The sequence below is a fragment of the Runella sp. R0.1_18 genome (genome assembly GCF_057652155.1).
The window spans coordinates 1-57,415 of sequence record NZ_JBYFCK010000030.1; the positions used below are offsets into that span (position 1 = coordinate 1).

General features: G+C 43.1%; 39 protein-coding genes and 2 tRNA genes. 21 read left to right on the top strand and 20 right to left on the bottom strand.

Translation table 11 applies throughout. From position 1 onward, the window contains the following. Positions 1-2,343: Ig-like domain-containing protein (locus AC23P2_RS28520; protein WP_487776355.1), on the bottom strand; the 2,343-nt coding region annotated here is incomplete at its 3' end. Between the two features lie 181 nt (positions 2,344-2,524). Then, a complete protein-coding gene (locus AC23P2_RS28525; RefSeq protein ID WP_487776356.1) occupies positions 2,525-3,511 on the bottom strand; it encodes a hypothetical protein in 987 nt (328 codons plus the stop codon). Between the two features lie 1,284 nt (positions 3,512-4,795). On the opposite strand from AC23P2_RS28525, the gene AC23P2_RS28530 reads away from it, so the two are divergent. The 4 genes from AC23P2_RS28530 (at position 4,796) to AC23P2_RS28545 (ending at position 14,050) form a co-directional block, all read left to right on the top strand. Next, positions 4,796-9,418 (top strand): T9SS type A sorting domain-containing protein, encoded by a 4,623-nt coding sequence (locus tag AC23P2_RS28530; RefSeq protein ID WP_487776357.1) that lies wholly within the window; start codon positions 4,796-4,798, stop codon positions 9,416-9,418. A gap of 147 nt (positions 9,419-9,565) precedes the next feature. Continuing rightward, the gene (locus AC23P2_RS28535; RefSeq protein WP_487776358.1) at positions 9,566-10,744 is read left to right on the top strand and encodes a T9SS type A sorting domain-containing protein; all 1,179 of its coding nucleotides are present in this window, start codon (positions 9,566-9,568) and stop codon (positions 10,742-10,744) included. Positions 10,745-10,900: 156 nt separating this feature from the next. Further along, complete coding sequence (locus AC23P2_RS28540) at positions 10,901-12,448, top strand: DUF1800 domain-containing protein (RefSeq protein WP_487776359.1); 1,548 nt, start codon at positions 10,901-10,903, stop codon at positions 12,446-12,448. Between the two features lie 15 nt (positions 12,449-12,463). After that, the gene (locus tag AC23P2_RS28545) at positions 12,464-14,050 is read left to right on the top strand and encodes a DUF1501 domain-containing protein (RefSeq protein WP_487776360.1); all 1,587 of its coding nucleotides are present in this window, start codon (positions 12,464-12,466) and stop codon (positions 14,048-14,050) included. Here AC23P2_RS28545 and AC23P2_RS28550 read toward each other — a convergent pair. From AC23P2_RS28550 to AC23P2_RS28600, 11 genes are all read right to left on the bottom strand, one after another. Further along, a complete protein-coding gene (locus AC23P2_RS28550; RefSeq protein ID WP_487776361.1) occupies positions 14,037-15,053 on the bottom strand; it encodes a hypothetical protein in 1,017 nt (338 codons plus the stop codon). The genes AC23P2_RS28545 and AC23P2_RS28550 overlap by 14 nt on opposite strands. An 11-nt stretch (positions 15,054-15,064) precedes the next feature. Further along, positions 15,065-17,791 carry a hypothetical protein gene (locus tag AC23P2_RS28555; protein WP_487776362.1) on the bottom strand — a complete coding sequence of 909 codons (2,727 nt, stop codon included), beginning with the start codon at positions 17,789-17,791 and terminating at the stop codon, positions 15,065-15,067. A gap of 189 nt (positions 17,792-17,980) precedes the next feature. Then, positions 17,981-18,727, bottom strand: a complete 747-nt coding sequence (locus tag AC23P2_RS28560) for a glycosyltransferase family 2 protein (RefSeq protein ID WP_122929024.1) — start codon at positions 18,725-18,727, stop codon at positions 17,981-17,983. Positions 18,728-18,868: 141 nt separating this feature from the next. Next, a complete protein-coding gene (locus tag AC23P2_RS28565; protein ID WP_487776363.1) occupies positions 18,869-19,990 on the bottom strand; it encodes an acyltransferase family protein in 1,122 nt (373 codons plus the stop codon). Next, on the bottom strand, positions 19,984-21,603 hold the full coding sequence (locus AC23P2_RS28570) for a hypothetical protein (protein WP_122929026.1): 1,620 nt from the start codon (positions 21,601-21,603) through the stop codon (positions 19,984-19,986). Before AC23P2_RS28570 ends, AC23P2_RS28565 begins: the two co-directional genes overlap by 7 nt. Before the next feature lie 9 nt (positions 21,604-21,612). Further along, positions 21,613-22,536, bottom strand: a complete 924-nt coding sequence (locus AC23P2_RS28575) for a transketolase family protein (protein ID WP_487776364.1) — start codon at positions 22,534-22,536, stop codon at positions 21,613-21,615. Between the two features lie 120 nt (positions 22,537-22,656). Further along, positions 22,657-24,336 carry a hypothetical protein gene (locus AC23P2_RS28580; protein ID WP_487776365.1) on the bottom strand — a complete coding sequence of 560 codons (1,680 nt, stop codon included), beginning with the start codon at positions 24,334-24,336 and terminating at the stop codon, positions 22,657-22,659. Between the two features lie 47 nt (positions 24,337-24,383). Then, the gene (locus tag AC23P2_RS28585) at positions 24,384-26,360 is read right to left on the bottom strand and encodes an NAD-dependent epimerase/dehydratase family protein (RefSeq protein ID WP_487776388.1); all 1,977 of its coding nucleotides are present in this window, start codon (positions 26,358-26,360) and stop codon (positions 24,384-24,386) included. A gap of 30 nt (positions 26,361-26,390) precedes the next feature. Then, positions 26,391-26,762, bottom strand: coding sequence for a hypothetical protein (locus AC23P2_RS28590; protein ID WP_487776366.1), 372 nt, complete (start codon positions 26,760-26,762; stop codon positions 26,391-26,393). Next, a complete protein-coding gene (locus tag AC23P2_RS28595) occupies positions 26,759-27,577 on the bottom strand; it encodes a transketolase (RefSeq protein WP_487776367.1) in 819 nt (272 codons plus the stop codon). The genes AC23P2_RS28590 and AC23P2_RS28595 overlap by 4 nt, the downstream gene beginning before the upstream one ends. Continuing rightward, positions 27,577-29,355: a glycosyltransferase family 39 protein gene (locus tag AC23P2_RS28600; RefSeq protein WP_487776368.1), complete on the bottom strand. Its 1,779-nt coding sequence runs from the start codon at positions 29,353-29,355 to the stop codon at positions 27,577-27,579. The genes AC23P2_RS28595 and AC23P2_RS28600 overlap by 1 nt, the downstream gene beginning before the upstream one ends. 104 nt (positions 29,356-29,459) lie before the next feature. Here AC23P2_RS28600 and AC23P2_RS28605 point away from each other — a divergent pair, with 104 nt between their 5' ends. From AC23P2_RS28605 to AC23P2_RS28620, 4 genes are all read left to right on the top strand, one after another. Next, a complete protein-coding gene (locus tag AC23P2_RS28605; RefSeq protein ID WP_487776369.1) occupies positions 29,460-30,881 on the top strand; it encodes a DUF4153 domain-containing protein in 1,422 nt (473 codons plus the stop codon). Between the two features lie 96 nt (positions 30,882-30,977). Next, positions 30,978-32,717, top strand: coding sequence for a GMC family oxidoreductase (locus tag AC23P2_RS28610; RefSeq protein ID WP_487776370.1), 1,740 nt, complete (start codon positions 30,978-30,980; stop codon positions 32,715-32,717). Further along, positions 32,714-33,343: a gluconate 2-dehydrogenase subunit 3 family protein gene (locus tag AC23P2_RS28615; protein WP_487776371.1), complete on the top strand. Its 630-nt coding sequence runs from the start codon at positions 32,714-32,716 to the stop codon at positions 33,341-33,343. Before AC23P2_RS28610 ends, AC23P2_RS28615 begins: the two co-directional genes overlap by 4 nt. A gap of 88 nt (positions 33,344-33,431) precedes the next feature. Continuing rightward, the gene (locus AC23P2_RS28620; RefSeq protein WP_487776372.1) at positions 33,432-34,907 is read left to right on the top strand and encodes a T9SS type B sorting domain-containing protein; all 1,476 of its coding nucleotides are present in this window, start codon (positions 33,432-33,434) and stop codon (positions 34,905-34,907) included. Here AC23P2_RS28620 and lpxK read toward each other — a convergent pair. Further along, the gene (lpxK, locus tag AC23P2_RS28625; protein ID WP_487776373.1) at positions 34,876-35,931 is read right to left on the bottom strand and encodes a tetraacyldisaccharide 4'-kinase; all 1,056 of its coding nucleotides are present in this window, start codon (positions 35,929-35,931) and stop codon (positions 34,876-34,878) included. The two genes, AC23P2_RS28620 and lpxK, sit on opposite strands and share 32 nt — an antisense overlap. Positions 35,932-36,009: 78 nt before the next feature. Here lpxK and AC23P2_RS28630 point away from each other — a divergent pair, with 78 nt between their 5' ends. The 7 genes from AC23P2_RS28630 (at position 36,010) to AC23P2_RS28660 (ending at position 42,539) form a co-directional block, all read left to right on the top strand. Next, positions 36,010-37,119 (top strand): o-succinylbenzoate synthase, encoded by a 1,110-nt coding sequence (locus AC23P2_RS28630; protein ID WP_487776374.1) that lies wholly within the window; start codon positions 36,010-36,012, stop codon positions 37,117-37,119. A 93-nt stretch (positions 37,120-37,212) separates the two neighbouring features. After that, positions 37,213-37,905, top strand: a complete 693-nt coding sequence (locus AC23P2_RS28635) for a molybdopterin-dependent oxidoreductase (RefSeq protein WP_487776375.1) — start codon at positions 37,213-37,215, stop codon at positions 37,903-37,905. A 75-nt stretch (positions 37,906-37,980) separates the two neighbouring features. Beyond that, a complete protein-coding gene (locus tag AC23P2_RS28640) occupies positions 37,981-39,429 on the top strand; it encodes a leucyl aminopeptidase family protein (protein ID WP_487776376.1) in 1,449 nt (482 codons plus the stop codon). 71 nt (positions 39,430-39,500) lie between these two features. Further along, positions 39,501-41,321, top strand: a complete 1,821-nt coding sequence (gene porG / locus AC23P2_RS28645) for a type IX secretion system protein PorG (protein ID WP_487776377.1) — start codon at positions 39,501-39,503, stop codon at positions 41,319-41,321. Positions 41,322-41,408: 87 nt separating this feature from the next. Beyond that, positions 41,409-42,155, top strand: a complete 747-nt coding sequence (locus tag AC23P2_RS28650) for a DUF6089 family protein (protein ID WP_487776378.1) — start codon at positions 41,409-41,411, stop codon at positions 42,153-42,155. Positions 42,156-42,328: 173 nt separating this feature from the next. Further along, a tRNA-Gly gene (locus AC23P2_RS28655) sits at positions 42,329-42,401 on the top strand. A 49-nt stretch (positions 42,402-42,450) separates the two neighbouring features. Then, positions 42,451-42,539 (top strand) — tRNA-Leu (locus tag AC23P2_RS28660). A 197-nt stretch (positions 42,540-42,736) separates the two neighbouring features. On the opposite strand, the gene AC23P2_RS28665 is transcribed toward AC23P2_RS28660, so the two are convergent. Together AC23P2_RS28665 and AC23P2_RS28670 are read right to left on the bottom strand one after the other, a co-directional pair. After that, positions 42,737-44,314, bottom strand: a complete 1,578-nt coding sequence (locus AC23P2_RS28665) for an OmpP1/FadL family transporter (protein WP_487776379.1) — start codon at positions 44,312-44,314, stop codon at positions 42,737-42,739. Positions 44,315-44,466: 152 nt separating this feature from the next. After that, positions 44,467-45,741: a hypothetical protein gene (locus AC23P2_RS28670; RefSeq protein WP_487776380.1), complete on the bottom strand. Its 1,275-nt coding sequence runs from the start codon at positions 45,739-45,741 to the stop codon at positions 44,467-44,469. Between the two features lie 382 nt (positions 45,742-46,123). Here AC23P2_RS28670 and proS point away from each other — a divergent pair, with 382 nt between their 5' ends. Both proS and AC23P2_RS28680 read left to right on the top strand, forming a co-directional pair. Continuing rightward, on the top strand, positions 46,124-47,599 hold the full coding sequence (gene proS / locus AC23P2_RS28675; protein WP_487776381.1) for a proline--tRNA ligase: 1,476 nt from the start codon (positions 46,124-46,126) through the stop codon (positions 47,597-47,599). A 27-nt stretch (positions 47,600-47,626) separates the two neighbouring features. Then, a complete protein-coding gene (locus tag AC23P2_RS28680) occupies positions 47,627-48,058 on the top strand; it encodes an FKBP-type peptidyl-prolyl cis-trans isomerase (protein WP_028521831.1) in 432 nt (143 codons plus the stop codon). A gap of 73 nt (positions 48,059-48,131) precedes the next feature. Here the strand turns inward: AC23P2_RS28680 and AC23P2_RS28685 are convergent, their stop codons facing one another. Together AC23P2_RS28685 and AC23P2_RS28690 are read right to left on the bottom strand one after the other, a co-directional pair. Further along, positions 48,132-48,605, bottom strand: a complete 474-nt coding sequence (locus AC23P2_RS28685) for an NADH-quinone oxidoreductase subunit A (RefSeq protein ID WP_487776382.1) — start codon at positions 48,603-48,605, stop codon at positions 48,132-48,134. Positions 48,606-48,672: 67 nt separating this feature from the next. Continuing rightward, entirely contained in the window at positions 48,673-50,862 is a 2,190-nt protein-coding gene (locus tag AC23P2_RS28690) for a glutamine synthetase III family protein (protein WP_487776383.1), read from the bottom strand. Positions 50,863-51,027: 165 nt separating this feature from the next. On the opposite strand from AC23P2_RS28690, the gene mtaB reads away from it, so the two are divergent. Then, on the top strand, positions 51,028-52,356 hold the full coding sequence (mtaB, locus tag AC23P2_RS28695; protein WP_487776384.1) for a tRNA (N(6)-L-threonylcarbamoyladenosine(37)-C(2))-methylthiotransferase MtaB: 1,329 nt from the start codon (positions 51,028-51,030) through the stop codon (positions 52,354-52,356). A 201-nt stretch (positions 52,357-52,557) separates the two neighbouring features. On the opposite strand, the gene AC23P2_RS28700 is transcribed toward mtaB, so the two are convergent. Beyond that, positions 52,558-52,917 carry a CoA-binding protein gene (locus tag AC23P2_RS28700; RefSeq protein WP_487776385.1) on the bottom strand — a complete coding sequence of 120 codons (360 nt, stop codon included), beginning with the start codon at positions 52,915-52,917 and terminating at the stop codon, positions 52,558-52,560. A 123-nt stretch (positions 52,918-53,040) separates the two neighbouring features. On the opposite strand from AC23P2_RS28700, the gene AC23P2_RS28705 reads away from it, so the two are divergent. Then, entirely contained in the window at positions 53,041-53,613 is a 573-nt protein-coding gene (locus AC23P2_RS28705) for an NUMOD4 domain-containing protein (RefSeq protein WP_028521826.1), read from the top strand. A 13-nt stretch (positions 53,614-53,626) separates the two neighbouring features. Here the strand turns inward: AC23P2_RS28705 and moaA are convergent, their stop codons facing one another. After that, positions 53,627-54,619: a GTP 3',8-cyclase MoaA gene (moaA, locus tag AC23P2_RS28710; protein WP_487776386.1), complete on the bottom strand. Its 993-nt coding sequence runs from the start codon at positions 54,617-54,619 to the stop codon at positions 53,627-53,629. A 186-nt stretch (positions 54,620-54,805) separates the two neighbouring features. Here moaA and AC23P2_RS28715 point away from each other — a divergent pair, with 186 nt between their 5' ends. After that, complete coding sequence (locus tag AC23P2_RS28715; protein WP_028521824.1) at positions 54,806-54,991, top strand: cold-shock protein; 186 nt, start codon at positions 54,806-54,808, stop codon at positions 54,989-54,991. Between the two features lie 261 nt (positions 54,992-55,252). Continuing rightward, positions 55,253-57,019, top strand: a complete 1,767-nt coding sequence (gene aspS, locus AC23P2_RS28720) for an aspartate--tRNA ligase (protein ID WP_487776387.1) — start codon at positions 55,253-55,255, stop codon at positions 57,017-57,019. Positions 57,020-57,415 lie beyond the last annotated feature (396 nt).

Here is a 57,415-nt window from a genome sequence, read left to right on the forward strand (position 1 = left end):
ACCAGAGGTTAAAATAGCAGAAACGTTATTACAGCCCAGATAGCCTCCCCCTGTGATACCAAATGGCGCTGCGGAGGACTTGACAACAATCGCTGGAGCAGATAGTTGGGTACTCTCACAACCAAGAGAACTCACACAACTCACCCAGTAAGTAGGCATCTCACGCGTGATGTGAAGAGTATAGGTAGCACCTATACCTACTAGGGAGGGCTGGGAGTTTGGGGTGGAGGAATACCAGTGTGCTGTATGAGCACCACAATTAGCGGAGAGTGTGATGGTTTCTCCTGGACAACCTGTCGTTTTATTCGCTGTTACCTGCTGGGGAGCAGGTGACATAGCGACAGTTATTTCAGCACTGGCCGAAACAGGGCTACCACATCCAGAACTTATCGAGTAAAAAATAGATGCTGAACCTGCAGCGATTGCAGTTACTTTCCCATCACTAGCGACAGTGGCAATATTTTCATTACTACTTGACCAAGTCCCTCCAGAAGTGCCATTGGAAGTGAAAGTTGCTGAGGTTCCAACACATATCGGAGACACCGCCGTTACTGTACCTGCTGAAACGTTGGGGGAGATAGTAACGTTAGCACTTGCCGAAACAGGGCTACCACATCCAGAACTTACTGAATAAGAAATAGATGCTGAACCTGCTGCTACTGCAGTCACTTTTCCATCATTATCGACAGAAGCAATATCTTTATTACTACTTGACCAAGTCCCCCCTGAAGTGCCATTAGAAGTGAATGTTGTTGAGGTTCCAATACACAACGAGGACGAACCCGTCACTGTACCTGCTGATACATCGGGAGTTACAATTATGTCTGCACTTGCTGAAACAGTCGTGCCGCATTCAGAGGTTACTGAATAAGAAATAGATGCTGAACCTGCCGCTACTGCAGTCACTTTTCCATCATTATCGACAGAAGCAATATCTTTATTACTACTTGACCAAGTCCCCCCTGAAGTGCCATTAGAAGTGAATGTTGCTGAAGCTCCAATACACAAAGGAGATGAAGCCGTTACTGTACCTGCTGAAACATTATCAGTTTTAATACTAACAGTAACGGCAGTAGTTGCAGCAGATGTACAACTTACGGGAATAACTGGTGAGTCTGCTATTGTTAGGGTCGAAATAGCTTTACGGCGGTATTGAGTTTCAGTGGCAAGACCTGCGGGTGCATCATAGGTAGGATCAACAGCTCCATCTATGATATTCCAGCCACTCCCATCATTTAATTCCCATTGGTAGCTAAGTGTACCACTCCCTCCACTTGCATTATTGCTACTTGTAAATGCTACGGGATCGCCTCCTGAACAAATTGCTTGCGTGCCTGAGATAGACCCACGAGAAGGGGGGGCATTGTAATAGACAGTGATAGGGGAGGTAGTAGCAGGGCAAGTTGTTCCATTGATTGTGTATGTAACTTGCCGATGGTAATAGGTTGTTTCGGTAATAGCCGCAGGGTTGTAATTTACTCCTGTACCTGTGGTACTAGCAGTTGTTCCTACTTCGGGTACATTTGTAAAGTTAATGTTATTAGTACTTTGTTGCCATTGATAGCTTAATGTTCCACCTGACGGACTACCTGTAGCAGCAGTTTTATGTAATAAGCCTGGGTTTCCACAGGTGATAAAGTCTGGATTTAGAGTACCTGCTGATACTACTGCTATTGTTACTTTTACTGATGAAGTTGTCGCGGTACAACCATTTCCGCAACTTGCCTTGCGACGATACCAAACAGTGCTCAAAGGTATTGTGTTTAAATCAGCAAAGTTAGCATCTGGTATATTATCAAAACCTGTAGAGGCAGAGGTTGTGCTCACTTCCCACTGATATTGAACTTCTTTGCTAGGGCAAGTTGCTGGTGTTAAATTATTAATAGTTGCTTCACTGCCATCGCAAATGGTTTGGGGAGTGGTGCTGATTGTGCCTGCACTTGCTTTCTCGTCGATAACAAAAGTAGAGGCAAGGGTATTATTTGCTAGGTTTTGATTAGCACTATTTCTATAAAGGGCTTTTAGTGTATAAGTACCCGTCTTAATTGTATTGGGAATAATAAAATTAAAAGTTTTAGTCGTCCCATCATCTACTACGGGATCTAGTGTCCTATTTTGAGAAGAGGTAGTACTTCCATCTTCAATCAATTGAAAGACAATTTTGTTGGTGCCTCCAGTGGGGCCACCTTGTGCTGAAAAGCTAACTTGAATGGTACTCCCTCCACAAAATGGCCCTGTAGGATCTATCCCTAAAATGGTTACGGTTTGGGCTTTTAGCCCTGCTCCCCAAAAGAATACCCCAATAAAGAGTAGTAAATAATGTTGTAAAACTTTAAGCTTCATAATAATAAATGTTTACAGTTGGACTAGGTTTATGCAAAATAGTTACAGAAAAATACAACTATACTGACAAAACATTGATATAAAATTTATCCAACGGTTATAAAAACTCAAGTGTAGCGTTTTTTATAACCGTTGGATAAATTATGATACCTCTTTTAACTACAAAAAAATATTGGCTAACTTAGTTCAGCTTGTAGGGAGCGGTGTCTATTTTTGCATTTTTGGCAATTCCTATGGCAGTATCAAGTGCTTTTTTTGCTTCTTGTTTTTTTCCTGCCCGTTGAAATGCTTTGGCCTGTTCAAAATATATATCAGCCACGTCCTTACGGTTTCGTTCGTTTGGTTTTACCAATGCTAAAGCATCTTGACACCAAACAAGCAAGGACGGAATATAGGTGTTGTCGGTGGCCTTTTCATTGAAATAACGAATCAAATACGCATAATCTAAAAACTCTAATTTTATCGTTTTTTTGTACTCATTTAAACGAGCCGTGGCGGCTGGTGTATTTTTTTCCCTGAAATGAGCTTCCAGTTCCTTTAACAAAGTACGCTGTGCTGCTGTTTTGGCTGGTAGCCCTAGCTTCTCCATTCCTTTGCGCATCTGTACAATTTCCTGTGAAGACAACTGAGCTGCTCGTTTGCCATATAATGTAGAATGGATAATATGCTCGCCTGCCTCTTGCACCGCTTTGGGAGCCTCTGCTGTGTTATGAATTTTAAATTTAGGGATATGGGCAAAGAAATATTGTGCCATTGGATTTTTAAAATCATTAATCAAACGAGACAGAATATAAAAGCCTACCTTGCTTTCGATATCGGTAGGCTGCGTAACAATTTTGCCAATTTCGGTATTAAGTTCTGTTAAACGTACATCATTCTTGGTAGTTGCGCTGTATTTTGCGTAATTGATCAAAAAACCCAAGTCTCGGTCGCCTTTCGCAAAACGAGCGGCATAGTTACTCGTGCGGAGTTGAGGAGTTAGTGCTTCGTTGCCAAGCTGGATTACCTCTTGAATAAAGGCCGCTTTGTTGGGGGTCTCACTTGGAGCGCTCTGATGAATAAGTTGACCGTTGGTATCAAAGAAAAAGAATAAGGGAAATTCGGTATAAGTAATGCCCTTGGCTTGTTGAAGCTCTTTTGATACCTGAGAATTGGCTTCAATTTTCATGCTGACAAATGACGGGTTCCAAAAATCACCTACTTTTTTTTCTTTAAGAATTGGTTCAAGCGCAGCACAATGGGGGCATCCATTCAAATACACTTCTACGAATGCTAACTTGTTTTGTTGACGAGCGTTTTGGATCAGCTGGTTAAAATTTGTTTCAGTAAATGAAATACCTTGGGATTGGACTTGGCTTACGAATAAGAGACAAAAAAAACTAATCGATAATAATAAAACTTTCATTGGTTTGTTGTTTACCTGTTAATAACTCACTAACAACCATAAAAATGGATGGCTACCAAATACTTCTACATATATATATATGTGCGTTCAAATTTAGCCATTTTCTTTTGGATTGTCAATCTAGTGATTGTAGCAGCAGTGTCCCTAAGGTTACTTTTAGGGGGAATGAACGTCTATCCAAATAAATGAACAATGCGTGCTCGCACATCAAAAATGGCCATTTAAGACCGTTAGATAAAAATTTTAATTTTTTTTTAAGCATTTTAGCACTGCTCATTTTTTATTTTCTGTTTTATTGATACCTTTGTTTTCGACACTACGTAAGCAGTTCTTTGTTACGAACCATAACAAGAAAGTTGGGTTGATTCACTTGCTTTTAAGCGCTGTGCTGTTGCTTTACAAAGGTAAGTTGCTCTCAACTCATTAAGCTTGCCTTATATTAATATGCCAAGAAAGGAGGTGATTACTAAAGAATTTAATTTTTAGCGTTATGTTGTTCAATCAAAATTGTTAACATAACTTTGCACAGATATAGAGACTCGTTTGTGGTCACTTCTAGCTTTGTCCTTCCGCACAAAATGCCTAAAAGCTCCTAGAAGTGGGTATAAATGTTCTCGACGATACCAGTAAAAATTGTTTAATTAAAAAAACTAACGGAAGAGGAGGTCCTGAAAAGCCTATGACGTAAGTAAAGTGAATCGACTTTTGGTTCGGTATTAGTAGTTCTGGTAACGAGCCTCTTTCATCAAAAAGTAAACAATTTACACCTTTTAATTAATTTTTTGTTTAACCCAAGTTTTTATGAAGACACAAAAACTTCTATTATCGCTCATAGCACTCTTTATGGTGGCTACGGCATGGGGGCAGACCGTTACCATCAAAAACGGAACTGATGGGGGGACTACATTTGTAGCAGCAGGCTCTAATATTGCCGATGTTACTACTTCTTGTGGTCTTGCTATTAAGTACGATTTGACGGGTAGTAACTATACAGGCGGTACTGCTCAGATTTTTGTTGAGTTGTATAAACTCAACCCCCTCCAGTTGATGAGTTCAACAGACGGAAACCTAGCTCAAGGAACGACAGTTGCTTCGGGAAAAGGGGAACTTGCTCTTAACGCTTTAACTTGGTCAAACGGTTATCCTGGAATTACTACTTTAGCTGCGGGTAACTACCGCTTGAGAGTAGTAGTGCGTGAAACTGGTAAAGCTGACAAAGCAACGAACTTGGCTGTGACGGCAAAGGCGTTGCCTACTACTGTGACTATCCAAGGTACTATTGCTGATGGTGGAACAACTTGCCTCGGTAAAACATTGACCTTGAACGTGAAAGATGCTGATCCTGATGTAACTTATACTTGGACAAGCAACACTACTTCTACTTTCGGAGGTTGTGTAAGTTCAGATTGTACTAAAGAAGGAACAGGTGTGAAAGGGTCGTCAGTTACAACAACTGCTACTAAAATTGGAAGTGGATTGACTGGCATCACTTACACTGTGAAAGCAGGTTTTGCAGCACAAGCAAACTGCGGCTCTGCTACTGATAACCACGTTGTTAATTTTGCTGCAATTGCTGCGCCAACTTTGGCGGCTAGTCCAGAGAAAATTTGTTTAGGTTCTTCTACAAAGCTAACGGCTACTGGTACTTGTGCAACTACGGCAGGTAATAAAGTAGAATGGTATGAGAACGGAGGTACTGTATTGATTGGTACTAAAACAATCACAAGTCCCCTTGGAACATCAAACGTTTTAGAACACACGCCAAACAATAAAGTTAACAACTTTACTGCGCGTTGTGTTTTGCCTGATGGTTGTTTAAGTGATATGAGTATCCAAAAAACTGTAACTGCAGAAGATAAGCCTGCCGAACCATCAGGTTATGTGGCTCCTGCGTTTTGTCAAGGAACTGGTAATCCAACAATTACTATAGCTCACCTTTCAAAAGCAACTTGTGCTACAGGAACATTGGAGATTTTTGATCCAACAGCTACACCAGTTGGTGGTACAGCTACAGGTGCTTGGACTTCTACACTAGCAAATATTACTAATACTACTATCACTACTTCTGAGGTAGGTACATTTAATGCAACTGCGGTAAGCCCAGCTGATAATGCTCTTCGTAATTACGCCTTGCGTTGTACATTGAATGAATGCTCAAGCACAAGCATTAACGTTACTTATGAAGTAAAAGCTTCATTGGGTCTTACACCTGCTCCTACGGGAGTAAGTGATCAAACTATTTGTGGTTTGGATAAGAAAGTTACAATGAAGGCGGTTTGTCCTGCTGGAACAACAGCTTCGTACAAGTACAGTACAACTGTTAAGACTTCTACAACTGAGTCTGATCTAGGTTTGGGTACTTCTGGAAGTACAGTTTCAAATACTACAGATGCTAATGGAAATGTAACGATTGTAGAAGATCCTTGGAATGCTGCTGCTGCTCCTGGTGATGGCATCACTTATTTCCACATTTTCTGTCAGCCTAACGGTACTTGTTATACAGGTGCTGGAAAAAGTGCAGTAGTGAAAATTACTGAGCTTTCGGATGCAGCTCCAGTTCTTACGGCACAATTCAAGAAAGGTGATGCTGCTTTTGAAGCTGGTCGTAACGTAAACGTATGTAATGATGTTGCGTTGAAATTGACTGTAGGTTGCGAAAAAGGTACTACTACTTGGACTTCAGCTTCTGCTATTGTAAACACAGATACTTTAACTGTAAATACTTCAGCTTCGGGTACACAGACATTTGTGGCTTCATGTAAGTCAGCTTGTGCTACTTCAGGAAATGTTACATTTAACGTAACTGTTGGTAGTGGTCAATCAGCTCCAGTTCTTACGAAATTACAATCTGCATGTCAGGGTAGTGCTTCGGTAACTTCAACTTGCGGCGTATTCCCAACTCAGTATCGTTGGAGAACAGCTGGCTCAACTCCACCAGCACCTTGGAGTGATACAGAAACAGAAAATGATGGAACATGGGGTGACGCAGAAATTTTGCCAGATGCGTCTAACGACGGTGGTGATACGCGAGTTGCGCCAGGTACGTACGAAGTACAAGCTCGTTGTGCAGATGCAGGTTGTACAAGTGCATGGTCTGAAATATTGACTGTTGTTGTAGGAGAAGGGTTGCAAGCACCTGCCTTCTTTGCAACAAACCCTGATAATTCAAACGTTGGAAGTATTCAAGGTACAATTGCTTCGGCATGTGCGGGTTCAACAATCAAATTAGTGTTGTCAGCTGGTTACTCTTGCCCAGGTACATTGACGTGGTACACAGTTGATGCACCACTAGGCAGTGGTACTACAGCAATTGGAAGTGGTAGTCCATCTCAAAACTATACGATTACGGCTCCGTACCAAAAAGAAATTATTTTTGTTGCGAAATGTGTGTTGAACAATTGTGAGTCGCCACTATCGGCTCGTGTGATTGTTGGCGTTGTAGTTCCTCCTACTTTTGCGGCAGAAGTTTCTAATCCTACGAACACATGTTTGCCACCATCTTCAACTACTCAAGTGAAATTGAAGGTAACTTGTCCAATAGGGACTTTGGCAGGTGCAGCTCCTACTGTAACTCGTTCAATCAATGATGGAACACAAGTAACAGTAGTTCCAAATTGGGATACTCCACAACCAGTTAATCCAGTTGATATTGTGTTTTTACCACTAGGTGCTGTATATCAGTGGACAGGAACTCTTCCTGCTACTGCTCCTTCAACATCAGGTGCTACTAACCGAATTGTATATCGTGTAAGTTGTAATACTGAACAGGCAGTTGGTGGTGTTATCAACTTAGGTAATATTTCATGCAATAACTTGTCACAAACTATTACACTTTCTACATCTCCAGCAGCTCCAAATGTAACTGCGGCTACATTGGCAGGTTGTGGTAGTGTAACATTACCAACAGTTACTTGTCCAACAGGAACTACAGCTCAGTGGTTAAATTCTTCTAATGCAGTGGTAACATCACCAGTTACAGTATCAGGAGATTACAAAGCACGTTGTATCACTGTTGATGGTTGTGCAGGTGCATTGTCTGCTAACGCAGTAACGGCAAATGTTACAAACTCTGCGATTGCATTCTCAATCAAAGCTGATAAAGCTACATTGTGTGCAACTGGCGGTGATGTTATGTTGAGTGTATCAACAGGTAGCTGCGCAGGAACAATCACTTGGATGGAAGGTTCAACTTCATTGGGAACTGGTGCAACACTTACAGTAACACCAGGTACTGCAACTTCGTACACTTATTCTGCAATGTGTAAAGATGGTGCATGTGAAAAAGCTGCTGACAACACAGTAACTGTAACTCGTGAAGCTGTTCCAACAGTGACATTAGTTCCATCTACATTGGCACTTTGCACAGGTTCAACAGGAACTATCACTGCTACAGCAGGATTTGCAGGATATGAATTCTTCAAAGATGGCGTATCAATGGGTGCAGCTTCGGCTAGCAACACAGCTACTGTATCAGAAGCAGGAACATACACTGTTAAAGTAACAACTTCAAACGGATGCTCATACATGTCGGATGCAAAAGCAGTAGTAACAACTACAGCTGGTCCATCAAACTTGACTTTGACATCGTCTGCTTCAGGTATTATTTGCGCAGGTTCTGGTATCGTACTTACATTGTCAGGATGTCCAGCAGGTGCTACTTATAGTATCTCAAACGGTACTTCAAATGTTGCTTCAGGAACAAGCGGAGGTTCAATTGTACTTAACATCAATGCAGTTCCAGTAGGAAGTGCAAACGATATTACTTACACCGCTACTTGTACAGTAGGAGCATCAACATGTACAGCAAGCTCAAGCACAGTAGTAAAAACATCTCCATTGGATGTTCGTTGGGTAAACGTAGGTCAGACAAGCAACGCTATGCGTCCAGCTGGTCAAGGCTTTACAACAACAGAATGGCCAACAGTTAATCCAACTTCTGGACCTAACGCGATGAACAGTACATCAGCGGTACGTACAATCTTGGATTACACTGGTCCACGTTACTGGAACTTGGAAGCTTTCTACTGTGTAACTGCTACTCCTAAGACTGTTGAGTTCGTTTTAGTTAACGAATCAACTTCACAGACATTCAAAACTGTAGAAGGAACTGCTCCATGGTTTATGTTCGGTAACGCACGTTCAGGAAACTCATCAGTAGCTGACTCATACTTCCAACTTTGGACAATTGATGATCCTAACTACGGATTTGGCCCTGCATACTCTGCTAACGGTCTTCCAAAAGGAAAATACACATTGACTATCCGTGCGATCAGTGTAGGACCAGCTGTTGGTTCACCATATCCTCCAACTCGTATTGCTGACCAAGATCCAGCTAACACGATTGTAGCACGTACATTCTACTTTGATGTTGCAGGTAGCCAAGCTGCTCGTCAAGGTTTGAGCGAAAGTTCAGAAGAAACATTTGTATCATTGGGTCAAAACCCTGTAACAAATACACTTTCATTTACCATCAACGGAGCAAAAGGCCAAGATGTTAACTTGAATTTGGTAGATGCTACTGGTCGTTTGATTAAGTCTGCACTTGAAACTCCTGAAACTAACACTCACCGTGTAGAAATGGATATGTCAAGCAATACTACTGGTATGTACTTCTTGAAAGTAACATCTGCTTCTAAGAATGCTACATTGAAAGTATTGAAAGTAAACTAGTAGGTAAATACCTTATTAGGATTAAAAAAGAAATCCCTTCCAAATTGGAAGGGATTTCTTTTTTTTATGAGGAAATTTTACTAGCTTTGAGAACTAAAGGCGAAGTTGAAGGAAACATAAGTATCCACTTTATAATCAAAACTACATATGAAAACAAAACGTGTACTTTTATCAGCATTAAGCTTGCTACTCAGTAAGAGCTTATTCGCGGCAGATCCATTGTCATTGACATCTAATACGAATGGTATTATTTGTACAAGCTCGGGGATAATTTTGACCATTAAAAATTGTCCAGCAAATGCGAGTTATGAAGTTTCAAATGGTACAGCAGTAGTTTCGCAAGGAACTAGTGGTGGTGGAGAAATAAATTTAAGTATTCAACCAAATCCACAACCTGGGACAACAAGTATAACTTACACAGCCTCATGCAAAGTTGATGCTTCAACTATTACAAAAGCTACAACTGAAGTAAAAGTTGGTAATATTGATGTGCGTTGGGTTAATGTTGGAAAGTCTAAAACAGCTACCAATCCATCAGGTCAAGGTTTTGCAACTTCAGATTGGCCAACGATTAATCCAACTTCTGGGCCAACAGCACTAAATAGTACAGAGTCAAATAGAACGATATTAGATTATACTGGCCCGCGTTACTGGACGTTAGAGGCGTTTTATTGTCTAACAGGCGCTCCTAAATCAATGGAGTTTGTACTTACAAATGAAACTACATCGCAAACTTATAAGACAGTAGAGGAAAATGCGCCATGGTTTTTATTTGGTAATGACCGTGAAGAGCCAAGAACTGTACCTAACGTCTATCACCGTTTATGGGCTGTAGATGATGAAAACTATGGATGGGGAAATCAGTTTACTTCAACAGGCATTCCTAAGGGAAAATACACATTAAAGGTACGCGCAATATCTGTAGGAGCAGTAGAGAAATCACAATTCCCGTCGAAAAGAACTGCGGATACAGAGCCAGGAAATACGTTGGCAACTTCCACTTATTACTTTGACATTGCGCCAAATCAAGCAAACCGTATGGGCGCATTAGAAAAACCTTATGAGGAAAAGGACTGGGCATTCGCATTTTCAAACCCAGTTAGTCATACAGTAATGATTGGTATAAATGGAGAAAAAGGAAATGAAGTAAAACTCCAATTATTTGATGCAATTGGCCGACCAGTTATGTCGCGAATAGTAACACCAGAATCAGAAGTATATCGCGAAGGAGTAAATGTGAGTGAAGAGCCAGTAGGAATTTATTTTATGAAAGTAATTTCCCCTTCAAAAAACACAACACTGAAAATTATTAAGCAACCGAATTAAGCTTATAAGCTTAGGTCTTTGAAAGTATTTCAAGACTAGTCATTTACGAAGTTAATTAAAGAAAACCCCGCCATTTGGCGGGGTTTTCTTTTTTTTATTTGTTAAAAAACATATTATTGCATGTAAATTAGAAAAGCTCACAGTACTCTTCCTCCTATGTCATTACCCATCCAAACGTCAAAGCTCACGGAAGCTCAAGCGGCGCATTTGCTTCGCAGGGCTACCTTTGGAACCTCCCCAAACAGGATCAAAGAATATATTGGTTTACGCCCTGAAGAAGCGGTAGAGAAGTTGTTAGGTGGAGGGGCTACCGCAGCACCGCCCATAGATCCAGTAACGGGAGAGACCTTTCATGATAAACCTTTTGATACTGAAAATGCTTCCAAACAAATAGGCTACGTAAAAGGATGGTGGATTGCACAAATGATGCAACCAGAGAAGGCATTACAAGAAAAAATGGTGCTTTTTTGGCAAAACCACTTTTCAATAAGTCACGCCCAAATTGCAGACCCAAGGTATCTGTATCGTTACAATGCCCTCTTGCGCAAATATGCACTGGGAAATTTTAGAATGTTGGTTGTAGAAATGACTAAAGAACCAGCGATGTTAAGGTACTTAAATGGTAATACCAACACGGCTAAACGCCCCAACGAAAACTATGCAAGAGAACTTCAAGAATTGTTTACGATAGGTGCTAATAATTATACCGAAGATGACGTAAAAGCAGCTGCTCGGGTTTTGACAGGTTGGGACGATAATGGATACCGTGCTACCGCAACAGCCACCGTGGAGACGGTCTTCATCCTAAAAAACCATGATACAACTGATAAAGTCTTTTCCGCCAGTTATGGAAATAAAGTAATTAAAGGGCAAACAACCGACGCTGGGGGGGAACTAGAGTTAACGCAACTAATCGAAATGATTACAAGCCGTCGAGAAAGTGCCCTATTTATTTGCAGAAAACTATATCGGTGGTTCATTCATTCATCGATTACTACTACCATTGAAAAAAATGTTATTAGCTTACTAGCGGATTTACTCATAAAAAGTAATTTTGAACTACGACCCGTGGTTAAAAACTTGCTTACGTCCAAGGAGTTTTTTAAGGCATTTCATGTAGGCTCGATTATCAAATCTCCTTTAGATTTTGTGATTGGGCTACTGACACATTATGAAGTTAATTTAGCTGCCATTCAGGACCCAACGGCATATTATGGTAGCTTGGCCAGTGTTGCACGACAGACCGCAGATTTACAACAAGATTTGATGAATCAACCAAGTGTATTTGGGTGGCCAGCCTATTATGATACAGGATATTACCAATTGTGGTTAAATAGTAACACATTCTATAAAAGAAACGGCGTAACCGATGCCGTTTTTACCAATGGATTAGTACTAGGGACATTTAGATGGAGGCTGGATACGGTTGAATTAGCTCAAAAAACCAGTAAACCTTCTGACCCTATGGTGCTGATGAAAGAACTAACTAAATCACTGTTTGTTGTAGAGCTAAGCCAAGAACAGTTGGACTATCTTGTTGACCAAGTACTACTACCTGATGATCTTCCCCGAATGGAATGGACAATTACGTGGAACTTACTCGCGGCTGATTTTAGTAATACCAAAAACCGAAAGGTAATTAGCACGATGTTAGACCGTGCGTTCAAGTATTTATTTAGAATGGCTGAATACCAACTTTGCTAAACTCTACCCAATAAGATGAAACGTCGTCATTTTCTACAACATCTAACTTCTACCTTAGCAACAACAACGTTTATCAATGGGTTTGGGGCGGAAGCAATTTGGGCAAATGAGCCCTTTATACAACAACTAGCATTAGCGGCTGAAAAAAATGACCGTATTCTTGTCATTATTCAGTTGAGCGGAGGAAACGATGGTTTAAATACTGTGATTCCGTTGGACCAAATGAGCACCTATACGGATGTAAATTATAGGGGTAATATTGCTATTAAAGAAAATAAAGTGCTTGGTTTAGGTACCAACAAAGCCACTGGCTTACACCCATCATTGGGCGGTTTGCAAAGCCTGTATAATGAAGGAAAACTGTCGATTGTACAAGGTGTCTCTTACCCAACTCCTAACTTTTCGCACTTTGAGGCAAACGATATTTGGATGAAAGCCGCAGATTTGTCAAAGCAACAAACGAGCGGTTGGGGCGCGCGTTATCTTACAACGGAGTTTCCGAATTACCCCACAGGTTATCCAAACACAGAAATGCCAGATCCAGTGGCGATTCAAATTGGCGCATTGGCTTCATCAACCTTGATTTCAAAAGGACAACCCATTGCGACTATCTTACAAGACCCCGACGCATTTGCGAGGCTGGTAGGGGAAAAAACTACAACCCCTAGTGGAAATGTTAAAAAAGAAGCACAGGAACATTTAACATATATACAAGAACTGCAAAATAAATCGGTAGAATATGCTGCCCAAATAAAGGTTGCCGCCGACAAAGGTAAAAATCAAGTGGCGTACCCAACCAATAATTTAGCTGCTCAACTTCAAATCATTGCTAGACTAATTCATGGAGGGTTAAAAACAAAAATATATTACGTTTCAACTGGTGGGTTTGATACCCATGCTTCGCAAGTGGTTTCTTCGGATACTTCGACTGGGACACATGCGAACTTGCTTAAAAACCTTTCGGATAGCATTAAAGTCTTTACCGATGATTTGGGCAAAATGGGGGTAGCGGAGAGAGTAGTAGGAATGACATTTTCGGAATTTGGAAGGAGGGCAAAGTCAAATGCAAGTTTAGGAACAGACCACGGTACCTCTGCCCCGATGTTTGTATTTGGTGCAGGTATTAAAACGTCTATGATTGGAAAAAACCCAAATCTGTTGGATTTGGAGAATAATAACCTTAAAATGCAGCATGATTTTCGTCAAGTTTATGCAGCTATTTTGGCCGATTGGTTGATGATTCCTAATCCGAATACAGTCTTGTTAGGTACTTATGCTCCTGTCCCAATCTTTAGAATGTCAAATACCGCGCGACAAGCTGTAGAAGAACGAATAGTTGTCCAGCATTCAGAAATGGATTTGCAAACGTTCCCAAATCCAACCAATGATTATTTGACAATTAAGCTAGAAGCGCCCAATGACGAAATAAAACAAGGATTTTTGGTGCATACAAATGGTTATCAATCAGAGCTGAAGCTGAATCGTATCAATGACGAAAGCTGGGAAATTGATGTAAAATCTGTACAAACTGGCGATTATCAACTACGAATAATTACCAACAATGGTAAAGTTCTTGGTAAAAGGCTCATTATAAAGCACTAATAACCTCGTTTACTTTTTCCAACCAAATCGCCCGCCCCGTACAACTCCAGTGGGTGTCGCTTAGGCTGTAAACGGTGGTTGGTCGTTGGGTGTAGGGTGTCCAGACGTCAATAAACGGGACTTGTAGGGTCGAATCACGCTGAACGCGCTCAATGAGGTGGTTGTAAGGTCCCAAGTTGGGCGCGACAATACTTGTTTTATTGGGAATAATAGAAAGATATACTTCATCAAACCCAAGCGATTTGTAATGTTTACGGGTCTGATTGACCTGCTTAATGAGTGTTTTTAGCTCCTCGTCAGGTAAATGTTTGAAAGACGACGTAATACGGCTAGAGTCGGTATCCCAGACGAACAGTAACTGTGTTTTATCGGGAGACAAAGCTACTTGGTCGCTGTGACGTCCAAACCATTGGAGATTTAGGTTGGCTTTCCACTCTTTCAAGGTCAGAAAAATATCGCCAGAAAAAAGAAAACTAGCCAAAGACTCTTCGCTTTCTTTTAACGTTTCTTCAAAACTCTGATATACTTCAGTCACCCAATTTTCAAACGAAAATTCGCTTACTTTTGGTTGTTTGGGGCCAACGGTAAAATTCCGTACCTCTGCCGCAAAGTGCTCTCGGAAATGCCGTTCTACCGTTTGAAGAACCAAGATATTTCGCCGTGAAGTATCAAGTTGAATTGTTTCTGCCTCGTTCCAGTGGATGCGGGTGTAAGCTCCAACGTTGAAATCTTGTTTCACAACGCGTTGATGCTCCGTAAAACTATCCCCAATGATGTATAAAGCCGTGGAATCGGTCGGGGAGTTGAAACGTGGAGTGTTATTACAAGGTAGCTGTTCTTGTTTGAATTGGGGCAAATTGGACAAACGATACAAGTCTCCATAACGGTACGAATCTTTCGTTAAACCCCATTCAAAAGCCGTTTTACGAAACGTAGGAACGCAGCCTACGATCCAAAGCAATGCCCCAATAAATAGGAATAGGTATTTTAAAAAAGTCTTCATGGATTCGGTAACTAACGTAGTTTGAGCGACCAAACTTGTATTTTTTTATTCGCAAAGCCATAGACCAATAGCTTGTTGTAGCCTTCGACAAGGTTAATGCGAACGGGATACTCACTTGGGAAAGGTTTGTCGCCAATCTGATACCCTTTGAGGTCATAAAGTGTGGTATAATTCCCTGATTTTACACTCAAAAACTTTACTTCGGAACTTAGGTAATGGTATTGAACTTGGTTTTTGGCGGCAATAAGACCTTTGGCTGAAAAGAGTTCGTTTCCTTTTTTATCTAACACGGCAAATTGTGTTTCGGATTCGCGGAAAAGTAACCAATCACGATTGTTAGGGGCGGCTTTAGCGCGGAAAAAGGAAGTTGGGTCAGTGCGGAAAAGCTGACGTCGGTCGATGGTCTTTCCTGTGAGCGTATTTTCAATGAATTCTCCATATTTGGTTACACCAATGAGCTGTGTTGAATTGTCTTCAGGAAGAAAAACGCCAAAGAACGGCCCTGAAAAATTGGTTTTAAAGTCGATTTTATAAGGTTCGGGAATAACACCTGATTCGTTGATGAGTCCAATCTGACCCGTACTCTGGGTAAATAAAAAATGACGTTTGCTTTGGTATTCGACTTCATGAATTGGAAGAAGTAAATCAGCAAAAGGGCGAGAAGTGTTGAGCAAAATAGGGGGTTGGGTCGGGCTATTCCACAGGTATAAAAATCCGTTGGTATCAATCACCAAAAACCGAAAACTGCCCTCAATTCCACTTTCAAGTTGTTGGAGGCTTCTAATTTTTCGTCCCAATGGCAAACGAATCGAAGGAATGGTCATGTACCGCTGTTGGTCGTCTTCGTCAACCACGTTGAGGCTTTTTTCGGTAGCAAAAACGTATTGAAGGCGGCCTACACTCAAAAAGTCAACCGAATAAATATCGCTTACGATGGGCGCATCTAGTTTCGCAATTTTTCGTTTTTTCTCTTCGGTAAGTGGGTTCAGTAATTCGTTGCTTGCGGTTGCGATGATTACTTTTTCCATTCCATTGGGATAATTCCGCACAGTAAAAATACCCCCCGAAGGAGCTTCTGGGATTTCAAGTTCTTGCTGTAGAAATACTTTATTCAAAATTTTAGCACTAGATGCCTTACTAAGACGCCCAAAAGTAAGGGAAGAATAAGCCCGTGATTTTTTGTACGCACTTTGGAAAACAAGCTGGTCAAAGGGCAATTGCTCGGTAATGTCATAACTAAGGGCTTTAAAAAGATAATTCATAAAGCCGCTGCCCATGTATTCTTTGCTTTTACGGGGATTGATAACAAAAGTAAAGTTGGAAGCCCGAAAGGTTTTGTCAAAAAAAGCATTATAAACGGCCGAATTTGCCCAAGTACGTTGATATTCGAGGTCAATGAGGTAGTCCTTGAGTACTTGTGAATCGTTGGCATAGACGACAAAGTTTTTGTGAAAAGCCACATAACATTTTGGGAAACCTTTAAAAAGCCCTCCGAAGAGTACCGCAGGAAGTTCATTCCAGTCGATTCTATATACTTTTCCTCCTTGAAAAGGCTCGATGGGCAACCCTTTATTTTTGTTTAAAAGAATAGCTAAACGTCGAATAAATGGCTCTAAAGAAGCGGTAGGGCTGACTTGTTGAAGAATTACTTGGCCTTTGGTGAGGACGTTGTTGGGCTCTAGTTGACAAAGAATAAGCTCTTTGTGAGAAAAACGATAAAATGAGTCAATGCGGCTAGCACTAATCAATGATTGGAGTGCGGACCGAGATTGGTTGATAGAATCTGCAGAAAGGCTTTGAAGTTGTCCCCGTAACTTTCGTGTAAACAGACCTGCATCATCAAACCCAAGGCGGTACATGATGGCCGTATTGTTGGGGATAAAAAAAGTGTTTTTAAAGGGGCTTGCTTTTTGGTCGTTGAGGGCATCAAGGTAGCCTTCTACTTTTATTTTTTTCCCTTTTGAGGTAAGAGTAGTGTTTTTGCTTGAGAAGATAGGGTCGAGGTGCAAACTTTCAATACTAGGTAGAAAAGAAAGAAAATAAAGCAGACCAGCGTCTGATTTGGTGGAGACATCGCGCCGCAAAACATCAGAGAGGAGCGTGTTGTCAAGAAAAATACTTAACTCACTGGTGTCGTCCTTGATTGTTTCAAAGCGACTTGGTCGGGTGGTGCGTAATGGACTTGTTGCGTAGCGAATCCAATCTTCGAGCACGTCGCCAGAGATACAGGATACGATAAAGTTATTAAAACGCGTATAGGCAAAAATCGGGTCAGATGTTGGAGTTGTAACGTCGTAGATTTTTTGACCACTGTGTAAGTGGGACGTAACCCGCACTTTGGAAGATGTAGGGGTTTCCAGCCAATTGTAAGACTGGAAAGCATCCAGAGGAAGAAAAACCAAATAAACAAATCGACCGCTTGATGTTTTTTGAAGAACGTAGGTGATTCCGCGGTTTTTGAGCAATTTATCGGCTTTGGTGCTATCGTCGCTCAAAAGGCGAAAGTGGTCGATTTGATTGGCTGCAAGGTTAAGAAGAGGTACTTCGCGCATTTCGATGCCACCTTTCTGGACTTTAAAGGTAGTGTCTTGAATTCGTTGGCTTTGCAGGACTAAAAATGCGTTTTCGGGTAAAAGTTTCCAGACGGTTGCCGAATACATTTGCCAACGCTGAAAACCCCACCAGCCTGCTAATAAAATCACCAATGAAATGGCAACTATGATGCCTCTTCTATTCATGGAAGTTTACGGTACTGTACCATCTTTCATCCGAGTGCTACTATCGACGATTTTAGCACCCGGATGACACAGATTCGACACGGTTTGATATTTTAGGAATCCCCAATTCTTTCAAACGGGAAACAAAAAAACTTTAAACAGCGTAACGCTGATAAACAGCAAACTTCAAAACCCCAAATAGCAAACAACTCAAGAAGCTTTGATAGCTCGTACTTTGCTGTTGAGGTCCAAACGGAAGTTCAACAACTCCTTAAAGCTTTGAATACAAACTTTGATTAGTTTCCAACGCAAGATAGAAACTGTTCCAGTCAAACGCTCTTTGTGAGTAATTGGTATATCAAATGTTTTTTCTCCCGCTTTTTTAGCCATTACTGCCAAGAAAATGTTAGGCGCAAATGGTTCTGGATTGGGGAGTTGGGCTAAAAGTTTTTTTAGATAACTTCCTTTGATAAGACGGAATGGAATATTGGCATCATTGATAAAAGTGCCATATGCAAAGAAAATCGTATATTTTAGGATACGAGTAATAACCAAGCGAGCAGGGGCGTCGAAGCGAACTTGGCGATAGCCCATGATAAAATTAGATTCGTTGCGTTTTGCCCACAGTTTAGTTACATCTTCTGTGACAAATTGGTCGTCGCTGTCGGTTTGGAATACCCATTCAGAATTAAGTTCAACTGCCTTACGGTAACCGTTTACTGCCGCATTGCCGTGCCCGCCGTTGGGTTGGTGTACAACGTAAAGGTTGTCAATGGCTGGAGCGATACGGTCAAGAATTTGCTTTGTACCATCTTTTGAGCCATCATTGATAACAATGAGTTTGGTCTCTTTGCCTGGGAAGGTATTTTTGAGGAAGGAAGTCCACATAGTTACTACCTGCTCAATACACTCTTCTTCATTATAAGCAGGCATCACAATTGAGAAATAAAGGCTCATTATTGCTTGGGGGATTTGTATGTTAAGACGCACAAGGGTGCGAACGGAACGATTCTATGGTTAAAAATTTCCCAAAACTACTCAAAAAAAGGCGATTGGCCTATCTTTCCTCGTTAAGGATTTATTTTATGGTAGGTTCTGTTAAGGAGCGTATTTGTCTTTGAGGTTGTTGATGGGTTTTTCAATAAGAAACCACGAAACGGAGGCAACGATAGTAGTGAGTACAAAGAGTATGACAAACTGAACAAAGTGCATGTTTCCGAAGTCGGGGAAGGTACGGCTTAGTTTGTTAAATAACCGAACCGTAGGATGAAAGTCGGGTGAATGGTAATGATTATACACAAAATTATGATATACATAAAGTCCGTAGCTAATCTTCCCAAGGTAATTGCTGACAGGGTGCTCCAAAAACCATTTAAACCACCCTTTGTACCCAATAATGCCACCTCCAATTAGAAATGTAAAGAAAACGGAGGCAAAAAATCGCTCCCAAATGGCAATGTATAGGTTTTGGTCTTGGGTTACTCCTGCCAAGGTTTGTTGGCGTGATAACACAAAAATGCCCGCAAGTGCCAAAAAGCTGATCCCTAAATACCAGCGATTGCTGAATGTTTTTTGAAAAAATGGGCGGTGATAGAGCTGGGCGTAGGCCATTAGTGCTCCCACTCCAAAGGCATCCAAAGCCGTTGGCATAGTTACGTAAGAAACGTACCAAGGCTCATTTGTTTGCCAAAAGTAAGCTCGTAAAAGAACACTAAAGACAATGAGAATACTAAAAAATGAAACCACGTAGCGACGGGGAATGAAGAAAATAAGCAGCGGGAAAAAGATGTAAAACTGTTCTTCTACGGCCAATGACCAAAAATGGTCAGTAACGCCTAACCACGTCTTTTTGAGCACAATGTAAATGTTAGAAGCATACAAAAATTGCCAGCCTTCTTTCCCACGAACGGAGGGGTCGTGGAGCAACCAAAGGACAATCAGCGACAGGTAATAGATGGGGAAAATCCGAATGGTTCGACGGATGTAAAATTTCTTTAAATATGCACCCAAACCGCCTTCTGTGCCGTACGTTTTATCTTTGCTACTGAGCAAAATCCGAGCGATGAGAAAACCGCTCAAAACAAAAAAGAGGTTTACGCCTAATTTCCCAAACGGGAGCGAGTGAGGTTCGGGCATCCAGTGGTCCCACAAAACGAGGGCAACTGCTATAAAACGCAATCCGTCGAGTTGGACGAGGTAGTTATCTTGATGTTTTACCAATTTGTCTTAATGTTTTGTTGTTGAGCTGGTTGGAACGTCGCGACACTGCATTTTGCATCTTCAAAATAAAGCTTTCCTTGTCGGTCAAAATGCAACCAACGTACTTTATACGTACCAGGTTTTATATCTGACGATGGGGGAGGTACAATGGCTTTTGAGCCTTTGATGAAGTAGCGTTTGTAATTAAAGATATTTCTAAATGAATGTTTACGGGCTTGCCAAGTCGGAAATACATACTGATGTTGGGCATTGGAAAGTACGATATAGAGGCCGCCATCGCGAAGGTCGTAGAGACGATATTCGGGTTGAATCAATTCAAAAGAATTATTTTTGACCAAACACGCCTGACCCGTAAACACCGAATCTTTGGGAATGGAAATATTCTCCAAAAACAACGAAGGAGCTCGATAAATAGCACTAGAGGTGATGCCATCATTACGCCAGTTGAAACAGCTGGTGACGTTGTATTTTCGTAATTGAATCGTGTCGTACAGGTGGTAATGCTGATTGCAAGCAAAAAGATAAGCCGCCCCAACAACAAATGTCATCGTCATCACTTCGCGGAAGCGAGGGTGTGCCAAGCGCGTTAGATAAGCGACATTAAAGCTTAGTAATAAGGCAGAATATAATTTATACCGACTGGTAAGCATGATTTCTGCCCCAAGTCCAGCCCGTGAATACACGACAATAAGTGCCGTTCCCAAAGCAAAAAGAACACCGCCCACGTAAAAATAGTCAAAAGAGTCGAGCTCAAAATTCCGTTTCCAGTAGCTGCGTAAAATATAAAGCAACATACTAAAACTTACAAAAATCGTAAGTGCACCAAACCAGACAGGCATTTGGGTGGGAAAGTTGCCAAAGGGTAAACTTTCGGTCAATGAACCACAAAAAAGCAAGTAGCCACGAATAAATTCTTTGATACTCCCTGTTGCGCTTAGATCGGTAGGAGGGCGTTGGTAGTCCCAAAAATAAAGCAAAATACAAAAGGTGCTGAAAGCCAGCCAAATGAGTGATATTTTCCAGCGTTTTTGGAGCAAAAGGATACCTAAAGCAAGGGGCATCACAAACAGGCCATTTCCGCTGGTAAAGAGACCCATAAAAGCCGTGGGAAGCGCCCACCACCAGTAGGCATCGGCACGGCTGAGTTTCCAAAAGGTAAGCATGGCCCACGCAACAACCCAAATATTTTGTACCGCTGCCATTCCCCAAAACGCATTTTCCCAAAACGCCAACGAAAACCAAAACGTAGCAATGGGAAGAGCATACCAAACCGCGCCTTGAAGGGGCTTGAAAAAGCGCGTAAGCAACCACCAAATTAAGAGTAAGGCGAGGTTGCCAAAAAACATCAAATGTTCATAATTGATGTGTCCGAAGATTTTATAATCAATGACCGTAACAAGGCGAGTCAATGCAATACGGTGCTCGTTGTGCTGGCGATAGAGTTCGTAAAGTTTGCCCCCAACACTTTCGGCTTTTTCAAAATTAAGTACCGTCGCTTTGAGCGCATGGTCGTCCCATTTGGGAATATTGATGGCATAACGATGCCAAAGCTGATAGTAAGCAAATATCAGCGCCATTGTAACCACTAAAGAAGCGATGGCTCGTTTGTTCATAAAACCCGTTTAGCGACTTAATGAGTGACTAAAGGAGTGAAGCGTGCGAACAATGTTGGCAGAATCCAAACCCGATTGTGCCTGATGGTAACTTTGGCTGCCATAGAGTCCGTCGGGGTATCCTTGGGCTGAGAGTGATTTAAAATTACGTGGATGTACGCCAGCTTCCAACAATTTTACTGAAAGCTGCTGCGCAAGCCCACCAATACTTACGTGTTCTTCAACGACCAAAATGGTATCTACTCGGCGTAGTTCCTCAATGGTAGTTGCGGAGAGTTCAAGGGGAAGTGTAAGGGCGGTATAAATACTACATTCGTTGGCTAATTCAGTTTGAGGGAGTGCCTTCAGTACATTGGATACTATTGGACCCAAAGCTACAATGGCCGTAGTGGGCTGGGTGCTTTGGTGGATTTTCTTTAGAGAACCTGACAACACTGCACCCTCAGGAGTAAGGCCACCTACTCCAAGACGTAAATAGGCGGGGCGTTTTTCTTCTACGATAGTTTCTAATGAAAACGCTACTTCGTCGCTGAAAGCAGGAATCCACGTTTTTACATTTTGAAGACTACTCAAACAGGCTAGGTCTTCAATGGCGTGGTGGGTACTCCCCATGATGCCGTAGCCATAGCCGCCGCCATTGCCAACCAAAAAAACAGGAAGGTTGTGCAGACAAGCGTCGTTACGGAATTGTTCCAAACAGCGATAAACGACAAAAGGAGCGATACTATAACAAAAAACTTTGTAGCCGCGATAGGCCATTCCTGCCGCTACTCCGACCATGTTTTGTTCGGCTACCCCCGCGTTGATGAAGCGTTTTCCTAGTTTTTCTTGGAGGTTTTCGAGGGCATTGTAGCCCAAATCACCTGTTATAAACACGACCGATTCATCGGCAAGGGCCAATTTTTCAATAGCGGCTGAAAATTCTTTACGCATGATGTATAGCTATTTTTCCCGTGAAAGAACACAGGAATCTCAGAAAACTTACCACAAAATAAGCGAAATTCGGAAGGTTACCCAAATACGCAGAAGTGAATTCGTAGGGATAGTATTACTTTATTGGTCAAAATACGAAGCTTGCCAGTAATAGGAAAGCTCATTTTGAGCGTTTACACGGGCGTAGCCTATTTGGTATTTACCTTTGGGAAAATGTGCGTAGGTAATAAAGGTGTTAAAATTTCCGTAATAGTACGGATTACCCATCAGGACCAACCGAAAACTTCGATGGTCATAATGCGATGCTTCCAAATATATTTTGTTGGTAGATAAGTTTTTAAATACAAAATAATAATCGTTTTGATGGCCGATGGATGATAAGTCATCGGCAAAGCCTTTGAGATGAAGCTCTTTCGCTTGTGGCTCTAATTTGATTTCTAAACCTTGGGTTGAATCAGAGACGGGTAAGACTTTGAAAGCTGAAGGAGGGACTTCGTAAGTCTTGACTTTTTTTGCTTCATTTAGTACCAACTTCGAGGCACCTTCCCAATAGGCTGTATCGCGATAAATAAACCATTCGCTATTTTGTTGCCAGTTGAACTGACCAGCAGTGAAGTTGCGTTTGTAAAAATCAAAAATGTTGTAAAAACTAAAATATGAAAGAACCGCAAAGAAAAGAGTCAACGAAGTAACTACAAGGAAGCCTCGTTGCTTAGATTGCAGCCACGGAATAAGATACATGTACGAGACAACCAGCACCACAACCGAATGAACCCGATAGCGATTGATGTGCATAAGAATGTCGTCACGGTGCACACGAGCGGTGGTTAATAATAAACCAGTGAGGATAATAAAAGTCAAAACTCCAACAATGAAAATCCGATAACGACTAAGTGTTTTATCTGTATCGGGTGATTTATGGAGAAAAGATACAAGTACTTTGTATAGCAAAAATAGATAAAGGCAAGTAATCAAAATCCCCGCTATAATAGACCAATAATCATCAGAAGCGAGGTTTTTTGGCCATTGTTCGCTCCAGTTAAGCGCCGAACCTGTAAACACAAAGAAGTTAATAATAACGTACAAAGGGTGTTCGAGAAGATGGGAAAGTGGGTTGTTGCGGCTTTGGTAATGGACGTAATTAGAAAAATAGAAGCCCATTATGAGTGCAATAGCGCCTACCCAAAAAGCGGTATCTTTCCATCTTTTTTGCAGACAAAGCAGCATGAGTCCTACTCCCCAAATAAGCATTCCGTTGCCAAAGGTATAAGTACAAAGAAGGGCGCCCAGGATGGCCAACCCCAAATTAACAGGCTTAGAAGTAGAAAGCCAGTGAATGGTCAGAATGGCAAAAAACGCTACGGAATTGTAGGCCAGCGTAGCCGCAGGCCACAGTACACCATCGAACGAATAAGAAGGTTGAAATATAATAAGGGCAGCAGGAAGTAGGAAATGGACGGGTAGATTGGCACCACGTAATTGTCGGTAAACAATATAAAGTATCCCTGCCAAAGAAAGATTTCCAATGAGGATAATTAGATAAAAAGAAACGCTACCCGTGAGTAAATACTGCCCCAAAACGACAAAGCGCGTATAAAACAACCTGTGTTCAACAAACTGAGCCGTTAACAGACTCCATTTGTCGTAGAGTGTATGGGCATTGGTAAGGTAATTCGTCAAGAAGTGGAGAATCAAATCAAAGTCATCCCCTTGAGGAAGATTCACGGCGAAATACCCTATAAACAGACAAAATAAAACGATAATGGCTACCAGTGATAGCCATAGAAAAAGAGGTTTCATAACACGGTATTATTTTGACTAGTAATGAGTTACTTGACGAGATACGTTTACTTCTTACGCTGTTTCACTAATGTCATTATCTCCTCAGAAGTACGAAACGTCTTAGACCCTTTTTGGATTTTGGTACGAATAAATTTAGGTCTCTTCTTCGTTTCCTCAAAAATCTTGCTGATGTATTCTCCTAAAAATGAAATTCCTAAGAGCGTCAATCCTCCGAAAAGTACAATCAAAATAATGACTGTCGTGAACCCTTGTGGGGTGTCAGGAGCAAAGAAATATTTGGCTAAAATCTGATAGAAAATCCCAAGAATAGACAAGCCCGTAAGCATAAAACCAGCGTAACTCATAAGTTCGAGCGGAGCAAAACTAAACGAGAATATTGCTTTCTTAGCCCACCAAATGTTTTTCCGCCAGTTGTTGGTACTTACTCCAAACATTCGCTCAGGACGAACGTAGTCAACCCCCGTTTGCTTAAATCCAACCCAAGCGCGTAAGCCGCGTAAAAACTGTTCCGTTTCGGGCAGTGCTACGATTTCTTTGACAACCTTACGGTCTATCATCGAGAAGTCGCCCGCATCGCGCGGGATAGGAACGTAGCTTAGGTTTTGGAATATTTTGTAAAATGTTTTGTAGAAAAAATGAATGTGGGGCTTCATTTCTCGCTGCACGCGCACGCCATAAACGACATCGAAACCTGTGCTCCATTTGTCATAAAACTGAGGGATAATCTCAGGGGGGTCTTGTAAATCACCGTCCATCAGCACTACCGCGTCGCCCGTTGAAATTTCCATACCACTCAAAAAGGCAGATTGCGAACCAAAATTCCGAGAGTGGGTTATCCCAATCACATTCGGGTCGCGCTGGCAAATGGCATTGATGACTTCTTCTTGATTGTCGGGTGAAGCATCGTTGACAAAGATGATTTCGTAACGAACCTTCATCTGGTTGAACGTTTTTACCAAGCGGTCATACATAAACGGAATCGCTTGGGCATCTTTATAGCACGCAATAATGGCCGTAATGACGGGGTTTAGCTTGGGGTTTTGGAAAGCAGGAAGTACATTTTCTTCGTATTTACTTTCCACCTGCCAGTCGCGGTATTTGGTCAAGCCTTCACTGAGTGGTGTGTGTGCTTTCCAGCCCAAATCGCGCTCGGCAGCGGTAGGGTCGCCGTACCATTCGGCTAAGTCCCACCCGCGATTAGGCATACTCCCCCAAACGGGTGCATCGGTCAGTTGAAAAGCCGCGCGTGTCGTATCGACCAACTCACGCATGGTCGTTTTTTGACCCGTTCCGATATTGTATGAATTTCCTGAAATCGACGAGTTGACTTTCAACGCAGCGTCAATAAAAGCCTCAACGCAATCGTCCACATAGACAAAATCGCGGCTAATGTCGGGTGAAACGAGCGGAGGATATTTGTCTTTACGAGCTTCTTCAATTAAGCGCGGAATTAAGCGGTCAGGCTCTTCCCAGGCACCATAAATGGAATAAAGGCGTAAATTGAGTGCTTTCCGTTGATGAACTTTTGCGTAAAATTCAATCAAATACGCTGCTGATACTTTCGAAACAGCATAATGACTATTGGGTTTTACGGGGTCACTTTCTTTAGGGGCTGAGCAGTTGAAACCATACTCAGAGCTACTCCCTGCGTGAATATAGACGGTTTCATCGGTACATTTTTCGAGAATATTTACCGTTCCGATGACGTTAGTCTCGTAAATGAGATTGACATTTTTTTGTTTACTGTAAGCTCCGTACGCGGCAAGGTTGAAAATGGTACGCGGCTTGTATTTGTCAAAAATCTCTTCTACCGAATGGTCAGATAAAATATCGCAGTGAACGATGTTTTCAAACGGTACATTCAAAAGCTTTAAGCGCCAAGCTTTGGTGGCATCGTGGGTGAGTGCATACACATCCTGACGCACGCTATAAATGTCTTTGAACAAGTTGGCTCCGATGAAACCACTCGCCCCAAATACAAAAATGGGGCCTTTGAGCTGTTGTATTTTGTCTTTGTACACCAAAACGGTATTAGTTTTTATTATAAAGCACTAATTACGATTTTGAAGAATCGTAATAATTGTGTCTAGCTTCGTTTCTACGTTTTCGAGCCTGTTCTCTACATTTTCGAGCCTGTTCTCTACATTGTCAAAGCGCTTTTCTAGGGTTTCAAAACGGGCTTTAAGTTCGACTAACTGTACTTCAAACTCGCTCTGTTTGCGCAGTAGGAACTGTATATCATCGCTATTTTGCTGGATTCCTCTCAGGCATAGTTTAACAGCTTCTTCTAGGCGTTTGATCTGCAAAGATAACCGCTCAAGTTTAGCTGAATGCTCTTCTAAAATCGCCGTATGTTCGTCTTGCTTGATGGCAAATTCGGCAATCAAAAGTTCTAATTGGTCAAGGCGCTCGCGTTCAGTCATGACAATAAATAGGTTTGTTGTACGTCTGAGACGGCAGTAGCGTACAACTCGTCACTCATGGGCAAATAGTGCCATTCCATACGGTTTTCCATGTACGAAACCCCTTTACCTTTAATGGTATGCGCAATAATTACTTTTGGTATCCCATTTTTGCGGGTTTTAAGCGCTGCAATTTGTTCGATTAACTCAGCAGGATTATGTCCGTTGATTTCGACCACGTCAAAACCAATCGCGCGCCATTTAACCGCATCGGCCGAATCTCCCAAAATTTCGTTGGTATAACCAAATCCCTGAAGACCGTTGCGGTCAATCAGCACAATTAAGTTATCTAACCCTTTTTGGATGGCATAATGCGCTGCCTCCCAAGTGGTTCCTTCGTTGGTTTCTCCGTCCGACATCAAAACGAAAGAAATGCCGTCGTTGTCGGATAATTTATTAGCTTGCGCAATGCCTGTCGCAATCGGAAGTCCGTGGCCTAGGGAGCCCGTTGCAAACGGAATGCCTGCGTGTTTGTTAGGGGCAGGGTGGGCGGGGAGGGTAGTCCCGTCTTGATAAAAAGTATCTAAGATTTCGTCCGAAATTTCACCCAAATGATTCAGCGTCACGTACAAAGCCGCAGCCGCGTGGCCTTTGGACAAAATAAAAGAATCTTGCGGACGCTTGTGATGAACCAACGACCCAATGAGCAAGTCAATACAACTCAACGAGCACCCGATGTGGCCCGCATTGGCTTTTTTGTATAGACCCAACACCTTCAAACGAAGTTCGCCGCTGAGTTTTAAATAATCTGTTGCGAGAGCTTGTGTTTCGACCATTAGTATCGTTTTCCTTTCAAGTCAATGAGTTCAATTAGCTGCCCGTCAGCTTTCTTCAATCGTATTTTGTTCACGTTGACGGTATCCAACTTTTGCACAAAGATACGGTCTTTTGGTAGATACAGGTTAAAATATTGCGCATCTACCACCGAATAAGGCAAATAAGTGCGGTCCATTGGGTTATCAAAATGCGCCATGGGTGCGGGCAAAAATACCGTATCTCCCTTCTGATAGAGCACTTTTGCTTGTTGGGCAGCCGCATAATGAGGGTTTGGCTCGCGAGGTGTGTTTCGGTAGTTATATTTTATTGAACGGTCGGCGTAAATCGTTTGAAGTGTCTGTATTACAAAATACAATTGAATCCCCAAAATGGCAGAGACAACCCATTTAATCGTCGTTTTTGATTCCCACAGTTGCCAAAGTACTATACTGGCTAAAATAGTCACGTAAGGGAAGGAAAAACCCGAATAGCGCTGCATCAGGCCATAGGTATGACCGCTTCTGACGGCATTAAAAATCAAAAATGCGGTAGGTACAATCCCAATAATGACCAAAAACCAAAGGTAGTTTTTTGAGAAATTTTTTGCTCGCGAAATCAACGTTTGAACGGCCAAATAGGTCATAAACAAAGCCATTGATAGCGTCCAAAAACCCAAAGTATAGCTCTTGTATAAAGCTGCACTTGCTCCAAGAATGACCACTGAGGCAATGACCAACCATTGAGCCAGCGGGTGTTTTTTCTGCGAAAAATGATAAGTAACCATTAGCAATACACCGATAAGCGTTGCTAATATCATGTTCTTTTTGCCTGCCAAATGTTCCGTCAATCCATTGGTAAACACCCATAAGTCGCTAAACATTGGGATACTTTTTTGGACTACGTTACCAAAAGTAGCAGGAAGAATAATACCGTATGGGTTATTATACGGTCGGTTGAGCGCACATTCTAAATAAACTTTGGTCTGGTGATTAAGGCTAAAAAGCGTGTTTTGACCACCGCCATAAACGAGCCACCACGCTAAAGTGGCAACGGCAAATGCCCCTGAAAAACTGAATGCAATCCAGCTTTTAAGTTTGCGAACGCAGCAAAGCACGTATAAACCGTGCGCAAGCAACACCGACGCAACTAGAAAATGAGAATACAGTCCCAGAAAGGCCGTGATTGCGTAACCAGCATACCATTTCAACGAGGGCTTGTTGGTGTTGTCGGCTTCCAAGGCACGGAGAAATAAGTAGGAAGCCAATAAAGTAAGAAAAAACGTGAGGGAATAATTGCGCGCTTGCTGGCTGTAAGCCACAAAAAAAGGCTCAATAGCCGCCAATGCAGCGGCAGTAAAGGCCAAACGCTCTGATTGAAAAAAGCGACGGGTAAAAATAAACAATAACCAAACTGTCAGGACGCTAAACAGCACGGACATCATTCGGGCTGAGAAATCCGAAATGCCGAAAACCTTCATCCAATGATGAAGCAGGAAATAATAAAACGGGCTATTGCCAATATCGCTGCGCGTCATGGCTTCGTAGTAGTCGGGAATTTTTTTCTCGCGCCAAAACTCTTCGTTGGTAAAGACCAATTTCCCTTTGTCAAAAACATCTTTTTGATTGGCTCCGTCAAGCACAATCCCTTGACTCACTACCATGGTTGATTTTTCATCAAAGAAAATACCGTGCGCATCGAGATGATAAAGCCGTAGGCCAAGTGCCACTGCAAGAATGGCAAGCAGCAAAAAAGGGCTATAACTACTAGAAGAGGTAGAATGTCGTTGATAGAATGTCATATTTGATAAATAGGCGCACAAATTTACTGAAAAAGATTTGGAACGAATGCTTTTGAATTATTTACTTTGTATTTCAAAGTACTTTTACTTTAAAAAACGAAGCTATGAAAAAAACGATTGTAAACTGGGGAATAGCAATTTTCCTTTTCACCTACCTATTTTATGAGCAAATTCAGGGGTATAATACCATTGTATTTTCGGCAACTTTGGTTGGATTAGTGGCTCATACGCACCCTGCATTGCGTGCTCAAAGACAGTGGCAAAAAAGTGTCTTGGTACAACTGATATTGGCTTTTGCCGTGGCTTGGCATGGTCTAGGATGGGCAAGCTTCATGTATATATGCTCATTATTGGTGTTTATTGGGTTTACGATGGCTCCCCAAAGTACAGTAATTGGGGCATGGCTCAATGGGTTTTTGAGTGCGATGGTGGTTAGTTTTTTTGATAATTTTTCAAAAATTAAATCGGGAATTGCTTCTCTTTTTCAACCTCTATGGCGACACCAACGTCAACAAAAGCCTTCGCTCTATTTAATGCCGTTTGCTGTTACAACCGTTTTTTATGGACTTTACTGCTGGGCCAATCCTGATTTTTGGCTAGACTTAGCGTGGCTAGACGTCAAGATTGATGTTTGGCTCGTTGGGTTTGTTTTGCTCGGAGGCGTTGTGCTGTGTCCCTTATTTTTTGTAGGAAGTGGAAAATTACCCTTTACAGAAACCCCTTACCACGAAAATTTAACAAGAATCAAAAAACGTACGGCTAAAACAAAGGCGGGGACGATTGCGCTCAAGTACGAATATCGGCAGGCAGTGATTCTCTTTTTTATGCTCAATACGCTTATTACTATTTTTCTTCTGTTTAGTATGGCGCAATTGTTGCTACCAGCGTTACAGACGACCAAAGGCTTTTCTGAACAAGTACATGAAGGTTTTAATGCGTTGTTGATAAGCATAGCTTCGGCGATAGTGTTGATTGTGTATTTCTTTCGCGGAAATCAAAACTTTTACGCAAACAACCGTCGCTTGTTACAGCTGGCTTTTGTATGGATTGCCCTCAACGCGGCTTTGGGGGCATTTACGTGTTATAAAAATACGCTGTACGTAATGGCCTTTGGGATAACGTTCAAACGGATTTGGGTATATATTGCCCTTTTATTGACATTGGGTGGCTTAATATTGACGTATTATAAAATAAAGAAGGTAAAATCGACTGCGTTTTTGGTGCGTCAAACCATGTGGTTGGTTTATACCACAATTTCATGCTACCTACTCGTAGATTGGAGTAGATTGATTACTTGGTACAATTTTACGTATGCCGAACGCCTTGACATGAGCTATATTCAGCAACTAGACGTTACTCGCTTGCCGTTTTTACAAACAAAAATTGAACAAAATGACCCGCGTTTGGTAATGTATAAACAGGCAATCGAAGAGGAGATTAAAACGCGAAAACGATGGAATTCGACGGTATTAGACTGGCAATCGAGGACTTTAGACGGGGATTGGCTCAGAAAAACATTGAAATAATGTTAGTCTTCCTTTGATTATTTACAGTATTTGGATAAGTGTTGATGCTTTTTCATATTTGACAAAAATTTTAAAAACCCAATCGTTTCTATCAGTATGAGTTTTCAAATCAAAGAACAACCCACTGTTTATGACGTCTGTATCGTGGGTTCAGGCGCGGGTGGAGGTATGGCTGCAAAGGTATTGGCGGAATCGGGCGCAAAAGTGGCTTTGCTAGAAGCGGGGCCTTGGTATGACCCAGCGGATCCTAAATACATTACTCAGCTGAAAAATCCGTGGGAATCGCCTCGCCGTGGCGCCAGTAATCATCGCCCATTTGGTGATTTTGATGCTGCTTGGGGAGGTTGGGAGCTTGAAGGTGAGCCATATACACGCAAAAGCGGTACCCAATTCGACTGGTTTCGTTCGCGGATGCTCGGAGGACGTACCAACCACTGGGGACGTATCTCGCTTCGTTTTGGACCACTAGACTTTAAACGCAAAGATGTAGATGGCTTAGGCGATAACTGGCCAATCGGTTATGATGATGTGAAGCCTTATTATGATAAAGTGGACCGTCTTGTGGGAGTTTTTGGGAGTGTAGAAAATTTTCCAAATGAGCCAGATGGTATTTTCTTGCCACCGCCAAAACCTCGTTTGCACGAGTTGTTTTTGAAACAGGCGGGTAAAAAAATAAACATTCCCGTGATTCCGTCGCGCTTGTCGATTTTGACAAAACCCATCAACAACGAGCGTGGTCAATGTTTCTACTGTTCACAGTGTAGCCGTGGCTGCCAAGCGTATGCCGACTTTTCGTCGTCTTCAGTTTTGGTAAAACCTGCCGTGAAAACAGGAAATGTAACGGTATTTACCAACGCCATGGCGCGTGAAGTAATCACCAACCAAGAAGGTGTCGCAACGGGGGTATCTTACGTTGACAAGCAGAACTTACAAGAATATACAGTACGTGCCAAAATCGTTGTACTAGCAGCTAGTGCCTGTGAATCAGCGCGTTTGTTGATGAACTCAAAATCGTCGCGTCACACAAAAGGCTTGGGTAACTCAAGTGGCATTCTGGGAAAATACCTACACGATTCAACAGGAGCAGGCCGCAGTGCGTTCTTGCCTCATTTGGTGGATAGAAAGCGTTATAACGAAGACGGCGTAGGTGGTATGCACGTTTATACGCCTTGGTGGCTGAACGATAAGAAATTAGACTTCCCGCGTGGATACCACATCGAGTACGGTGGTGGTATGGGAATGCCAGGCTATGGTTTTGGCTTTGGAATGGAAAACACCAACGGAAAATACCCAGGCAAAGACGGAAATAAAAAACCTGCGGGTGGCTATGGTTTGTCATTGAAAGAAGACTATCGCCATTTCTACGGTGCTAACTTCGGTATGGCAGGACGCGGAGAGGCGATTGCCCGTGAGGATAACTACTGCGAAATCGACCCGAACATGGTGGATAAGTACGGTATTCCAGTACTTCGATTCAACTACAAGTGGTCGGAGCACGAAATCAAGCAAGCCAAACACATGCAAGATACCTTCGAAGAAATCATCACCGCGATGGGAGGTATTCCAACAGGCCCCAAACCAGGTCCCGAATCGAATTATGGTTTGGCAGCCCCTGGTCGTATCATTCACGAAGTAGGAACAACCCGTATGGGAGATGATCCAGCGAAGTCAGTAACGAACCGTTATAGTCAGTTGCATGACTCGCGCAACGTATTCGTTGTGGATGCAGGTACGTTTGTATCGCAAGCGGATAAAAACCCAACTTGGACAATTCTTGCATTGTCGATGCGGGCTTCTGAATACATTATTGACCAACGTAAAAAAGCAAACATATGAAACGCAGAGACACGTTAAAAGCGATTTCCCTCGGGACAATTACGGCGACGGTTGTAGGTACAGAAGCAAAGGCCGATGTTCCCAAAAAGCCCGTAGCGCCCCTTTCATTGTCTGATTTTAAAAATGGTAAAAGTGCAGCCGAGCGCGCTCGCGATGCTAAGATTGCGGCAGATATCTTTTTTACGCCCCATGAAAAGCAAACCATCAGTGTGTTGGCCAATTATATCATTCCTGCCGACGGGCAGCACGGTGGTGCATTAGAAGCCAAAGTGCCTGATTTTATTGAATTCATTGTCAAAGATATGCCTCAACACCAAACGCCAATGCGAGGTGGGTTGAGCTGGTTAGATACCCAATGTTTGAAGCAGTTTGGAAAGAAGTTTGTGACATGTACCAAAAGTGAACAAACCAAAATGTTAGACCAAATCGCATATCCCGAACAGGCCAAGCCAGAAATGAGCCAGGGAGTATCATTCTTTAATCTGATGCGTAACCTAACGGCTACGGGTTATTTTACGACGCAAATTGGATTCAATTACTTAGGCTATGTAGGTAACCGCCCGAATGCTTGGGATGGAGTTCCTGCGGATGTATTGAAGCAATATGGCTTGAGTTACGACTCTTAGATAATTCTTGCATACTTTTGTATTTTTCAATAGCGGGCACAATTTTTGTCCCGCTATTGTGTTATTTTTACGGAATAGACTCAAAAAAATGCAAATTTTGGGAAATAACTACCGTAAAACTCATTCTCTTCTTCGCTTGCTTATACCTTCCAAATGGGGCATTTTGTGTTTGGTTGGGTGGTATTTGGGGCTTGGCAGTACGGCTATTTCTGCCCAACAATTACCCGATAACCAATGCGATAATGTGCTCGGAGTAGGAAGTGGTGACTTCTCTATTTCTAGCGAAATAGGCTGCGCTCCCTTCACAGTTAAGGTGCAAAATACCCAAGCTGGCTCAATCAAAAGCCGTTATATCTACGACTACAAAGGGGGAAATCCGAACGCAGCTTCTTACAAACAAGATACCACAAGAAACTTTACCTATACCAAAGCGGGTGTCTATACCATCATGCAACTTTCCGAAAGCGCACAAGGACAAGCGCTTCGAGCTTGTCGGCAGATTACGATACAAGACGTAACTCCGCCCGATTTTAAGGTAGTCCCTTGTGAAAATGGCAAAGTCACCTTGACCATTACCAACCAAACTGCTGCGCCTTATGATGAATACGTGATTGAGTGGGGAGATGGAAATATCGCCATTATCAATCGGCTTAATCTAACGATTGACTATCAATACCCCGATGTCACCTCTAAACAAATAACGGTGCAAGGACGTAGCCTCCGAAGCTTGTGTGGTGGAAAAAGTAGCAAAGTGGTTGTGCTAGAAATTGGGGCGAAATTGGCAAAACTAGATACCCTCGAAATTTTGGATGCTACCACGGCGGAAATAAGGGTTTCAAATCCCAATGCGATTGAGTTGGAACTGTTTCGGCAAGAAGGCGCTGGTACGTTTGTAACAACAGGTACGGTCTTTCGAGCCGATGGAGAAAAGGCCAAAGTATTGGTGGACACGACCAAAATCTTCTGTTACAGAGTAAAGCCTCGTGCGAGTTGCATTGCGTCCTTGGAATCAAACGTGTTGTGCGTCAACTTCCTTAAAGTTGCACCTACGCTAGAAGCCAACATTGTGAGTGTTTCTCCTTACCGACGCCCTACTGAAGTGTCAAAAATGACGCTGGTTCGCAATGGGACTATCTGGTGGAATCCATCCATTACGGAGTTGTACCGAGAAGATAATTCAGGAGATTGTAACAAACAGAGCTGTTATCGCTTGCAAATCGATACGCGCAGTGGCACCATACTGTCCAACAAAGTGTGCGTAGATGCGCCGCCCGTGTTGTGTGTTTCTTTGGCCAATGTATTTATTCCAGACGCTTTTTCGCCCAATGGGGATGGCGTTAATGATCTTTTTGAAATCAAAGCCGACCCTACAACTGATGTTCAAGTGACTGTATATGACCGTTGGGGAACGCCCATTTTTCAAAGTACGGCCAACCAACATTTTTGGAACGGTAGCATTAACGGGCAGCCGCTTCCCGTGGGGCTATATACTTATGTGGTGAAGGTAACCGACAAGGTAGGGCGAACGTTTGTTAAGCGTGGGCCTGTGTCGCTATTTCGTTAATAATAAATTGGTCAAACTTACCATCAAAAAACGCCACTTGAATGGGCCAATAATAAAAGTGACTGCGTGGCAAGTCCAATTCTTCTAAAAGTGGCTTTAGTTTTACCCAATCTTTTTCGGTCGTCAAAATGGGGTGATTACCACTAACAGTAACCCATTTTTTTACTTCTTCTTTCGTAAAATCATGGTGATCCCCCACGGCACTATGCCCTGCAACTTTAAATTTATTTCGAGCCGCTTCTTCAAACAATTTGGGCTGGGCTATCCCCGAAATGAGCCATAATGTAGCCTCTGTGGAGAGAGGCTTTTGGGCGTCAAAATAAGGCACGGGGGGGCCATACTCGAAATACGAGAAAAATATAGGCGTGTGAGGGAGGGTATATTGTTGGATTTTTTTCTCAATTTGTTCACGGTCGTGCGGCGTAAGTGTAGGAGGGCATTTGGTAACAATCACGCCTTGGGCGCGTTTGGCCCCTTGCCTACTTTCGCGTAACAATCCAAGTGGAAGCACATGGTCTTGGTAAAAGAGGCGACGATAGTCGGTCAATAAAAGGGAAAGATGGGGCTTGACGGCACGGTGCTGGTAGGCGTCGTCGAGCAAAACAAGTTGAGGACAAGGCGATAATTGGGCTATTTTTTGTAGTCCTTCTGCTCTTTTTTCGGCAACAAATACGGGAACATTGGTGCCAAATTTTTTAAAGAGTTGAAGTGGTTCATCGCCAATTTCGGCAGCGGATGAGGAAATTTTAGCCTGTAAAAATCCTTTACTTTTACGACCATAACCACGGCTCAGTGTAGCGAGTGTATATCTGTTAGCGAGTAATCGGAGTAGGTATTCGATGTGGGGCGTTTTGCCAGTTCCACCTATGGTAAGGTTTCCGATACTGATGGTATAGATTGTAGATTGGTATATAGAACGAAATCCTGCGTCGAATATCGCATTACGAACTGAGGTGATAAATTGATACAGCAAACTAAAAGGCCACGTTAGCCACCGTAAACCGCTTGGTAAGATTCTTAACATTTTCTTAAACTGACTTTGGCAAAGTAAGGTATTTTTATCTAAATTGTGCGCTTGCTTACCCCAAACAGTTGTTTTAAAATGCCATTACAAGTTCACTATCAGCCACATAAGCTACAGTTTAAGTTTGAAGCGGGAACTTCGCGAGGCGTTTTGACCGAAAAAACTTCGTGGTTTGTGAAGATATACGATGATGCAGCACCGTCAATTGTAGGGGTAGGAGAGTGTGGCCCATTGCCTGGACTAAGCAGCGACGACCGTCCTGACTTTGAGGATAAATTGCAGGAAATATGCCAAAACTTCAATAAGCTCGATCTTGAAATATATTCTTGGAATATACCTATTATTCTTGAGCAGCTCGTAGGCAGTCAGTGGCCATCTATCCGTTTTGGGTTTGAATCAGCTATGCTTGATTACCTCAACGGTGGCAAACGCATTTTGTTCCCCAATCCTTTTGTGGAAGGGCAGCGGTCTATCCCCATCAATGGGCTAGTTTGGATGGGCTCACAGGAGGCGATGCTCAAGCAAGTTGAAGAAAAAATTGTAGCAGGTTTTGATACCATCAAACTTAAAATTGGAGCGATTGATTTCGACCAAGAGTGCGCTATTCTAACCCATATCAGAACCCATTTCTCTTCCAGCGAAATTACCTTACGGGTCGATGCCAACGGCGCATTTGATGCGTCCAACGTACGAGATAGGCTTAACAAATTGGCAGAGTTTGAACTTCATTCTATTGAACAGCCCATTCGTCCTCGTCAGCAAGAGTTGATGGCGGAACTGTGTGAAACAACCCCCGTTCCCATTGCTTTGGACGAAGAGTTAATCGGAAGTTTTGATTATGCAGCCAAACGCCGATTGCTCAAAAGTATCAAGCCGCAGTACATCATTCTCAAACCTACTTTATTGGGCGGTTTTGAAGCGACGCGTGAGTGGATTGAAACTGCACAGCGTTTGGAAATCGGTTGGTGGATTACTTCGGCGCTGGAGTCGAATGTAGGTCTGAATGCGATTGCTCAATTTACGGCCGAATTTGACAATACATTGCCCCAAGGACTGGGTACTGGCCAACTTTACCACAACAACATCGACAGCCCGCTTCAAATAGAAAAAGGGCAACTGCTTTATAATACCGCTCTCCACTGGGATTTTGGGGGATTAAATTCTTCTTACCTTTCTTCGGCTACGTAGTCGTCTCAGAACTTTTCTTTTGCTGGCGTGTTTTTACAAATAAACTGATGATAACCAGGGCATCAGTGGTTGGTTATTTCTAAAAAATGAATCATGGAAGAAAATAATAAACTCGATAGAATCATCGAAGCGCGCATGAAACTCAAAGCGCGTTTTGAAGAAAAAATGCAGAATACGCCTTCAATGGCGGATGAACGCCCCCAAGGGCACGGCGAGATAAACCGCCACGGGATGCCTCAAGTGCCTGTTGGGCAGACAGTAACGGCAAAATGGCCAGTGTTAGACTTGGGGTATCAGCCAAACGTGACCCTCGATCGCTGGCGTTTGTACATTGACGGAGAAGTGGAGCATCCGATGATTTTGACGTGGGATGATTTTATGTCGTTGCCTCAAACGGAAGATACCTCTGATTTTCACTGTGTAACTACGTGGTCTAAGCTAAATATGTCTTGGACGGGCGTGCGTTTGTTGGACATTGCTGCGCTGGTTCAACCCAAAGAAACCGCAACTCACTTGATGTGTTACGGATATGATACTTATACCACCAACGTATCGCTGGAAGAAGCCCTCAAACCAGATGTACTGTTGGCGCATTCGGTCTATGGCGAGCCACTACCCAAAGAACACGGCGGGCCAGCCCGAATGATAACGCCCCAATTATATGCTTGGAAAGGTTCGAAATGGATAAAACGATTGGAGTTTTTACCAAAAAATAAACTCGGTTTTTGGGAAGGACGAGGTTACTCCAACACCGCTTATCCGTGGCGAAATGATCGTTACAGTTAAAATGTCGAATTTAGAGGGCAGAGTGTCGAATGCTGTTAATTGCTTTTTGTTAAATTTTTAAAAGGTATTTTCTCAATGAACATAGAAGTAGTTTATCAATTACCGAGTCCAGTTCTGGCAGAGGTTTATCTTTTTTGCCAAAATGATTCTTTAGCCGATCATTTGGCGCAGTTTCCATACGCCGATTTTTTGATTCAGGATTTTAAAGCTGATTTTAAACAAACACAATTAGTGTATGGCGACAACTCAAAAACGTACCTCCTTGGGTTGGGAAAATCGCCAAAACCAGCCGATTATATCAAAGCGCTGAGGTCTTTCTTTTTTAACCAAAAAAAGAAACTACCCGATGCGGTTGCCTTGCACGTGCAAGGGTTGACTGCGAGTGAAATTGAGGCTGTTGTCAACGGGCTTTGGTTGGGCGATTACGATTTAGGCTTGTACAAAACAGATAAGGTGACAGAACCTACGTTTTTTGAACGTAAATCACAGCTGTGGCTACTTGTGGACGAAAACGACGTGGATTTGGCTGCTCAAGCAGTCCAAAATGGTGTAGCGACGGCGCAGACCCAAATTCGGGTGATGGATTTGATGAATGCTCCTTCAAGCCATAAGTACCCTCAAGTGTTGGCCGATTGGGCGGTTTTGTCTGGGAAAACCCACGGATATTCGGTGCAAGTGTTTGATGAAAAACAATGTGCGGAAATGGGCTTGCACGCCTTGTTGTCGGTGAGTGCTGGTAGTAAAAATCCGCCTCGTTTTATCGTAATGGAATACAAACATCCAGCTGCTTCCAAAACCATTGGGTTGGTGGGTAAAGGGGTGACTTTTGATACGGGTGGTGTTTCGTTAAAGCCTTCTACCAATATGCACTACATGAAGTCGGACATGGGCGGAGCCGCTGCGGTACTAGGTACGATGGAGGTAGTGGCAAAATTACAATTGCCCGTCAATGTAGTTGGGATTATTCCTTCGACCGAAAACTCCATGGATGGGCTTGCCATTAAACCTGGCGATGTGATTGGAAGCTATTCTGGAAAAACCATTGAAGTGATTGATACCGATGCCGAAGGCCGATTGATTTTGGCCGATGGCCTGACGTACGCGCATCGCCATTTTGAGCTAGATACCATCATCGACTTGGCAACGCTCACGGGTAGCTGTGTAGCTACGCTTGGTTATGCCGCAGCAGGTTTATTTACCAGTAATGATGCCCTTGCCGAAAGCCTGTACAAAAGTGGCATGACAACGGGCGAAAAAGTATGGCGTTTGCCCATTTGGGATGATTATAAAGACGAGCTAAAGTCGGACGTAGCAGATGTAAAAAACTACCATGGAAAGCCCATTGCAGGGGCGATAGTGGCAGCCAAATTTTTAGAAGTTTTTACCAACAGCCATCCTGCGTGGGCGCATTTGGATATTGCAGGCACGGCTTTTGCCGATTCAGAATTTGGAAGTATGAAGTCGGGAACAGCCTATGGCGTTCGATTGCTGATTGATTGGCTTCGTGAGCAAGTAAATGGATAAGTTTTGGTAATTCACGCTTGTTCTGTTAGCTTTAAGCGTAAAATGGTTTAGACGTAAAAATTACAATGAGTATGAAGCTAACGTTACGCAATCTATACGCTGTTTTGTTGCTATTCGGTATTCACCAAGCTCATTCCCAGCAAGTTCATCAGCGTTGGGAAGTAGGAGCAGGGCTTGGCTTATCAGGCTACCTAGGTGATTTGAACAAATCAGATTTTTTTTCGCAAGAACCTAAAGGAAGCGGAGGGGTTTTTGGTCGTTACCACTTTAATCGGAGTTGGGCACTTCGTGGTGCCTTAACGTTTGGTACATTGTCGGGCAATGATGCTAATTTTGAAGACCGTAAAGTACGCGGTTTTTCAACGCGTTCGCCCCTTACCGACCTTTCGGCCATTGCGGAATATGACTTCTTGGGGCGTCAACGTTTCAAATACGATTCCACCGCTTTCCAAGTGCGTTTCAAACGCCGATTGTCACCCTACTTGTTCACAGGGGTAGGTTTAGGTTTTACCAATCCCAAACCTAATTTTACGGGTACTGCCACGACCCCCGATATTTATAGACAAGGGGCAATAGCTGATCAAGCGGCTAATTATTCAAAATCAAACTTTGTCATTCCTTTTGGAATAGGTGTACGTTATGACCTTGCCGAACATTGGGTATTGGGTGCTGAGGCAGGTTTCCGTTTGGCATTTTCTGATTATTTAGACGGCATCAGCAAAGGAGCAAATCCTAGCCGTGATGATCGTTACAAACTTTCAACGGTATCTATTGCGTATCGTTTTGACAAAAAAGACACCGACCGCGATGGTATCCCTGATGAAAAAGATGCCTGCCCTACCCAGCCAGGTTCAGTCAAAATGAACGGGTGCCCTGACCGTGATAATGATGGCATTGCCGATAAAGACGACGATTGCCCAGATACCTTCGGTTTAGCAGTTTACAAGGGTTGTCCTGATACCGACGGCGATGGCATTCGTGACAAAGATGATGCTTGTCCTGACGTAGCAGGTTTGGTGGCGTTACAAGGCTGCCCCGACCGTGATAAAGATGGTATTGCTGATAAAGATGATGCCTGTCCCGACGTAGCAGGTTTGGCCAAATTCAAAGGCTGTCCTGACACTGACAAAGATGGCATTGAGGATAAAGAAGACGAATGCCCGACGGTCGCAGGAAAAGCAGAATTGAAAGGCTGTCCTGACGCGGATGGCGATGGAATTGCTGATAAAGACGATGCGTGCCCAGACGTAGCAGGAAAATCCGAACTAAAAGGATGTCCTGATACCGATGGTGATGGCATTGCCGACAAAGACGACGCTTGTCCAACAGTAGCGGGCGTGGCAGCCTTTGGAGGTTGTCCTGATACTGACGGAGATGGTGTAGAAGATGCCAAAGACCGTTGCCCTGACGTTGCAGGTAAAGCTGAGTTTGAAGGTTGTCCAGACGCCAAAACGTTGAAAGCAATCATTAAAGCGGAAGAGAAGAAAGCGAAACTTGAAGCCGAATTGGCCAAAAAACAGAAAGGCACGGTTGACCCTACCAAAGTGGTGGTTGATTTCAAAGTTGAGCCTGTATTGTTTGAGTCAAACAGTGCGGTTATTCAGCCTCAATACCAAACGGTTCTTGATGAAGTAGCTAACACAATGGCGAAAAATCCAACGTATAAATTGCAGTTGTCGGGTCATGCTGATAGCAAAGGAGCACAAGTACATAACCAACAATTGTCTGAAAAACGAGCCCAAGCGTGTTTTGAATACTTACGTACGAAAGGGGTGGATGCAACTCGGATTATTTTCCGTGGCTTTGGTGAAAGTTTACCAGCAGCGAGCAATGCCTCAGAAGATGGACGTCAACAAAACCGTCGTGTAGAGGTAAAAGCGTTTCGTCAGTAATAGCTTACAATAACTGATTCATTCAAAAAGTCGGACAGCCAACAAACTGTTCGACTTTTTGCGTTTTCTTGTAAAAAACTCAAAAAAATGCGTTTGCTTGCTTTAACTTGTTGCCTGAGCTTGCTATTGGTCACAAAATCAATGGGGCAAGAGCGTTTAGAATTTGGCGGATTTTTGGGTGGTTCAGGGTATTTGGGCGATTTAAATAAATCTGATTGGATTTCTAAAGAACCTAAAGTTGGCCTAGGTAGCTTGGTTCGTTACAATGTGTCAGACTTTTTAGCGGTGAGGGCTTCCCTTTTATTTGGGCACTTGTCGGGGCGAGATAGCCATTACGAAGATCGGGCCTTCCGAAATTTTTCTACCCAATCACCCATTTCCGAAATGGCTTTTCAAGCCGAACTACACGTTTTGCCGCTGATACAACCCCGTTTACCTCGCTTTTTTCAATCGACATTCTCGCCTTTTATATTTGCGGGCTTAGGAGGGGCATACACGCGTCCAGCACCTGATTTAGAAAACATGATTGTTTCCAAGCCTGAATTTGTGATAGGGGCTGAAATTGACCAAAACGTAGTATATAGCCACTATCACGTAATTGTTCCTTTCGGAATGGGGATAAAGTATCGTCCGCACATTCACTGGACGTTGACGCTTGAAGCAGGTTTTCGTTTGACGTTTTCTGATTACTTGGATGGAATAAGCTATGCAGCAAACCCCGATAAAACGGACAGGTATCAGTTCTGGGGTCTAACGGTAGCGTATCGCTTACCCAAACGTGTGGTTGGTTTCAGAAATCGAAATCCGTTACGGTGTACAACAAATCCTTATTAGTATTTCTTGAAAAAAACACCTTTGTATGTTGTTGATTTTTAGTAATTTGTAAAAAACTTTCAAAAAAGTTGTAATTTTTTTTCGCCAAACACTTGCGTCATATAGTGAAACGCGCTACTTTTGCACCACCAAATAACACTTGAACGGCACGCCGAAGCAAGTAAAACCAAAACGCGAAAGTAGCTCAGCTGGTAGAGCGCGACCTTGCCAAGGTCGAGGTCGCGGGTTCGAACCCCGTCTTTCGCTCAAAGCACCGCCGAAAACGGTGCTTTTTTGTCAAAAAAGGGACACCCCTGCCGAGGTGGTGGAACTGGTAGACACGCAGGACTTAAAATCCTGTGAGCCGAAACGCTCGTACGGGTTCGATTCCCGTCCTCGGTACCAACTAAAGAAGCCTAAATTGCGATTGTAGTAATTTAGGCTTCTTTTTTGTTTTTGAAGGATGAAAATAAATGCTAATCCTAAGGATAGTATTTGGTAAAAATCATAGTTGTGCCTGGGTAGCACAGAAAAAGAATCGGTACCGAGTGCCCTCAATACCGATTCTTTTGATAAACCAAGAATTTAACGCTGCTTTCCTGTTAGAAAAACAACCCAACCGTTCCCGTAAAATTAAGCGATGTAACGTTAAGTTTGGCAGAGAAATAATTGGATGGGTCGCTGAGTTGATATGGCGAATACGCATCCTTTGTCTGTAAATAAGTACCTGCCAAATCAACATAAAAACGCTCGGTACGATAACCGAGTCCGCCTGAGAATTGAATTTTTGAGCGGTCAAGGCTACCTTCTACGTTGTAATTTTGACTGTAGGCATTGGGGAAGAAGCCTACTCCCGCCCGCACTCTAAATTTATCCAGACGTGCTTCGCCCCCTACACGGAGATTGACGACGTTGTTGTACGACGATTGAATGATACGTTTGTTGTTGGCCTTAAATTGATTATCGTCGGAAGTGCTAATGCCCATCCCTTTGTAACCCACGTACTCGGCGCTACCTGTGATAAATCCTTTTTTGCCAATAAAAATGGTAATCCCTCCATTTGCTCGCAAAGGAGTGCGCATTTTATACTCAAAATCGTAAGGCTCAAGATTGACCCGAGTCGTTACAATTTGGTCAAAGGCTTGCTGTCCTTGCGCATTTGTTACGGGGTTGCCGTTGGCGTCAAAGACAGGGACGCGGTTGTTAAGGATGTCAATCCCTACTTCTTCCTGATAAGTCATTTGGAGATTGCTAAACGTTGGGCTATGGATAGAGGCACCAAGTTGTAGCATAGCATTTGGTTTATAAATAACCCCTGCTGAAATAAAGAGACCACTTCCTGAGATATTTACATCTTCGCGGTAGTCTAATCCCCTGAATGCGCCTCCGTTGACAAAACGCTCGGTGTAGTTGTTTCTACGGATGAAGTTATGACGAGAAAAACCGCCTGAAACACCCAAATAAAGCTTGTCGGCATAGTTGCCAGCATAGGCAAAAGTCCACTGAGAAGAACCGCCCGAAACTTCTATGTTGCCACTTTGTTCAAACGACGCTCTTGATAGTGGAATAGGCCGACGGTAAGGGCCATTGTCCGATAAAGCATCTATTTGGTATAAATTATAAAAAGCAGATTCAATCGAGAATGGGCGGCTATTGTTGTATTCGTCCTCAAGGGTTTTTACGGACAGTCCAGTAGCCAGTTCGGCGATATTGTCAATCATCGAGCTGCGGTTATTCGTGCCTCCATAGGAAATCATGTTATTGGCATTCACTTGGCGAGAATAGCTAATTCCAAACGAAGTACGACGCCATTCGCGGTTATAGCTTTGTGGGTTTCCTGCCAAAATAAGCGAGAACTGCGAGAGATTTGGATTTAACTTTTGGTCACTCCGAGTATTTCCAATGTAAGAAGCTTCGTTGCTAATGTTATAAAAAGTTGGGCTAAGGCTAATTTCGGAACGATTGAAAAAAGCAATCCCCGCAGGGTTGCCAAAAATGTTACTGGCGTCGCCACCTAGCGATGCGTGGTTTCCTCCTACCCCTTGAAAACGGGCAGTGCCGTTTTGGGTGAGGTCAGATAACTGGATGGCTGTGTTAGCGTATAAGCGACTTTGTGCGTGGGTGTGAGATGAGGCTGCTAATCCTAGCAAGATTCCCCATACGATTGGACGGTTTTTCATGGCAGGTAGAAAAAAATGTTAAACGTACATTTATAATAATTCATAAAAAACCTCGCTACTGGTGTAAATAGCGAGGTTTGAGTATTTCAACAAATGTAAATACATTCTTGAAAATTGAAGGTTCTATGTTAAAAAAAACGCGTGTTTAGTGATTAGCGTGGACCGCGTGAACCCGAACTTGACGAACCGCTGCTTGAGCCGCTGCTCGACGATGAGCTTCCGCTAGATGAGCTACCGCTACTCCAGCTACTAGAGCTGCTACTACGAGACGCTCCACTGTCGCTCCAGCTGCTCTGACGACTGCTGTTGTTGTTGTTCCAGCTATTATTGTTTGAATAATTGCTGGAATTGTTGTTGTACGACGAACGTTGGCTGCTACCGCTGCTGCTTGCTTCACCATAACTACGGGTGGCGCCACCGCGAGTACCTGACGAATAAGAACTTGTGCCAGTGCTTCCCGATGAATACGAACCACCGCTAGTTCGTCCTCCAGTGTTGGATGAATAGCCATCATAAGAGCGATTCGAACCACCGCGTGGGCGAGAATAGTAAGAGTCGCTTGATGATGATGAGTTGCTATTGTAGTTTCCAGTGCGGTCTGTAGGGTCATATCCCTGACGGCGGCCTTGGTTGGTATAGCGTGCGCTGTTGTTACTATTGTTGTTGTATGCGTTAGATGAACGATCAACTCGGTTGTAGTAATCAGTGCCAGGGCGGCGGCGAGCATCTACAATTTGGATATTGTTGGTTGGGCCATTGTACCAAGCGTTATTGTTCCAGTAGCTACTTCCACCATAGAATGAATTGCCATATCCACCGTAGCCATAATAAGGTGAGTAACCCCAAGGTGAATAAAATGAGTTGTAGCCAAAAGAATTTCCCCAAGGTGAATAGAATGGGTCATTCCAAGCGTATGCAGATGACCCCCAGCTATTCCAACGGTAGGGATTATAAAAACTGTTATACCCCCAATTTCCGAAACCATAGCCTAATCCAAGCATCATTGGAGAGTTCCAACTATTCCAAGTATTGAACCCGCTGCGCCAAGGCGTATTCCAGTAATTGCCCCAATTGAGGTTGTTATAGGCAGAACTATAACCATCCGCAAAACCTGCGTTGTAGCCTGCATTAGGGCCAAGGTTACGGGCAATGCCGCGCGAGCTCAGGTAGGATTCGTCGTAATAATCCTCTTGGCTGTTGTTATTGTTAGTTGAATTTTGTCCTGAATAATAATCAGGATTGAGATTACGAACATCAGCGGGTTGTTCGTTTGAACGGCTAGCCATTGCTACGGCTGCGCTCGACGAATTCCCGTACAAATCATCGTATTCGGCATCATCTTGGGTGGCGTATTGTTTGGAGCTACAACTCCACAATCCCATCAGGCCAAGCGCCGATAAAAGGGTGAGTGAACGAAGGGTTTTCATGGTGTTCAAAATGTTTTATGTTCAGTTAGAAATCAGGCCCTGCTACCTATAAAACGTTATTTTGATGGATTCTGATTCAGTTTCGACACAAATTTAGGATAAAAAAGTATCTTTGCAAGGATTTTTTATAAAAAAACTAATGGGTTATTATTAGTAAAATAATTGAAAATCAAAGAATTATAAATGTCAACTTCACACTCAATACCACAAAATACTGATAATTAGCATTTAAAGCGGTATAAGTGTGTGAAATACGTTTAAACCTTTGACTATCAGTGCATAAAAATTAAATTGGGAGAAGGCGCATTCGACAATCAAAAATAAGAAAAAGTCAACTAAGTGACTGTAAAGTTCAAGAGTAAACCTGTAACAAACACTAACGATGGCAAACGCGATTCCGAGCCGTGGCGATAATTATTCTGAGTGGTACAACGAATTAGTTAAAAGAGCAGACTTGGCCGAAAATTCGGCGGTAAGAGGGTGTATGGTGATCAAGCCATACGGTTTTTCTATTTGGGAAAAAATGCAACGTGCCCTCGATGATATGTTCAAAGAAACGGGGCACACCAATGCGTATTTCCCGCTTTTTATCCCCAAATCATATTTGAGTAAAGAAGCAAGCCACGTGGAGGGTTTTGCCAAAGAGTGTGCGGTCGTGACGCACTATCGCCTCAAAAATGCCCCAGATGGGAGTGGGGTAGTTGTGGATCCAGATGCAAAACTAGAAGAAGAGCTAATCGTGCGCCCAACGTCAGAAACGGTGATTTGGAGTACGTATAAAAACTGGATTCAGTCTTATCGGGACTTGCCATTGCTAATTAATCAATGGGCCAATGTGGTGCGTTGGGAAATGCGCACACGCTTGTTTTTACGCACAGCCGAATTTCTTTGGCAAGAAGGCCACACTGCGCACGCTACCGCAGATGAAGCGATGGCTGAAACGCGCCAAATGCTGGAAGTATATGCCCGTTTTGCGGAAGAATGGATGGCAATGCCTGTAATAAAAGGCTACAAAACGGCTAATGAGCGTTTTGCAGGAGCCGAAGAAACGCTGTGTATAGAAGCAATGATGCAAGATGGGAAGGCCCTACAAGCAGGAACATCGCATTTTTTGGGACAAAACTTCGCCAAAGCATTTGACGTAAAATTCCAGAGCAAAGGCGGCGGTTTAGAATACGTGTGGGGTACTTCTTGGGGCGTGAGTACGCGTTTGATGGGCGCGCTTGTCATGGCGCATTCTGATGACTCTGGATTGGTATTGCCTCCAAAATTGGCGCCTATTCAGGTGGTAATTGTGCCTATTTACCGCAACGAAGAGCAGCTAACCCAAATTTCTGACAAAGTAAAAGAAATTATGAAGGGCTTGAAACGCATCGGAATCAGTGTAAAATTTGATGATTCGGATGCCAATAAGCCTGGTTGGAAATTTGCTGAATACGAACTTCGTGGTGTGCCTGTTCGCTTGGCCATGGGTGCCCGTGATTTGGAAAATGGTACGGTTGAAATTGCGCGTCGTGACACAAAAGAGAAAACAACGGTCTCGCTCGAAGGAATTGTAGAGTATATTGAGCAGCTGCTGGAGGACATTCAGAAAAGTATCTACCAAAAAGCACTGGCATTCCGCGAAACAAATACCCACAAGGTGGATACTTATGAGGAGTTCAAACAAGTTCTTGATGATAAAGGGGGATTTGTATTGGCTCACTGGGATGGTACATCTGAAACGGAAGACCGTATTAAAGACGAAACCAAAGCCACCATTCGTTGTATTCCATACAATGCCCCAGAAGAAGAAGGAACATGTATCTTGACGGGCAAACCTTCAACGCGCCGGGTGTTGTTTGCGCGGGCTTACTAAAAATCATTTAATTCAAAAATAAATAACATGAGTGTAGCAAAAGCAGGTGATACCGTACAGGTACACTATAAAGGGACGTTGACCGACGGTACGTTGTTCGACTCGTCAGAAGGTCGTGAACCTCTGCAATTTCAATTAGGCTCGGGCATGGTGATTCCAGGGTTTGATAACGGGATTCAAGGAATGACCATTGGTGATAAAAAAACTGTACATATTCCAGTAGAAGAGGCGTATGGGCCAGCACAAGAAGAGCTTATTTTGCCCTTTGAACGTTCTGAACTGCCAGATGATATTCCGTTTGAGATTGGGATGCAATTGAACATGCACCAAGACGGAAATCCACAGCCGATTCCTGTAACGGTGGTGCAAGTAAACGAAACTCAAATTATCGTGGACGCAAATCACCCACTTGCTGGGCAGGATTTAGTCTTTGAAATTGAATTGGTAGGAGTTAACTAAGCGGACGAAAACCAAAAATGAAGTCCTACCGAGGTTTGTAATCTTGGTAGGACTTCGCTTTTTGGTACATAGGCTATTTCTTTGGTGCGTATTTCTCGTTGATTTTTTGGTAAAGTTGGGAGGGGACTTTCGTCTGAACGTCGGGGAGTTGCGGACGTGGTCGTACCCAATCTAAGTAGCCTTTACTCCAAGCATAGGCCAATCCTAAAATAAGGATTCCGACAAACAAAGACATTTCTACCAGCGAAAACCAGCCCCAAAGACCGTCGGTTTGACGAATGAGGTTTTCTTGTCCAAAAACGACTGCCCACGGAAAAAGAAAAATAAGCTCAACTTCAAAAAGAAGAAAGACAATTGCAATGACGTAAAAACGCACATTAAACTGCACGTTGGCATTGCCAAGAGGGTCTTCCCCCGACTCGTACGTCGTGAGTTTTTCCTCGTTTGGGCGGTGAGGGCGTATTACTTTGGCAAGCGTCAACATGATAGCAATAAGCGCAATCGCCGCGAAAATAAACAAAAGGATTACCCCAAATTCTGAAATCATAGTTGTGTCGATAGCACGTCTGTACCTTCGCGAGAATTAGAAACTTTCGCGAAGGTGATGGTATGAATTATTTTACAAAAAGCATTTCGCGGTATTTGACAAGCGGCCAGTCTTCATCGTCGATGAGCAGTTCTAGCTTATCAACCTCGTAGCGGATTTTTTCAAAGTAATCTTTCACTTCTGAGCCGTATAGGACGGCGCGCTCTACGAGGTCTTCGGTATTATTCGCTTTTTTTCGGGCTTCGGTCATCGCGTCCACTGATTGCTTGATGGTCAAAACCCGTTGAGATACTTCCCTAATCAACTCCTTCAGTGGTTCTGCCTCTTCTGTTAAACCTAGCTCTACCAGTGCCTTGGCTGTTTGAGCCAACTGAAACTGATATTTGACAGTGGTTGATACGACGTGGTTGAGGGCCAAATCGCCAATCACCCGTGACTCAATCTGTACTTTTTTAATGTAATTTTCCAGCTCAATCTCATAACGTGCGTGTATTTCACGTTCGGTCAAGACCCCCATTTTTTCGAGCACAGCAATCGCCGATGGTTCAATGTACTTCTCAAGCGCAACGGGGGTAGAGGCGATGTTTGTAAGTCCACGTTCGGCAGCTTCTTGGATCCAATCTTCGGAATAGCCATTTCCTTGAAATAAAATACGCTTAGAATGGCGGTAGTAGTTTTTAAGAATATCGACAATCGCCAATTCTTTTTTCTCCCCAGCTTCGAGGCGCACTTCGAGTTCTTTGCGGAACTCTTGGAGCTGGTTTGCCACAATTGTATTGAGGATAATCATAGGAGAGGCGCTGTTGGCGCTTCCTCCGACGGCGCGGTATTCAAACTTATTTCCTGTAAAAGCAAATGGCGACGTACGGTTTCGGTCGGTGTTGTCGCGCATAAGGGGAGGAGTACGCGTAATGCCCAATTTGTAAAATACGTTGTCACCTTTTTCAAGCTGAATTTCCCCACGATTTTCAAGCGTTTCGAGCAAGCGAATCAACTCATCTCCTAAGAAAATGGAGACAATTGCAGGCGGAGCTTCGTTGGCGCCCAAGCGGTATTCGTTGCCAGCGGAGGCAATTGACGCCCGCAGCAAATCAGCGTGGTCGTGAACGGCCTTTACGGTATTCATCATAAACGTCAAGAAACGAAGGGTTTCTTTTGGTTTGCTACTAGGTGCCAACAAGTTCACGCCTGTGTCGGTCATCATCGACCAGTTATTGTGCTTTCCGCTTCCGTTGATACCTGCGAATGGTTTTTCGTGGAAAAGAACTTTAAAATTATGCTTTTCGGCCACTTTGTGCATCAAGTCCATCAACAGGGCGTTGTGGTCGATGGCTAAGTTGAGTTCTTCAAACGTAGGCGCACATTCAAACTGCCCTGGCGCTACCTCATTGTGGCGGGTACGCACTGGAATTCCAAGTTTCCAGGCTTCGTACTCAAAGTCAACCATAAAGGCATTCACGCGCGGTGGAATAGAGCCAAAGTAGTGGTCTTCAAGTTGTTGACCTTTGGCAGGAGAGTGTCCAAACACAGTTCGACCCGACATCATTAGGTCAGGACGAGCGTAGTAAAGGGCTTTATCAACCAAAAAGTATTCTTGTTCGGCACCGAGTGTTGCCGTTACTTTTTCCACATTGCGGTCAAAATAATACATCACAGCCGTGGCGGCTTTGTCGAGCACATGGAGGGCACGTAAAATGGGCGTTTTGTAATCCAATGCCTCACCTGTATAAGAAATAAAGACCGACGGAATACAGAGTGTTTTTCCACCTGCACCGTTGTCCATCAAAAAAGCAGGAGAACTAGGATCCCACCCTGTATAGCCCCGAGCTTCAAATGTCGCCCGTAAACCGCCGCTCGGAAAAGAAGAGGCATCAGGTTCTTGCTGTACCAATGCACTTCCTTTAAACTTTTCAATAGCTTTCCCTTGGGCTGTTACGTCAAAAAATGCGTCGTGTTTTTCGGCAGTTCCGCCCGTTAGGGGTTGAAACCAGTGGGTATAATGTGTCGCGCCTTTAGAAGTCGCCCACGATTTCATGGCGGCGGCTACTTCATCGGCAATTTCACGATCAATTCGAGAACCCGATTTAATGGCATTAGAAACTTTGTAATAGGCTTCGGGTGTGAGCAACGACTTCATAACGTCGTCGCTGAAAGTATATGAACCGTAATAATCGGCTACTTTATCGCTTGGTGGTGTTACACTGATTGTTGCGCGGTTATGGGCCGTTTCAAGGGCCTTGAATCTCATATTTGCCATAAATGAAGTATCGGGTAATTAGAATGAAAATCAACTGTTTTTGGAATAGGCACCAAACATATATTTTTTTTGTTTGATTGACAAAGTTATGGGTTTCCATTGAAGGATTTGACGAATATATGGATTGTTTGTCGCCCAAACGAGTATTATCACTAATTTTGTACCATGAAAAAAGTTGCATTTTATACATTGGGGTGTAAGCTCAATTATTCCGAAACTTCCAGTATATCAAGGATGTTTGAGCAAAAAGGGTATCAAAAGGTAGCCTTCAACGAACAACCCGATATCTTCATCATCAATACTTGTTCGGTTACAGACAATGCCGACAAAAAATGCCGTAAAATCGTTAGAGAAGCGCAGGGAATAAATCCCAACGGCTACGTGGCTATCATTGGCTGTTATGCGCAATTAAAACCGCAAGAAATTTCCGAAATTCCAGGCGTGGACGCCGTACTTGGTGCTGCCGAGAAATTTCGATTGATAGATTTATTGGATGGATTTGTCAAAGAGCCAGTTTCTCAGCCTGGGCGTGTGTTGGCATCGCCGATTGAAGAGGCCGTTGACTATCACGTTTCTTATTCACTCAACGACCGAACACGTACCTTTTTGAAGGTACAAGACGGCTGTGACTATCCGTGTGCATATTGTACTATTCCGCTAGCAAGAGGCAAAAGCCGCTCCGATACTGTAGAAAATGTGGTAAAAGCTGCACACGAAATTGCAGCACGCGGAGTTAAAGAAATTGTGCTTACGGGGGTAAATATTGGTGATTTTGGCCTCCATGACGGCAAGCGTACCGAAACATTTTTTGAACTTGTCCAAGCACTAGACGAAGTAGAAGGAATTGAGCGTTTTCGTATTTCTTCGATTGAACCCAATTTGTTGACGGATGAAATTATAGCGTTTGTGGCCCAATCGAAGCGTTTTGTGCCGCATTTCCATATTCCACTTCAATCAGGTTCAAACAAAGTGTTGGGTTTGATGCGTCGTCGTTACCGTCGTGAGTTGTACGTAGATAGAGTGACGAAAATCAAAGAATTGATGCCTGACTGCTGTATTGGCGTGGATGTCATCGTAGGGCACCCTGGCGAGACAAAAGAAGAGTTTTTGGAAACGTATAACTTTTTGAATGAGCTTCCGATTTCGTACTTACACGTATTTACCTATTCCGAACGCCCCAATACGTTGGCGGTTGATATCAAGCCAGTTGTGCCGCATTCGCAGCGGGCAGAGCGGTCAAAAATGCTCCATATTTTGTCCGATAAAAAACGTAGGGCGTTTTATGAAGGCCAATTAGGCACCGAGCGGACGGTGCTATTTGAGGACGAAGTGGTTGATGGTAATATGCAAGGCTTTACCGAAAATTACGTGCGTGTGACGGCCAAATATGATCCGCTGCTCATCAACGAGGTAAAAAGTTTGCAACTAACTGAGATTAACGCGGAGGGCCAAGTAGAGGTGCGGGAGGTAGAAACAGAAGTTTTTCACCACTAATTGAGCAATACAAGAGTAAGTAAGGACAAAAAGCGTTCTTTTAGGGATAGCATTGGAGAATAAATAATAAAAAAAAGAACATCTTGTTTGATTTGAAAACCATTTCATTAATTTAGTGTTTGATAAGGGTAGCCCTACTTACTAACAAAAACCACACCGATTGCCACTGACTTACCCGCTATCAAACACTAAAACATAGGCTTAATACGCACCAATCGACAGAAGCACAAGTGTACAGGCTTCTTGGGCTTCGATTCCGTTTTGTGTCAACAAAGCGACAAATTCATCATTTTCTGTGCCAGGGTTAAAAATAACTCGTTTTGGCTGTAATGACACAACGTAATCGTACCATTCGGGTTGATTGCGTGGCCCAACGTATAAGCTAACGGTATCAATATCGTCAAAGGCTGGTTTGTCAGTATGTATCTGTTGACCCGCAACAACGCCCTCTTTGAGACCTACCAACTCAATGGGATGGCCGTGGTTGCTAATACGATGTGCCGCAAGAAATGCGTAGCGTTCTGGGTTGGTAGAAGCCCCAAGGATGAGCGTTTTTTTCATTTTAAGACTTGATTGATAGTAATTTTAAAACAATAAAAAGCACCAGTTAGTTGTACTGACAATGCACAAATGTATTGAAAAGGTACGATTGCTGGGATTGAAAAAATCAACAACACAAGAACCATGGCTGATAATAAAATAGCAAACTACTGGAACGAGAAGTGGGTACGAATTGAGTTTGAAGGAGTTGAAAATCCGCCCCATTATAGAGTGTCTAACTATGGCCGCTTGGCGAGCTTTCAGGGAGAAGATAATCAAGGGAAAGTCATAAAAGGGTCTGTGATTCAGGGGTATCGCTCTTTAAATATTCGCATTACAGGAGGCAAAACCATCAACCGATACGTGCATAAATTAGTGGCCGACTTGTTTGTAAAAAAAGAAAGTGAAAATGCCAAGTATGTCATTCACCTCGATTTTGATAAACAAAATAACCGTGCCGAAAACCTAAAATGGGCGACCAAAGACGAAATGGTGGAGCACAACCGCAATAATCCAGCGGTAATCAATCGTCAGATTCCAATACGTACCCGTAACTACAAGCTCACCGAACCCAAGGTAAGGATGATTAAAAAGATGTTGAAAAGCGACAAAAACCGCTTAAAAATGATTGCAAAGCAATTTGGCATCACCCATACGCAGCTTAATCGTATCCGTTCGGGCGAGAATTGGAAAAACGTAAAAATTGATGATGAATAAAAAAGAGGGATGATTACCCTCCAATGGTGGACATTGATTCCGAAACCACACCCACTTTACGTCTCGCTTCGGCTTCAAAGCCATCTTTTGCCCTGTTTTGTAGTGCTTCGTAAATATACGTTTGTAGGGTTTCGTCATTGTGCCCTTGTCGAATCAAATCACGAATGTTAAAAACGCCATCGTCGTATAGACATGTCCTGAACTGACCTTGTGGGGTTAGGCGAAGTCGATTACAAGTACCACAAAACGTGCGACTGAAGGCCGCAATGATGCCAATCGTACCTTGGTGCCCAGGAATTTGGTAATTATAAGACGTGGAGGCAGGAGGGTCAGGGAGCTTATAGATGCCAGGATACGCTTTTTTTAGCTCGTCCAAAATCCGACGATAATTCCAAAATTCTTGGTATTCGTGCGCACCGTCGCCGTTGAAAGGCATTTCTTCAATAAAACGTACACTGACGGGAGAGTGGCGTGTGAGCTCGGCCATTGGGATAATGTCGTCCGTATTTTTTCCTGACATGACCACCGTGTTTATTTTGGTCGAAATATTGTGGGCTTGCAGGGCTTCAAACGTCTGCCATACGTTTGGAAATTCATCGCGACGCGTAATGTCAAAAAAGCGTTGACGATCGAGGCTATCTAAACTAAGGTTGACCGATTTAATCCCAATTCTTTTTAAATCAGGTACTAGCGGTGCAGTAAGCACTCCGTTGGTAGTGATGTTGATTTGATTTAATCCTTCGATTTGGCTGAGTTGTTCCAAAAACTCCATCATTCCTCGCCGTACAAAAGGCTCTCCCCCCGTAATCCGAACTTTGTCCACCCCCATGCGTACCAAAATGCGGATAACTCGCTCCATCTCTTCCCACGTCAGAAGGTGCGGTTTGGGCACATATTTGATGCCTTCCTCGGGCATACAATAAAAACAACGCAAGTTACAGCGGTCGGTTACTGCCAGCCGTAAATAGTTGATGGGGCGTCCGTGGTTGTCGATTACGTGCTTCAAAAACGTGTAAATGGTAAGAAAGTGAATCAAAAGCGTTGTTGCTCAAAGTAAACAACGGAAACAGAAAGAAACAAGTTCTTGAGTGTCAGAAACTAAAAAACGCATAAAAAAATTATTTTATAATTTTAATTTTCTACTTTTGTAATGGCAGTACGCCAATCATTCATTTTTTTAATTTTTTTTGTAATGGAAACTGGAACAGTAAAGTTCTTCAACGAATCAAAAGGATTTGGCTTCATCGTTAGCGGTGGACAAGAAATTTTCGTACACGTATCTGGCTTGGTTGATAAAATCACCGAAGGAGATACTGTTACGTTTGACAAAGTGCAAGGTAAAAAAGGCATCAACGCCACCAACGTTAAGCTTGCTTAATTGCAACACTCCACTGATATATTGAAATTCCGATTCTAATTGGTCATAACAATGTGTCAAAAAAAGGGCAAACGGGTCTTTCCGCTTGCCCTTCTTTGTTTTTGTCCCAAACCTTATAGCTTTTGCTGGTACAGCGCTTACGAAAGCTATAAGGTTAAACTGGTACGGCGATTGTTAAACCTATAAGGTTTACGTACAAGGTTTTTATTATTTATTCCGTACTTTTGCGGACTTTTTAAGGAATTTAAGAAATAATATTCTATGCTTAGAACGCACACTTGCGGTGAACTCCGCATTTCGGATGTCAATAAAGAAGTAACCCTAAGCGGTTGGGTACAACGTATCCGTGATAAGGGTGGAATGATATGGATTGATTTGCGTGACCGCTACGGCATTACGCAGTTGATGGTGGAAGAAGGAAAAACAGCCTCAGAAATCATTGCGAAAGTTCGTGAGCTTGGCCGTGAGTTTGTCATCCAAGCCTCAGGTACGGTGTCAGAACGCTTTGCCAAAAATGATAAAATCCCGACGGGAGATATTGAGTTGAAATTGAGTGGGTTAGAGGTGTTAAACCCTGCTAAACTTCCTCCATTTTTGATTGAAGACGAAACCGATGGGGGAGACGAACTGCGCATGAAGTACCGCTACTTGGATTTGCGCCGCAGTCCTGTTCGTAAAAACCTTGAATTGCGTCATAAAGTAGCGCAACAAACGCGTATTTTCATGGATGCGCAAAACTTCATTGAAGTGGAAACGCCCGTGTTGATTAAGTCAACGCCTGAAGGAGCGCGCGACTTCGTTGTACCAAGCCGTATGAACCCTGGAGAGTTTTATGCCTTGCCACAATCGCCGCAAACCTTTAAGCAATTGTTGATGGTATCGGGTTTTGACCGTTACTTCCAAATTGTAAAATGTTTCCGTGACGAAGACCTTCGTGCCGACCGTCAGCCTGAATTTACGCAAATCGACTGTGAAATGTCGTTTGTGACGCAGGAAGATGTGCTCCAAATGTTTGAAGGCTTGATTCGTCATTTGTTCAAAGCTGTCAAAGGAATTGACCTTCCCGAAGTACCTCGCATGACGTATGCAACGGCTATGAAGAAATACGGTTCGGATAAGCCCGACGTGCGCTTTGGTATGGAGTTTTGCCCCCTAACCCCCGATGGGGGAAATGAACCCGATTTGGTGCGCGGTAAAGGATTTCCTGTTTTTGATGCGGCTGAGTTGGTTGTGGGTATTTGCGCCAAAGGATGTGCTGAATATACGCGCAAGCAAATCGACGAACTGACTGAATGGGTGAAACGCCCCCAAGTTGGAGCAAAAGGTCTTGTCTATGCACGTTACAATGTCGACGGAACCATTAAATCGTCGGTCGATAAATTTTACAGCGAAGAAGACCTCAAAAAATGGGCCGAGGCGTTTGGTGCAGAACCAGGCGACTTGATGTTGATTTTGGCGGGTGAAGCAAATAAAACACGCAAACAACTCAACGAACTTCGTTTGGAAATGGGTAGCCGTTTGGGCTTGCGCAATCCTGACGAGTATAAGGTGCTTTGGGTAGTTGATTTCCCATTGTTGGAGTATGGCGAAGATGAGCAACGTTGGTTTGCGATGCACCACCCATTCACGAGCCCCAAACCAGAAGATATTCCGTTGTTGTCAACCGATTTAGGTGCGGTTCGTGCCAATGCCTACGACATGGTGATCAACGGAACAGAAGTAGGTGGAGGCTCTGTGAGGATTTTCCAACGTCCGTTACAGATGCAAATGTTTGAAATCTTGGGCTTTACACCTGAAGAGGCCAAAGCGCAGTTTGGATTCTTAATGGATGCGTTTGAGTTTGGTGCGCCGCCACACGCGGGTATTGCCTTCGGGTTCGACCGTTTGTGTTCAATCTTCGGAGGGGCAGATTCGATTCGTGATTTTATTGCGTTCCCGAAAAACAACTCTGGCCGCGACGTAATGATTGATTCTCCATCGACGATTGACCAAAAACAACTAGACGAATTAAAAATTGCCACAAAATAAGTCAGACGACAGTCAGACTTTACTACAGCACAGCAGCTTCGGTCTGACTACCGTCTGACCTAGTCGTAGTCAGACCATAAAAAACTCCTCCCTGAACCTACTCAGCGAGGAGTTTTTTGTTTTAGGAACCCGCTTATTTGTACAGCGAGACAATAGGAGAACTAAACGACCCACTTACTTGTAAAGTATCGGGAAAAGCCTTGTAGTATTTGTAGCTTACCACAAGAGATACGTTAAAATGCCCTTTGATGGTATTGGCGACGGTATCAACCGACGTGACGGTTACTTGATTGGGCTTTTGATTGAGTTCGACAACATCGGCCTTTATTAAAGAAATGGGGGTAATGTTCCACGAAATCGACTTACTGATATATAATACAGTGGATTACGGTTAAA

Coding starts and splice junctions, on each gene's coding strand:
- AC23P2_RS28545 (WP_487776360.1), top strand. CDS start 12,464: ATGAAACGTCGTCATTTTCTACAACATCTAACTTCTACCTTAGCAACA.
- AC23P2_RS28580 (WP_487776365.1), bottom strand. CDS start 24,336: ATGAAACCTCTTTTTCTATGGCTATCACTGGTAGCCATTATCGTTTTA.
- AC23P2_RS28680 (WP_028521831.1), top strand. CDS start 47,627: ATGAGTGTAGCAAAAGCAGGTGATACCGTACAGGTACACTATAAAGGG.
- mtaB (WP_487776384.1), top strand. CDS start 51,028: ATGAAAAAAGTTGCATTTTATACATTGGGGTGTAAGCTCAATTATTCC.
- AC23P2_RS28665 (WP_487776379.1), bottom strand. CDS start 44,314: ATGAAAAACCGTCCAATCGTATGGGGAATCTTGCTAGGATTAGCAGCC.
- AC23P2_RS28535 (WP_487776358.1), top strand. CDS start 9,566: ATGAAAACAAAACGTGTACTTTTATCAGCATTAAGCTTGCTACTCAGT.
- AC23P2_RS28590 (WP_487776366.1), bottom strand. CDS start 26,762: ATGACTGAACGCGAGCGCCTTGACCAATTAGAACTTTTGATTGCCGAA.
- AC23P2_RS28560 (WP_122929024.1), bottom strand. CDS start 18,727: ATGAGCCTTTATTTCTCAATTGTGATGCCTGCTTATAATGAAGAAGAG.
- AC23P2_RS28525 (WP_487776356.1), bottom strand. CDS start 3,511: ATGAAAATTGAAGCCAATTCTCAGGTATCAAAAGAGCTTCAACAAGCC.
- AC23P2_RS28540 (WP_487776359.1), top strand. CDS start 10,901: ATGTCATTACCCATCCAAACGTCAAAGCTCACGGAAGCTCAAGCGGCG.
- porG (WP_487776377.1), top strand. CDS start 39,501: ATGAAGCTAACGTTACGCAATCTATACGCTGTTTTGTTGCTATTCGGT.
- AC23P2_RS28550 (WP_487776361.1), bottom strand. CDS start 15,053: ATGAAGACTTTTTTAAAATACCTATTCCTATTTATTGGGGCATTGCTT.
- AC23P2_RS28690 (WP_487776383.1), bottom strand. CDS start 50,862: ATGGCAAATATGAGATTCAAGGCCCTTGAAACGGCCCATAACCGCGCA.
- AC23P2_RS28670 (WP_487776380.1), bottom strand. CDS start 45,741: ATGAAAACCCTTCGTTCACTCACCCTTTTATCGGCGCTTGGCCTGATG.
- proS (WP_487776381.1), top strand. CDS start 46,124: ATGGCAAACGCGATTCCGAGCCGTGGCGATAATTATTCTGAGTGGTAC.
- AC23P2_RS28635 (WP_487776375.1), top strand. CDS start 37,213: ATGGAAGAAAATAATAAACTCGATAGAATCATCGAAGCGCGCATGAAA.
- AC23P2_RS28595 (WP_487776367.1), bottom strand. CDS start 27,577: ATGGTCGAAACACAAGCTCTCGCAACAGATTATTTAAAACTCAGCGGC.
- AC23P2_RS28610 (WP_487776370.1), top strand. CDS start 30,978: ATGAGTTTTCAAATCAAAGAACAACCCACTGTTTATGACGTCTGTATC.
- AC23P2_RS28615 (WP_487776371.1), top strand. CDS start 32,714: ATGAAACGCAGAGACACGTTAAAAGCGATTTCCCTCGGGACAATTACG.
- AC23P2_RS28530 (WP_487776357.1), top strand. CDS start 4,796: ATGAGTTCAACAGACGGAAACCTAGCTCAAGGAACGACAGTTGCTTCG.
- AC23P2_RS28575 (WP_487776364.1), bottom strand. CDS start 22,536: ATGCGTAAAGAATTTTCAGCCGCTATTGAAAAATTGGCCCTTGCCGAT.
- AC23P2_RS28685 (WP_487776382.1), bottom strand. CDS start 48,605: ATGATTTCAGAATTTGGGGTAATCCTTTTGTTTATTTTCGCGGCGATT.
- AC23P2_RS28705 (WP_028521826.1), top strand. CDS start 53,041: ATGGCTGATAATAAAATAGCAAACTACTGGAACGAGAAGTGGGTACGA.
- AC23P2_RS28630 (WP_487776374.1), top strand. CDS start 36,010: ATGCCATTACAAGTTCACTATCAGCCACATAAGCTACAGTTTAAGTTT.
- AC23P2_RS28620 (WP_487776372.1), top strand. CDS start 33,432: ATGCAAATTTTGGGAAATAACTACCGTAAAACTCATTCTCTTCTTCGC.
- AC23P2_RS28715 (WP_028521824.1), top strand. CDS start 54,806: ATGGAAACTGGAACAGTAAAGTTCTTCAACGAATCAAAAGGATTTGGC.
- lpxK (WP_487776373.1), bottom strand. CDS start 35,931: ATGTTAAGAATCTTACCAAGCGGTTTACGGTGGCTAACGTGGCCTTTT.
- AC23P2_RS28700 (WP_487776385.1), bottom strand. CDS start 52,917: ATGAAAAAAACGCTCATCCTTGGGGCTTCTACCAACCCAGAACGCTAC.
- AC23P2_RS28555 (WP_487776362.1), bottom strand. CDS start 17,791: ATGAATAGAAGAGGCATCATAGTTGCCATTTCATTGGTGATTTTATTA.
- aspS (WP_487776387.1), top strand. CDS start 55,253: ATGCTTAGAACGCACACTTGCGGTGAACTCCGCATTTCGGATGTCAAT.
- AC23P2_RS28605 (WP_487776369.1), top strand. CDS start 29,460: ATGAAAAAAACGATTGTAAACTGGGGAATAGCAATTTTCCTTTTCACC.
- AC23P2_RS28570 (WP_122929026.1), bottom strand. CDS start 21,603: ATGAACAAACGAGCCATCGCTTCTTTAGTGGTTACAATGGCGCTGATA.
- AC23P2_RS28600 (WP_487776368.1), bottom strand. CDS start 29,355: ATGACATTCTATCAACGACATTCTACCTCTTCTAGTAGTTATAGCCCT.
- AC23P2_RS28640 (WP_487776376.1), top strand. CDS start 37,981: ATGAACATAGAAGTAGTTTATCAATTACCGAGTCCAGTTCTGGCAGAG.
- AC23P2_RS28650 (WP_487776378.1), top strand. CDS start 41,409: ATGCGTTTGCTTGCTTTAACTTGTTGCCTGAGCTTGCTATTGGTCACA.